This window comes from Qipengyuania sphaerica (assembly GCF_019711595.1).
In the GTDB taxonomy this organism is placed as follows: Bacteria; Pseudomonadota; Alphaproteobacteria; order Sphingomonadales; family Sphingomonadaceae; genus Qipengyuania; species Qipengyuania sphaerica.
The window spans coordinates 168,454-220,386 of record NZ_JAIGNR010000001.1 but is presented as its reverse complement, the minus strand read 5'-3'; the positions used below and the strand labels follow the sequence as shown (position 1 = coordinate 220,386).

67 protein-coding genes, 2 tRNA genes and 1 riboswitch (2 of these 70 cut by a window edge) are annotated in these 51,933 nt (G+C 63.2%); of the genes, 26 read left to right on the top strand and 43 right to left on the bottom strand.

Annotation, left to right across the window (positions count from 1 at the left end; translation table 11 throughout):
* Both K3178_RS01160 and K3178_RS01155 read right to left on the bottom strand, forming a co-directional pair.
* A protein-coding gene (locus K3178_RS01160) for an acyl-CoA dehydrogenase family protein (RefSeq protein ID WP_221569561.1) crosses the window boundary here: on the bottom strand, window positions 1–290 show its start. The gene continues 850 nt to the left of window position 1, outside the view; 290 of the gene's 1,140 nt are visible here — the first part of the coding sequence; it begins with the start codon at window positions 288–290; the stop codon falls past the left edge of the window.
* Window positions 291–293: 3 nt separating this feature from the next.
* Window positions 294–1,475, bottom strand: coding sequence for an acyl-CoA dehydrogenase family protein (locus K3178_RS01155; protein WP_221569560.1), 1,182 nt, complete (start codon window positions 1,473–1,475; stop codon window positions 294–296).
* Between the two features lie 170 nt (window positions 1,476–1,645).
* Here K3178_RS01155 and K3178_RS01150 point away from each other — a divergent pair, with 170 nt between their 5' ends.
* From K3178_RS01150 to K3178_RS01110, 9 genes are all read left to right on the top strand, one after another.
* The gene (locus K3178_RS01150; RefSeq protein WP_221569559.1) at window positions 1,646–2,497 is read left to right on the top strand and encodes an SDR family NAD(P)-dependent oxidoreductase; all 852 of its coding nucleotides are present in this window, start codon (window positions 1,646–1,648) and stop codon (window positions 2,495–2,497) included.
* A complete protein-coding gene (locus K3178_RS01145) occupies window positions 2,497–3,987 on the top strand; it encodes an MFS transporter (RefSeq protein WP_221569558.1) in 1,491 nt (496 codons plus the stop codon). The genes K3178_RS01150 and K3178_RS01145 overlap by 1 nt, the downstream gene beginning before the upstream one ends.
* 85 nt (window positions 3,988–4,072) lie before the next feature.
* Window positions 4,073–5,407 (top strand): acyl-CoA dehydrogenase family protein, encoded by a 1,335-nt coding sequence (locus K3178_RS01140; protein ID WP_221569557.1) that lies wholly within the window; start codon window positions 4,073–4,075, stop codon window positions 5,405–5,407.
* Window positions 5,407–6,495, top strand: coding sequence for a Zn-dependent alcohol dehydrogenase (locus tag K3178_RS01135; protein WP_221569556.1), 1,089 nt, complete (start codon window positions 5,407–5,409; stop codon window positions 6,493–6,495). Before K3178_RS01140 ends, K3178_RS01135 begins: the two co-directional genes overlap by 1 nt.
* The gene (locus tag K3178_RS01130; RefSeq protein ID WP_425594601.1) at window positions 6,495–7,580 is read left to right on the top strand and encodes a phosphotransferase family protein; all 1,086 of its coding nucleotides are present in this window, start codon (window positions 6,495–6,497) and stop codon (window positions 7,578–7,580) included. Before K3178_RS01135 ends, K3178_RS01130 begins: the two co-directional genes overlap by 1 nt.
* Before the next feature lie 48 nt (window positions 7,581–7,628).
* Window positions 7,629–8,453 (top strand): 2,3,4,5-tetrahydropyridine-2,6-dicarboxylate N-succinyltransferase, encoded by an 825-nt coding sequence (gene dapD / locus K3178_RS01125; protein ID WP_221569555.1) that lies wholly within the window; start codon window positions 7,629–7,631, stop codon window positions 8,451–8,453.
* 52 nt (window positions 8,454–8,505) lie between these two features.
* Complete coding sequence (locus K3178_RS01120; protein ID WP_221569554.1) at window positions 8,506–8,850, top strand: hypothetical protein; 345 nt, start codon at window positions 8,506–8,508, stop codon at window positions 8,848–8,850.
* A gap of 18 nt (window positions 8,851–8,868) precedes the next feature.
* Window positions 8,869–9,096: a hypervirulence associated TUDOR domain-containing protein gene (locus tag K3178_RS01115; RefSeq protein ID WP_221569553.1), complete on the top strand. Its 228-nt coding sequence runs from the start codon at window positions 8,869–8,871 to the stop codon at window positions 9,094–9,096.
* Window positions 9,097–9,112: 16 nt separating this feature from the next.
* Window positions 9,113–9,538 carry a DUF1810 domain-containing protein gene (locus K3178_RS01110; RefSeq protein WP_221569552.1) on the top strand — a complete coding sequence of 142 codons (426 nt, stop codon included), beginning with the start codon at window positions 9,113–9,115 and terminating at the stop codon, window positions 9,536–9,538.
* Window positions 9,539–9,592: 54 nt separating this feature from the next.
* Here K3178_RS01110 and K3178_RS01105 read toward each other — a convergent pair whose 3' ends face one another.
* Window positions 9,593–10,840 (bottom strand): dipeptidase, encoded by a 1,248-nt coding sequence (locus K3178_RS01105; RefSeq protein WP_221570737.1) that lies wholly within the window; start codon window positions 10,838–10,840, stop codon window positions 9,593–9,595.
* 99 nt (window positions 10,841–10,939) lie between these two features.
* Between K3178_RS01105 and K3178_RS01100 the strand changes: the two genes are divergently transcribed.
* Together K3178_RS01100 and K3178_RS01095 are read left to right on the top strand one after the other, a co-directional pair.
* Complete coding sequence (locus tag K3178_RS01100; protein WP_221569551.1) at window positions 10,940–11,230, top strand: DUF427 domain-containing protein; 291 nt, start codon at window positions 10,940–10,942, stop codon at window positions 11,228–11,230.
* Window positions 11,227–11,631 carry a DoxX family protein gene (locus K3178_RS01095; RefSeq protein WP_345719833.1) on the top strand — a complete coding sequence of 135 codons (405 nt, stop codon included), beginning with the start codon at window positions 11,227–11,229 and terminating at the stop codon, window positions 11,629–11,631. The genes K3178_RS01100 and K3178_RS01095 overlap by 4 nt, the downstream gene beginning before the upstream one ends.
* Here the strand turns inward: K3178_RS01095 and K3178_RS01090 are convergent, their stop codons facing one another.
* Together K3178_RS01090 and K3178_RS01085 are read right to left on the bottom strand one after the other, a co-directional pair.
* Complete coding sequence (locus K3178_RS01090) at window positions 11,632–11,883, bottom strand: SWIB/MDM2 domain-containing protein (protein WP_221569549.1); 252 nt, start codon at window positions 11,881–11,883, stop codon at window positions 11,632–11,634.
* 32 nt (window positions 11,884–11,915) lie between these two features.
* Complete coding sequence (locus K3178_RS01085; protein ID WP_345719832.1) at window positions 11,916–12,506, bottom strand: YbhB/YbcL family Raf kinase inhibitor-like protein; 591 nt, start codon at window positions 12,504–12,506, stop codon at window positions 11,916–11,918.
* A 256-nt stretch (window positions 12,507–12,762) separates the two neighbouring features.
* Here K3178_RS01085 and K3178_RS01080 point away from each other — a divergent pair, with 256 nt between their 5' ends.
* Window positions 12,763–14,181, top strand: a complete 1,419-nt coding sequence (locus tag K3178_RS01080) for a S41 family peptidase (protein ID WP_345719831.1) — start codon at window positions 12,763–12,765, stop codon at window positions 14,179–14,181.
* 3 nt (window positions 14,182–14,184) lie between these two features.
* Window positions 14,185–14,517 (top strand): Mpo1-like protein, encoded by a 333-nt coding sequence (locus K3178_RS01075; RefSeq protein WP_221569548.1) that lies wholly within the window; start codon window positions 14,185–14,187, stop codon window positions 14,515–14,517.
* On the opposite strand, the gene K3178_RS01070 is transcribed toward K3178_RS01075, so the two are convergent.
* From K3178_RS01070 to K3178_RS01050, 5 genes are all read right to left on the bottom strand, one after another.
* Window positions 14,514–14,966 (bottom strand): DUF3429 domain-containing protein, encoded by a 453-nt coding sequence (locus tag K3178_RS01070; RefSeq protein ID WP_221569547.1) that lies wholly within the window; start codon window positions 14,964–14,966, stop codon window positions 14,514–14,516. The genes K3178_RS01075 and K3178_RS01070 overlap by 4 nt on opposite strands.
* The gene (locus K3178_RS01065; protein WP_221569546.1) at window positions 14,959–15,318 is read right to left on the bottom strand and encodes a hypothetical protein; all 360 of its coding nucleotides are present in this window, start codon (window positions 15,316–15,318) and stop codon (window positions 14,959–14,961) included. The genes K3178_RS01070 and K3178_RS01065 overlap by 8 nt, the downstream gene beginning before the upstream one ends.
* Complete coding sequence (locus K3178_RS01060; protein ID WP_221569545.1) at window positions 15,315–15,737, bottom strand: COG3650 family protein; 423 nt, start codon at window positions 15,735–15,737, stop codon at window positions 15,315–15,317. Before K3178_RS01060 ends, K3178_RS01065 begins: the two co-directional genes overlap by 4 nt.
* On the bottom strand, window positions 15,734–16,654 hold the full coding sequence (locus K3178_RS01055) for an alpha/beta hydrolase (RefSeq protein ID WP_221569544.1): 921 nt from the start codon (window positions 16,652–16,654) through the stop codon (window positions 15,734–15,736). The genes K3178_RS01060 and K3178_RS01055 overlap by 4 nt, the downstream gene beginning before the upstream one ends.
* Before the next feature lie 67 nt (window positions 16,655–16,721).
* A complete protein-coding gene (locus K3178_RS01050) occupies window positions 16,722–17,627 on the bottom strand; it encodes a hypothetical protein (protein WP_221569543.1) in 906 nt (301 codons plus the stop codon).
* A 204-nt stretch (window positions 17,628–17,831) separates the two neighbouring features.
* Between K3178_RS01050 and K3178_RS01045 the strand changes: the two genes are divergently transcribed.
* The gene (locus tag K3178_RS01045) at window positions 17,832–18,404 is read left to right on the top strand and encodes a hypothetical protein (RefSeq protein ID WP_221569542.1); all 573 of its coding nucleotides are present in this window, start codon (window positions 17,832–17,834) and stop codon (window positions 18,402–18,404) included.
* 59 nt (window positions 18,405–18,463) lie between these two features.
* A complete protein-coding gene (locus K3178_RS01040; RefSeq protein ID WP_247713472.1) occupies window positions 18,464–18,889 on the top strand; it encodes an ion channel in 426 nt (141 codons plus the stop codon).
* Here the strand turns inward: K3178_RS01040 and K3178_RS01035 are convergent.
* The 3 genes from K3178_RS01035 to K3178_RS01025 form a co-directional block, all read right to left on the bottom strand.
* Complete coding sequence (locus tag K3178_RS01035; protein ID WP_221569540.1) at window positions 18,886–19,512, bottom strand: dioxygenase family protein; 627 nt, start codon at window positions 19,510–19,512, stop codon at window positions 18,886–18,888. The genes K3178_RS01040 and K3178_RS01035 overlap by 4 nt on opposite strands.
* Window positions 19,513–19,592: 80 nt before the next feature.
* The gene (locus K3178_RS01030) at window positions 19,593–19,937 is read right to left on the bottom strand and encodes an HPF/RaiA family ribosome-associated protein (RefSeq protein ID WP_221569539.1); all 345 of its coding nucleotides are present in this window, start codon (window positions 19,935–19,937) and stop codon (window positions 19,593–19,595) included.
* An 83-nt stretch (window positions 19,938–20,020) separates the two neighbouring features.
* Complete coding sequence (locus tag K3178_RS01025; protein ID WP_221569538.1) at window positions 20,021–20,383, bottom strand: hypothetical protein; 363 nt, start codon at window positions 20,381–20,383, stop codon at window positions 20,021–20,023.
* A gap of 301 nt (window positions 20,384–20,684) precedes the next feature.
* Between K3178_RS01025 and K3178_RS01020 the strand changes: the two genes are divergently transcribed.
* Window positions 20,685–21,131, top strand: coding sequence for a pyridoxamine 5'-phosphate oxidase family protein (locus K3178_RS01020; protein ID WP_221569537.1), 447 nt, complete (start codon window positions 20,685–20,687; stop codon window positions 21,129–21,131).
* Between the two features lie 35 nt (window positions 21,132–21,166).
* Here K3178_RS01020 and K3178_RS01015 read toward each other — a convergent pair whose 3' ends face one another.
* From K3178_RS01015 to K3178_RS01000, 4 genes are all read right to left on the bottom strand, one after another.
* The gene (locus K3178_RS01015; protein ID WP_221569536.1) at window positions 21,167–21,634 is read right to left on the bottom strand and encodes an anthrone oxygenase family protein; all 468 of its coding nucleotides are present in this window, start codon (window positions 21,632–21,634) and stop codon (window positions 21,167–21,169) included.
* 107 nt (window positions 21,635–21,741) lie between these two features.
* The gene (locus K3178_RS01010) at window positions 21,742–21,957 is read right to left on the bottom strand and encodes a hypothetical protein (protein ID WP_221569535.1); all 216 of its coding nucleotides are present in this window, start codon (window positions 21,955–21,957) and stop codon (window positions 21,742–21,744) included.
* 88 nt (window positions 21,958–22,045) lie between these two features.
* Complete coding sequence (locus K3178_RS01005; RefSeq protein ID WP_221569534.1) at window positions 22,046–22,258, bottom strand: cold-shock protein; 213 nt, start codon at window positions 22,256–22,258, stop codon at window positions 22,046–22,048.
* Between the two features lie 410 nt (window positions 22,259–22,668).
* Window positions 22,669–22,878, bottom strand: a complete 210-nt coding sequence (locus K3178_RS01000) for a hypothetical protein (RefSeq protein ID WP_221569533.1) — start codon at window positions 22,876–22,878, stop codon at window positions 22,669–22,671.
* A gap of 204 nt (window positions 22,879–23,082) precedes the next feature.
* On the opposite strand from K3178_RS01000, the gene K3178_RS00995 reads away from it, so the two are divergent.
* On the top strand, window positions 23,083–23,532 hold the full coding sequence (locus K3178_RS00995; RefSeq protein ID WP_221570734.1) for a YaiI/YqxD family protein: 450 nt from the start codon (window positions 23,083–23,085) through the stop codon (window positions 23,530–23,532).
* 97 nt (window positions 23,533–23,629) lie between these two features.
* Here K3178_RS00995 and K3178_RS00990 read toward each other — a convergent pair whose 3' ends face one another.
* Window positions 23,630–24,160 carry a hypothetical protein gene (locus K3178_RS00990; RefSeq protein ID WP_221569532.1) on the bottom strand — a complete coding sequence of 177 codons (531 nt, stop codon included), beginning with the start codon at window positions 24,158–24,160 and terminating at the stop codon, window positions 23,630–23,632.
* A gap of 95 nt (window positions 24,161–24,255) precedes the next feature.
* Between K3178_RS00990 and K3178_RS00985 the strand changes: the two genes are divergently transcribed.
* The gene (locus tag K3178_RS00985) at window positions 24,256–24,864 is read left to right on the top strand and encodes a DUF2726 domain-containing protein (protein WP_221569531.1); all 609 of its coding nucleotides are present in this window, start codon (window positions 24,256–24,258) and stop codon (window positions 24,862–24,864) included.
* A 6-nt stretch (window positions 24,865–24,870) separates the two neighbouring features.
* On the opposite strand, the gene K3178_RS00980 is transcribed toward K3178_RS00985, so the two are convergent.
* From K3178_RS00980 to K3178_RS00960, 5 genes are all read right to left on the bottom strand, one after another.
* Window positions 24,871–26,178, bottom strand: a complete 1,308-nt coding sequence (locus tag K3178_RS00980) for a deoxyguanosinetriphosphate triphosphohydrolase family protein (RefSeq protein WP_221569530.1) — start codon at window positions 26,176–26,178, stop codon at window positions 24,871–24,873.
* The gene (locus K3178_RS00975) at window positions 26,178–26,402 is read right to left on the bottom strand and encodes a hypothetical protein (RefSeq protein ID WP_221569529.1); all 225 of its coding nucleotides are present in this window, start codon (window positions 26,400–26,402) and stop codon (window positions 26,178–26,180) included. Before K3178_RS00975 ends, K3178_RS00980 begins: the two co-directional genes overlap by 1 nt.
* 241 nt (window positions 26,403–26,643) lie before the next feature.
* Window positions 26,644–28,545, bottom strand: a complete 1,902-nt coding sequence (gene thiC, locus K3178_RS00970; protein WP_221569528.1) for a phosphomethylpyrimidine synthase ThiC — start codon at window positions 28,543–28,545, stop codon at window positions 26,644–26,646.
* A gap of 34 nt (window positions 28,546–28,579) precedes the next feature.
* A riboswitch (TPP riboswitch) is annotated at window positions 28,580–28,688 on the bottom strand.
* Window positions 28,689–28,715: 27 nt separating this feature from the next.
* The gene (locus K3178_RS00965) at window positions 28,716–29,354 is read right to left on the bottom strand and encodes a TetR/AcrR family transcriptional regulator (protein ID WP_221569527.1); all 639 of its coding nucleotides are present in this window, start codon (window positions 29,352–29,354) and stop codon (window positions 28,716–28,718) included.
* 339 nt (window positions 29,355–29,693) lie between these two features.
* Window positions 29,694–29,769, bottom strand: a tRNA-Lys gene (locus K3178_RS00960).
* Window positions 29,770–29,875: 106 nt separating this feature from the next.
* Here K3178_RS00960 and K3178_RS00955 point away from each other — a divergent pair.
* A complete protein-coding gene (locus K3178_RS00955) occupies window positions 29,876–30,451 on the top strand; it encodes an LbetaH domain-containing protein (protein ID WP_221569526.1) in 576 nt (191 codons plus the stop codon).
* Here the strand turns inward: K3178_RS00955 and folK are convergent.
* Window positions 30,417–30,899 carry a 2-amino-4-hydroxy-6-hydroxymethyldihydropteridine diphosphokinase gene (gene folK, locus K3178_RS00950; protein ID WP_221569525.1) on the bottom strand — a complete coding sequence of 161 codons (483 nt, stop codon included), beginning with the start codon at window positions 30,897–30,899 and terminating at the stop codon, window positions 30,417–30,419. The two genes, K3178_RS00955 and folK, sit on opposite strands and share 35 nt — an antisense overlap.
* Before the next feature lie 53 nt (window positions 30,900–30,952).
* Between folK and K3178_RS00945 the strand changes: the two genes are divergently transcribed.
* A complete protein-coding gene (locus K3178_RS00945) occupies window positions 30,953–32,368 on the top strand; it encodes a M20/M25/M40 family metallo-hydrolase (protein ID WP_221569524.1) in 1,416 nt (471 codons plus the stop codon).
* Here K3178_RS00945 and K3178_RS00940 read toward each other — a convergent pair.
* From K3178_RS00940 to K3178_RS00930, 3 genes are all read right to left on the bottom strand, one after another.
* Window positions 32,365–32,805: a hypothetical protein gene (locus K3178_RS00940; protein WP_221569523.1), complete on the bottom strand. Its 441-nt coding sequence runs from the start codon at window positions 32,803–32,805 to the stop codon at window positions 32,365–32,367. The genes K3178_RS00945 and K3178_RS00940 overlap by 4 nt on opposite strands.
* A complete protein-coding gene (gene aguB, locus K3178_RS00935) occupies window positions 32,790–33,653 on the bottom strand; it encodes an N-carbamoylputrescine amidase (protein WP_221569522.1) in 864 nt (287 codons plus the stop codon). Before aguB ends, K3178_RS00940 begins: the two co-directional genes overlap by 16 nt.
* Before the next feature lie 71 nt (window positions 33,654–33,724).
* A tRNA-Leu gene (locus K3178_RS00930) sits at window positions 33,725–33,811 on the bottom strand.
* Window positions 33,812–33,996: 185 nt separating this feature from the next.
* Here K3178_RS00930 and K3178_RS00925 point away from each other — a divergent pair.
* Window positions 33,997–34,947 carry a complex I NDUFA9 subunit family protein gene (locus tag K3178_RS00925; RefSeq protein ID WP_221569521.1) on the top strand — a complete coding sequence of 317 codons (951 nt, stop codon included), beginning with the start codon at window positions 33,997–33,999 and terminating at the stop codon, window positions 34,945–34,947.
* A 9-nt stretch (window positions 34,948–34,956) separates the two neighbouring features.
* On the opposite strand, the gene K3178_RS00920 is transcribed toward K3178_RS00925, so the two are convergent.
* The 10 genes from K3178_RS00920 to K3178_RS00875 all read right to left on the bottom strand — a co-directional run bounded on the left by K3178_RS00920 (window position 34,957) and on the right by K3178_RS00875 (window position 44,523).
* Window positions 34,957–35,400, bottom strand: coding sequence for an NfeD family protein (locus K3178_RS00920; RefSeq protein ID WP_221569520.1), 444 nt, complete (start codon window positions 35,398–35,400; stop codon window positions 34,957–34,959).
* On the bottom strand, window positions 35,400–36,431 hold the full coding sequence (locus K3178_RS00915) for an SPFH domain-containing protein (RefSeq protein ID WP_221569519.1): 1,032 nt from the start codon (window positions 36,429–36,431) through the stop codon (window positions 35,400–35,402). Before K3178_RS00915 ends, K3178_RS00920 begins: the two co-directional genes overlap by 1 nt.
* A 95-nt stretch (window positions 36,432–36,526) precedes the next feature.
* A complete protein-coding gene (locus K3178_RS00910) occupies window positions 36,527–37,780 on the bottom strand; it encodes a serine hydrolase domain-containing protein (protein WP_221569518.1) in 1,254 nt (417 codons plus the stop codon).
* Window positions 37,777–38,646, bottom strand: a complete 870-nt coding sequence (locus K3178_RS00905) for a dienelactone hydrolase family protein (protein ID WP_221569517.1) — start codon at window positions 38,644–38,646, stop codon at window positions 37,777–37,779. The genes K3178_RS00910 and K3178_RS00905 overlap by 4 nt, the downstream gene beginning before the upstream one ends.
* Window positions 38,647–38,738: 92 nt before the next feature.
* Window positions 38,739–40,160: an alkaline phosphatase PhoX gene (locus K3178_RS00900; RefSeq protein ID WP_221569516.1), complete on the bottom strand. Its 1,422-nt coding sequence runs from the start codon at window positions 40,158–40,160 to the stop codon at window positions 38,739–38,741.
* A gap of 96 nt (window positions 40,161–40,256) precedes the next feature.
* Window positions 40,257–41,111: a formyltetrahydrofolate deformylase gene (gene purU / locus K3178_RS00895; RefSeq protein ID WP_221569515.1), complete on the bottom strand. Its 855-nt coding sequence runs from the start codon at window positions 41,109–41,111 to the stop codon at window positions 40,257–40,259.
* Window positions 41,112–41,182: 71 nt separating this feature from the next.
* The gene (locus K3178_RS00890; protein WP_221569514.1) at window positions 41,183–41,509 is read right to left on the bottom strand and encodes a hypothetical protein; all 327 of its coding nucleotides are present in this window, start codon (window positions 41,507–41,509) and stop codon (window positions 41,183–41,185) included.
* 1 nt (window position 41,510) lies between these two features.
* Window positions 41,511–42,527, bottom strand: coding sequence for an NAD(P)H-dependent flavin oxidoreductase (locus K3178_RS00885; protein ID WP_221569513.1), 1,017 nt, complete (start codon window positions 42,525–42,527; stop codon window positions 41,511–41,513).
* 47 nt (window positions 42,528–42,574) lie between these two features.
* A complete protein-coding gene (gene purT / locus K3178_RS00880) occupies window positions 42,575–43,738 on the bottom strand; it encodes a formate-dependent phosphoribosylglycinamide formyltransferase (protein ID WP_221569512.1) in 1,164 nt (387 codons plus the stop codon).
* An 11-nt stretch (window positions 43,739–43,749) separates the two neighbouring features.
* Complete coding sequence (locus K3178_RS00875; RefSeq protein ID WP_221569511.1) at window positions 43,750–44,523, bottom strand: LytTR family DNA-binding domain-containing protein; 774 nt, start codon at window positions 44,521–44,523, stop codon at window positions 43,750–43,752.
* A 159-nt stretch (window positions 44,524–44,682) separates the two neighbouring features.
* Between K3178_RS00875 and K3178_RS00870 the strand changes: the two genes are divergently transcribed.
* Window positions 44,683–45,216 carry a DUF2306 domain-containing protein gene (locus K3178_RS00870; protein ID WP_345719830.1) on the top strand — a complete coding sequence of 178 codons (534 nt, stop codon included), beginning with the start codon at window positions 44,683–44,685 and terminating at the stop codon, window positions 45,214–45,216.
* Here the strand turns inward: K3178_RS00870 and K3178_RS00865 are convergent.
* The gene (locus tag K3178_RS00865) at window positions 45,213–46,493 is read right to left on the bottom strand and encodes an aspartate kinase (RefSeq protein WP_247713471.1); all 1,281 of its coding nucleotides are present in this window, start codon (window positions 46,491–46,493) and stop codon (window positions 45,213–45,215) included. The two genes, K3178_RS00870 and K3178_RS00865, sit on opposite strands and share 4 nt — an antisense overlap.
* Before the next feature lie 53 nt (window positions 46,494–46,546).
* Between K3178_RS00865 and ubiG the strand changes: the two genes are divergently transcribed.
* Entirely contained in the window at window positions 46,547–47,305 is a 759-nt protein-coding gene (gene ubiG, locus K3178_RS00860; protein WP_221569510.1) for a bifunctional 2-polyprenyl-6-hydroxyphenol methylase/3-demethylubiquinol 3-O-methyltransferase UbiG, read from the top strand.
* On the opposite strand, the gene K3178_RS00855 is transcribed toward ubiG, so the two are convergent.
* Window positions 47,286–48,335: a glycerophosphodiester phosphodiesterase family protein gene (locus K3178_RS00855; RefSeq protein WP_221569509.1), complete on the bottom strand. Its 1,050-nt coding sequence runs from the start codon at window positions 48,333–48,335 to the stop codon at window positions 47,286–47,288. The genes ubiG and K3178_RS00855 overlap by 20 nt on opposite strands.
* Between K3178_RS00855 and K3178_RS00850 the strand changes: the two genes are divergently transcribed.
* Entirely contained in the window at window positions 48,334–48,501 is a 168-nt protein-coding gene (locus tag K3178_RS00850) for a hypothetical protein (RefSeq protein ID WP_221569508.1), read from the top strand. The two genes, K3178_RS00855 and K3178_RS00850, sit on opposite strands and share 2 nt — an antisense overlap.
* Here K3178_RS00850 and K3178_RS00845 read toward each other — a convergent pair.
* From K3178_RS00845 to K3178_RS00835, 3 genes are all read right to left on the bottom strand, one after another.
* On the bottom strand, window positions 48,495–48,842 hold the full coding sequence (locus K3178_RS00845) for an ArsC family reductase (RefSeq protein ID WP_221569507.1): 348 nt from the start codon (window positions 48,840–48,842) through the stop codon (window positions 48,495–48,497). The genes K3178_RS00850 and K3178_RS00845 overlap by 7 nt on opposite strands.
* 11 nt (window positions 48,843–48,853) lie before the next feature.
* On the bottom strand, window positions 48,854–49,327 hold the full coding sequence (gene ruvC / locus K3178_RS00840; protein WP_221569506.1) for a crossover junction endodeoxyribonuclease RuvC: 474 nt from the start codon (window positions 49,325–49,327) through the stop codon (window positions 48,854–48,856).
* 119 nt (window positions 49,328–49,446) lie between these two features.
* Window positions 49,447–50,193 (bottom strand): YebC/PmpR family DNA-binding transcriptional regulator, encoded by a 747-nt coding sequence (locus K3178_RS00835; RefSeq protein WP_221569505.1) that lies wholly within the window; start codon window positions 50,191–50,193, stop codon window positions 49,447–49,449.
* A gap of 265 nt (window positions 50,194–50,458) precedes the next feature.
* On the opposite strand from K3178_RS00835, the gene K3178_RS00830 reads away from it, so the two are divergent.
* Together K3178_RS00830 and K3178_RS00825 are read left to right on the top strand one after the other, a co-directional pair.
* On the top strand, window positions 50,459–51,208 hold the full coding sequence (locus K3178_RS00830) for a DUF4136 domain-containing protein (RefSeq protein ID WP_221569504.1): 750 nt from the start codon (window positions 50,459–50,461) through the stop codon (window positions 51,206–51,208).
* A gap of 111 nt (window positions 51,209–51,319) precedes the next feature.
* A complete protein-coding gene (locus tag K3178_RS00825; RefSeq protein WP_221569503.1) occupies window positions 51,320–51,607 on the top strand; it encodes a hypothetical protein in 288 nt (95 codons plus the stop codon).
* Here the strand turns inward: K3178_RS00825 and dut are convergent.
* Window positions 51,604–51,933, bottom strand: the 3' portion of a protein-coding gene (gene dut / locus K3178_RS00820; RefSeq protein WP_221569502.1) for a dUTP diphosphatase. 132 nt of this gene lie beyond the right edge of the window; only the last 330 of its 462 coding nucleotides appear in the window; its start codon lies off the right edge, out of view; the stop codon is at window positions 51,604–51,606. The two genes, K3178_RS00825 and dut, sit on opposite strands and share 4 nt — an antisense overlap.

Sequence of the window (51,933 nt, the reverse complement as noted above, 5' to 3'; positions counted from 1 at the left end):
GCGAGCACGGAAGAGGAAAGGAAGGGCGAAGGCGTGAGATTGCGGCCGATCTGTTCGAGCACGATGCCCGCCTCGACATGACCCATGCCGAGCCCGCCGTCGTCTTCGCCCACCAGCATGCCGGTGAAGCCCATTTCGGCAAACTGCTTCCACAGGCCGTGGCCGAAGCCGTCCTTGCAATCGCGGTCGCGCCAGTGGCGCAGCTGCTTGGGAATAGCGCCTTCTTCGCCCATGAATTGCTGGGCGGTCTCGGCGAGCATCGCCTGGTCGTCGTCGTAATAAAGGGGCATCGATCAGGCTCCCGGCAGGTCGAGGATACGCTTCGAGATGACGTTGAGCATGACTTCGCTCGTGCCGCCCTCGATCGAATTGGCCTTGGTGCGCAGCCAGTTACGCGACGGCTTGCCGCCACCCGTTTCCTCGCTCTCCCATTCCAGAGCGCGGCTGCCGCCGGCAGCCATCATCAGTTCGTGGCGGCGCTTGTTCAGCTCGGTCCCTGCATATTTCATCATGTTCGGCTGTGCGGGGTGCGCCTTGCCGACCTTCAGCTCGTCGAGGAATTTCTCGCCCATCGCGGTATAGGCCAGCGCATCGACATCGAACTGCGCGAGTTCGGCGCGCAGCACGGGGTCGAGTTCGCCCGCATTGCGCTTCATCGCTGCGCCGATGGCTGCTGTACGGTCGCCGCCGCCCGCGCCCGAAATCATCTCGCGTTCGTGGCCAAGGAGGTATTTCGCCACGTCCCAGCCGCGGTTGATTTCGCCGACATAGCCGGGGCAATCCTCGCCATAGGACTTGGGCACGCTCACATCGTCGAAGAAGGTTTCGCAGAATGGGCTGTTGCCGCTGATCAGCTTGATCGGCTTGGTGGTGACACCGCCCGCCGCCATGTCGAACAGCATGAAGGTGATGCCCTGGTACTTGTTCTGCTTGTCGGTGCGCACAAGGCAGAAGATCCAGTCGGCCTCGTCGGCATAGGAGGTCCAGATCTTCTGGCCGTTGACCACCCAGTGATCGCCCATGTCTTCGCCGAAGGTCTGCATCGAGACGAGGTCGGAACCCGAACCCGGTTCGGAATAGCCCTGGCACCAGCGGATTTCGCCGCGCGCGATTTCATTGAGGAAGCGCTGCTTCTGGCCTTCGGTGCCGAAGTGCAGCAGCGCCGGGCCCAGCATCCAGATGCCGAAGCTGGAAAGCGGCGGACGCGCGCCGATCTTCGCCATTTCCTGGCGCAATACCTTGCCCTCTGCCGGGCTGAGGCCGGCGCCGCCATATTCCTTCGGCCATTCGGGAACGGTGTAGCCCTTGTCACGACAGGCCTCGAACCAGGCCTTCTGCGCATCGTTCTTGAAGGTGGCGTTGCGGCCGCCCCAGTAGATATCGCCCTCGTCCTTGACGGGCTTGCGCATTTCAGGGGGGCAATTGGCTTCGAGCCATTCGCGCGTTTCGGCGCGGAAGCTTTCCAGATCGGGCACGGACCGACTCCTCTCAGGTCTCCTCGGTTGACGTTTACGTTAGGGTGATTCGCGGCCTTGCCGCAAGGGCGTTTCCGGCAGAGCGCCATGCCGTAGCGTCAGGTGGTTTACGTTGACGTGATGGGTCGCTTCCCTAAGCTGGAAACCAAGGAAATCCGGGAGAGAGACCGATGCGATTCACCGGCAAGACGGTGGTAATTACTGGCGCTGCATCGGGCATCGGCGCCGAGACGACGCGGCTGTTCGCAAGCGAAGGCGCAACCGTCTTCGCCTCCGATATCGACGATGACGGCGGCAAGGCGCTCGAGAGCGAAGCCGGGGGCGATGTCCGTTATCGCCACTGCGACGTCTGTTCGCCCGGTGACATCCGCAAGCTGATGGACGGGGCGGCGCAAGAGACGGGTGGCATCGACGTGGTCTTCAACAATGCGGGCGCCGGCGGCGCGCGTCCTGGCATAGACGAGATCGAACCCGAGGAATGGGACCGCACGATGGACCTGCTACTGCGCTCGGTGGCAATGGGAATCCGCTACGCCGTGCCGCACATGAAGGGCCGCAAGGGTGCGAGCATCGTCAATGTATCCAGCGTCGCAGCGGTCGGTCCCGGCTATTCGCCGACCGCCTATGCCGTCGCGAAGGCCGGCGTTTTGCACCTCACCAAATGCGCAGCGACCGACCTAGCCCAGCATGGCATAAGGGTGAACGCGGTGCAGCCCGGCTTCATCAATACCAATATCTTCACTTCCTCGCTCGAAATGCCGGAGGAAATGGTGAGCATGGCCAAGGCTGCGATCGCGCAGATGTCGTCGAATGCGCAGCCGGTCATGCGCGGAGGGCAGCCGCGCGACATCGCCGAGGCGGTGGCCTTCCTCGCCAGCGATGCGGCGGGCTTCATGACCGGCGCCTCGATGCTGGTCGATGGTGGCATAACGCTCGGCCCGCGCCACAGCTGGGACCCGGAAACGCCGGGAATGTTCGAAGCCCTTGAAGCCATGGAGAAACAGGCTCAAGGCCTAAGCTGATGGCATTCGTCGAAGGCCCCCTGTCCCAGCGCCTCAAGATCGTCCACGGCTTCGGCGCGGTGGCGTTCGGGGTGAAGGACCTCGGCTTCAGCTTCTTCCTGCTGATTTTCTATAACCAGGTCCTTGGAATGGACGCGCGGCTCGTCAGCCTTGCGCTGCTGATCGCCTTGCTCGTCGATGCTGTGATCGATCCGATCATCGGCAATTTGTCGGATCGGACCTATACCCGCTGGGGGAGACGTCTTCCGTGGCTTTATCTCGCCCCTGTACCGCTCGCGCTTATGTGGGTTCTCCTGTGGCATCCGCCGGGCGGTGAGGCTCCGAGTTTCCTCGGCCTGATTGCGATCGCTATCGGTGTTCGCATTCTGCTGTCTGCCTGCGAGGTGCCGTCGATCAGTCTCGTGCCCGAAATTACGCAGGATTACGATGAGCGAACCACGCTGTTCCGTTATCGCTTCCTGTCGGGTTGGCTGGGCGGAATCGTTATGATGATCCTTGCCTACACGGTCTTCATGTCCGGGCCCGACGGATTGCTGCAAGAGGAAGGCTATCTGAGCTTCGGCATCTTCGGGGCGATGCTGATGGTGCTGTCGGTCGCCGGTTCGGCGCTGGGCCAGCACCGCCTGGTGGCACGACTGCCGGAAAACCGCCCGCCGCCATTTTCGCTCAGAAGCGCTTTTTCCGAGATATTCGACGCTTTTTCCGAGCGCAGCTTCCTGTTCTTCGCTGCCGGGGCGCTGGCGGCCTACGTCAACCAGGGCATGGCATTCTCGATATCGAATTACCTCAATGTCTTCGTCTGGCAGCTCGACCAACCGATCGTCGAGGGCGCACCTTCATGGTTCACCGGCCTCTTGGGATATGCTCTGACGCTCTTCGCCTCGGTGGTCATGATGTTCTTCGTGGTGGGCCAGATGCACCGCGCCTACGGGAAGGCGAGGAGTGCCGCCATCGGGGCCTATTGCAGCGTGATCATTGGATTGGCCCCCTATGCCCTGGTGCTGGCGGGGTTCTGGCCGGAGCTGGGCACTCCGGTTTCGACCTTCGGATTCCTTGGCATGCTCCTGTTTGCCAACATGTTCGGCGTGATCATGATGATCTCGGCGACTTCGATGATTGCCGAAGTTGTCGAAGCATTCGAAGAGCGGACAAACCGTCGCGCCGAGGGTGCTTTCTACTCGGGCAACTGGTTGATCCAGAAGTGTGCCACCGGGGTCGGCATTTTCCTCACCGGGCAGATCGTAGCGGCATCGCAGCTCCCCGATGGAGCGCGTGCGGACAGTGTGGAGATGAGCGTCTTGTCGGACATGATCATCTATCACGGCGCGGCCGCCATCGTTCTCGCCGTGCTGGCTGCATACTGGCTCGGCCGGTTTCCGATCAGCCGCGCAGAACATGAGGCAAGGCTGGAGACACTCGCACAGCGACGGCGCGATGCGATTGACGCTGCGGCGAGGGGGGATATCGACGCTGGCACGATCGTGCCGTGAGAAATTTCCCGCAAAAATGACTTGGCGCAGCGCTGGCTCCCATGCCAGTTTCACGCCGCAACTGATTTGAGAGAGGACCGACAAGATGGATTTCCAGCCCACCGAAAGGCAAACCTACTGGCGCGACCGGGTGAAGAATTTCATCGAGGCGCACGTCCGCCCCGCCGTGCCGACCTACAAGGCACAGGATGCCGAGGGCGAGCGCTGGAAGGTCATCCAGGTGGTCGAGGACCTCAAGGCCAAGGCCAAAGCGGAGGGCATCTGGAACCTCTTCATGCCGCCGCGCAACGACGGCCACCACCATGTCGACGAGACCTATGATTTCGAAGGCCCGGGCCTCACCAACCTCGAATATGCGCTCTGCGCCGAGGAAATGGGCCGCATCGGTTTCGCATCCGAAGTCTTCAACTGCTCCGCGCCCGACACCGGCAATATGGAAGTCTTCCATCGCTACGGCACGCGCGAGCAGAAGGAAAAGTGGCTCACCCCGCTGATGAACGGCGAAATCCGTTCGGCCTTCCTCATGACCGAGCCCTTCACCGCTTCGTCGGATGCGACCAACATCGAAACCCGCATCGAGCGCGATGGCGACGAATACGTCATCAACGGTCGCAAATGGTGGTCGTCGGGCGTGGGCGATCCGCGCTGCAAGGTCGCCATCGTCATGGGCAAGACCGACTTTTCCGCCGGCCGTCATGCACAGCAGTCGATGATCCTGATGCCGATGGACGCGCCGGGCGTGAAGATCCTGCGCCACCTGCCCGTCTTCGGCTACGACGATGCGCCGCACGGGCACATGGAAGTCGAATTGAAGGATGTGCGCGTGCCCGTCACCAACATGCTGCTGGGTGAAGGCCGCGGTTTCGAAATCGCGCAAGGGCGCCTCGGCCCGGGCCGTATCCACCACTGCATGCGCACCATCGGCGTTGCCGAGGAAGCGCTGCACAAGATGTGCAAGCGCCTGCAGGAGCGCGAAGCTTTCGGCAAGCCGATCTACAAGCATTCGGTCTGGGAAGAGCGCGTGGCGCGCGCGCGCATCGATATCGACATGACCCGGCTGCTCTGCCTCAAGGCAGCCGACATGATGGACAAGGTCGGCAACAAGGCAGCCAAGCAGGAAATTGCCATGATCAAGGTGCAGGCACCCAACATGGCGCTGCGCATCATCGATGATGCAATCCAGGCCCACGGCGGCGGCGGCGTTTCGGACGATTATGGTCTCGCCAATGCCTATGCCCACCAGCGCACGCTGCGCCTTGCCGATGGTCCGGACGAGGTCCATGCCCGTTCGATCGCGCGCATGGAATTCGCCAAGCACATGCCCGAAGAAGGCCCGACGGCGAACGCCCTGCGTGACGGCAAGGGCCCGACCGCCGGCGACGACCGGCTGAGCTCGGGTGACATGGGGGCGACCCGCTGATGGCAAAGGCGGCAATCCTCGAAAGTGTAGGCGGACTGACGATCGGCGAGGTCGAACTTGCCGATCCCGCCCCGCACGAAGTCCTGATCGACACCAAGGCCTGCGGCCTCTGCCATTCGGACCTGCACTTCATCGAAGGCACATATCCGCACCCGCTCCCGGCCATTCCGGGCCACGAGGCGGCTGGCGTGGTCCGCGCGGTCGGCAGCGAGGTGAAGACCGTGAAGCCGGGCGACCATGTCGTCTCCTGCCTCTCGGCCTTTTGCGGACACTGCGAATTCTGCGTCACCGGCCGCATGGCGCTGTGCATGGGAGCTGACACGCGCCGTGCGCAGGATGCCGCCCCGCGCATCATGCGTGCGGACGGCAGTGGGCCGGTCGCGCAGATGCTCAACCTCTCTGCCTTTGCCGAACAGATGCTGATCCACGAGCATGCCTGCGTTGCTATCGACAAGGATATGCCGCTCGACCGGGCCGCCGTTATCGGCTGCGCGGTAACGACCGGTGCGGGCACGATATTCAACGCATGCTCGGTGGTGCCGGGCGAAACCGTGGCGGTAGTCGGCTGCGGCGGTGTCGGCCTCGCCGCGATCAATGCGGCCAAGATCGCCGGCGCGGGCAAGGTCATCGCCATCGACCCGATCAAGGAAAAGCGTGATCTTGCCGCGGTCCTCGGTGCGACGCACACGGTCGATGCCATGGCGGACAACGCGGTCGAGGAAGCCATGAAGATTTCCGGCGGCGGCGTGCACCACGCGATCGAGGCGGTCGGACGCCAGGCCAGTGCCGATCTCGCGGTAAAGATATTGCGGCGCGGCGGCACGGCGACAATCCTCGGCATGATGCCATTGGACTGCAAGGTCGGCCTTGGCGCGATGGACCTGCTTTCGGGCAAGAAGCTGCAGGGCGCGATCATGGGCATGAACCACTTCCCGGTCGACCTGCCGCGTCTCGTCGATTTCTATATGCGCGGCCTGCTCGATCTCGACACGATCATCGCCGAGCGCATTCCGCTTGAGCAGATCAACGAGGGCTTCGAGAAGATGAAACGGGGCACATCGGCCCGCAGCGTGGTGGTGTTCGACTGATGGCAGAGACCGGCATGACCGATATCGATTTCGACAAGGAAATGGTCGGCACGATCGAGGTGCCCGAGCGCGACCAGCTCGACATGGACAAGCTGACTGCCTGGTTCGAGGCCAATGTCGAAGGCTTTGAAGGCCCGATTTCCTATTCGAAATTCAAGGGCGGCCAGTCGAACCCGACCTATCGGATCGATACTCCGGACCGTTCCTACGTCCTGCGGCGCCAGCCTTTCGGAAAGCTTCTGCCGAGCGCGCATGCGGTAGACCGCGAATACATGGCGATGCACGCGCTTGGGCCCACCGGCTTCCCGGTGCCGAAGACTTACGGCCTCTGCGAGGACCCGGGAGTCATCGGTTCTAAATTCTTCGTCATGGGCCTCGCCGACGGACGTAGCTTATGGAATGGCGCGCTGCCGGATTACTCGCCTGCCGAGCGCCGCGAAATCTACAACGCCATGATCGACACCATGGCCGAGTTGCACCTGCGCAAGCCCGACGAGATCGGCCTCGGCGATTACGGCAAGCCGACCGACTATTGCGCGCGCCAGATCGCGCGCTGGTCGAAGCAGTACAAGCTTTCCGAAACCGAGCACATGGAAAAGATGGAGCGGCTGATCGAATGGCTACCGCAGACCATCCCGCCGCAGCACGAGAGCAGCGTCGTCCATGGCGACTACCGGCTCGACAATATGATTTTCGAGAAGGACGCGAACAAGGTCCTCGCCGTGCTCGACTGGGAACTGTCGACGCTTGGCGATCCGATTGCCGACTTCAGCTATCTCATGCTCAACTGGCACAATCCGCATGACGGGCGTGCGGGCCTCTTGGGACTCGACCTCGACGAATTGGGCATTCCCTCGCAGGACGAGGCGGTCGAGCGTTATGTCGCGAAGACCGGCTATCCCGTCCCGCCGATGGATTGGTATTTCGCCTACAACCTCTTCCGGCTCGCCGGCATCATGCAGGGCATCAAGAAGCGCGTCATCGACGGCACGGCCTCCTCAGCCCACGCCAAGGCGATGAGCGAGCGCGTCGGACCGCTGGTCGACCGCGCCTATGAATTCGCCGTGGCTGCGGGGATGGACTAGCGCGCCCACGCTGCTAACGACCTCTCCGTCATTCAAACGGAGAACAGCATGAGCGCCGACCTCGAAAACCGCATCGAAGCCGCGTGGGAAGACCGCGCCAACGTCACGCCGCAGTCGAGCGACGTGCGCGAAGCGGTCAATGCTGCGCTGGCCTTGCTCGACAGCGGTGAGGGTCGCGTCGCGCAGCCCGACGGCAAGGGAGGCTGGCACGTCAACCAGTGGCTGAAAAAGGCCGTGCTGCTCTCCTTCCGCCTCAACGACAACCGCGTGATGGAGGGCGGCAGCGCCGGACACCCCGCCTTCGACAAGGTGCCGAGCAAGTTTGCCGGCTGGGACGATGCAAAGTTTCGCGAGGCGGGTTTCCGCGTGGTCCCCGGCGCGATCGCCCGCGAAGGCGCTTATATCGCGCCCGGCTGCGTGCTGATGCCGAGCTTCGTCAACATCGGCGCCTATGTCGGCAAGGGCACCATGGTCGATACCTGGGCCAGCATCGGCTCCTGCGCGCAGATCGGCGAGAACTGCCACATCTCGGCAGGCGCGGGCATCGGCGGCGTGCTTGAACCGATGCAGGCCAACCCGACAATCATCGGCGACAATTGCTTCATCGGCGCGCGCTCGGAAATCGTCGAAGGCGTGATCGTCGGCGAAGGCTGCGTCGTTTCGATGGGCGTCTTTATCACGCAGTCGACCAAGATCGTCTACCGCGACACGGGCGAGGTGATCCGCGGCCATCTCCCGCCCTATTCGGTCGTCGTTCCCGGCACGCTTGCGGGCAAGAATGGCGGCCCCGGCCTCGCCTGCGCCGTCATCGTGAAAACGGTCGATGCGCAGACCCGCGAGAAGACGAGCACCAATGACCTGCTTCGCGACTAGGAACATTCCCCTCCCCAAGCCGTAGAACTGCCTGAAACCCGCGGGATCGCGATTGCAGGGAGTATTTTACGTGCACAAGGAAGGCGACGAAGTCCACGTCAGCGAAACCGAAGCCAGCGGCGGCTCCAAGGAAGGCGTCGTACGTTGGGTATTGGCAGGCGGGCTGCTGCTCGCCGTATTGCTGATGTCAATCGTCTGGATCATCCCCGCGATGACACAGGGCGATGTCGAGGAAGAAGCCACGGTCAGCGGCGAGATCCGGTCGATGGAAGAAGAAGGCGACGGCACCGACAGCATCGTCGGCGTGCCGAGCGACACCGATCTCGGCGACGACGAAGTTCCTGCGCTCGAAGACCAGACCGAGACCGAAAACGGTATCGACGTGATTGAGAACTGAACCGCAAGGAGTGGTCGCATGAGCAATTCGAACAGCTTCCAGACCGACCAGTATGTCGAGTGGAACTGGGGCAACGGCAAGGGCAAGGGTCAGATCAAGGAGCGCTTCGAGCGCGAGGTCACCCGCACGCTGCAGGGCACCGAGGTCACCAAGGATGGCGACGAGGACAATCCTGCTTACCTGATAAAACAGGAAGACGGTGACGAGGTGCTGAAACGCGGCTCGGAACTCTCGGCGCAGAACTGAAGACCCACGGTCCGCCATGAGCGACCCCTTCGAACACTTCGTCAAGGCGCAAGACGGCGGCACCTACGAGCAGGCGCTCGAGGAAATCGCCGAGGGCCGCAAGACCAGCCACTGGATGTGGTTCGTCTTCCCCCAGATCGCGGGCCTCGGCAAAAGCGGCAAGGCTAAGAAATATGCCATCGCCGATCTCGACGAAGCGCGCGATTATTGCGCGCATGAGGAATTAGGCCCTCGGCTGTTCGAGGCCACCGAAGCAATGCTTGAATGGGCCGGCACGATGAGCGCCGAAGATATTCTCGGCGAGGTCGATGCGATGAAATTCCGCAGTTCGATGACTCTGTTCGAAAACGCCTGCGACGATGAAGATTCGCAGGTGTTCTCCGATGCTCTCGAAGCCTTCTACGATGGCGAGCGCTGTCCCCTGACGCGGGACCGGATGTAATCTCGAAATTGACGGTCCGGATCGGATCGTTCGATCCGGACCGTCAGCGATAAATTAGTCGTCGCGCGGTTTTCCGGCCGGATATTCGATCGGCGCGGCACCAGCCTGGCTCGCGGCATAGGCTTCGGCCTCGCGCATGGCGCGCATCATGTTGCGCATCGAGATTTTTTCCAAGTCTTCCTGCGAATAGCCGCGCCGCGCCAGCTCCTCGAACAGCGCCGGATAACCGGTCACGTCCTCCATTCCCGATGGTCCATGCGGCATGCCGTCGTAATCCCCGCCGATGCCGATAAAGTCGATCCCCGCGACATTGCGGATGTGGTCGATATGATCGGCCATGTCGGCAATGGTCGAGACCGGCTCGCGGTTTTCCGCATCCCACTTCGCCATCAGCGCCTCGACCTGGTCGGGCAGGCCGGAATAGAGCGCCTTGAGCCGCGCCTCCTCCGCAGCGCGGTTGGCCGAGTGGTTGCGAAGGTCTTCGTTGATGAACCACGGCAGCGCCACCACCATGACCACCCCGCCGTTCAGGGGGAGGCGCTGCAGCACGCTGTCAGGTACGTTTCGCAGGTGGCCGGTCACACCGCGTGCGCCCGAGTGGCTGAAAATGACCGGCGCGCGTGCCGCATCGAGCGCGTCGTGCATCGCTTCTTCGCTCACATGGCTGAGATCGACCATCATGCCGATCCTGTTCATCTCGCGGATGACATCCATGCCGAAGGCGTTGAGCCCGCCATGCCTCGGCGCATCGGTCGCGCTGTCCGCCCAGTCGAGCGTCTTGCCATGCGTGATGGTCATGTAACGTGCACCGAGATCGTACATCTGGCGCAGCACGGCCAGGCTGCTTCCGATCGAATGGCCCCCTTCCATACCGAGGAGCGAGGCGATCTTGCCATCGGCGATCGCGGCCTCGACATCGGCGGCAGTCAAAGCCATCTTTAGCGAATCCGGATAGCGTGCGATCAGGCGCTTTGTGACGTCGATCTGTTCGATTGTCTGCTGGACTGCCATCGGCTCGTCGAGGTCCGCGCTGACATAAACCGACCACCACTGCGCCCCGACTTCGCCGCGGTCCAGCCGCGCAAGGTCGCTATGCATCGCGTCATGGTCCCCTTCCGCCATGTCGAGCGTATCGCGGAAATCGAAGCTGTTGATCATGTTGTCGAAGCGTGCGCGAAGCTGGATCGGCACATCGTTGTGCCCGTCCCAGACCGGGGCCGCTTCGAGCGCGGCTTCAGCCGTTTCACGCGGGGTTTGTGCAGCGAGAGGACATGCGGCAAGTGCCAGCGCGGCGACGCCCATGTAGCGACCAATGGTTTTCACGATATTCTCCTTGGCGGAACCCGTTATCTTGTCGATGGCTCTTCTAGCGAATGCATCGTCTTTTGAAAGGAAAGCCTCATGACTGTTGTCGCAAGATGGAACGGCGAGGAAATTGCCCGCAGCGACGATACCGTGGTGGTCGAGGGCAACCACTATTTTCCCGCCTCCGATGTCGCCCGCAGTGCCCTCGTCCCGAGCGAGCACACCAGTACATGCCCGTGGAAGGGGACCGCCAGCTATCATTCGATCAACGCAGGCGGCGCAATCAATGAAGACGCGGCATGGTATTATCCCGAGCCCAAGCAGGCGGCGTCGGAAATCAAGGACCGGATCGCCTTCTGGAAGGGTGTGGAAGTGATCGAGGAGTGATCCGTACAGGCCTGCGCTGGCTGCTCGCCGCGTTCTACGCAATTGCAGGTTATGCGCATATCGCCAATCCCGCCCCCTTCCTTGCGATAATGCCTGCCTGGGTTCCTGCCGCTGAAGCGGTCGTCTTCTGGACAGGCATAGCCGAACTGCTGGGCGCAGCGGCGCTGGTCCAGCCGTGGTCGGCACATGTGAGAAAAGCCGGCGCGATCGGGCTCGCACTTTACGCAATCTGCGTGTTCCCCGCCAACATCAATCAATTCGCCATGGACATGGCACGCGAGGACGGGGGTCTTGGGCTGGCCTATCACGTACCGCGCATGATCGCGCAGCCGGTGTTGGTGTGGCTGGCCCTGTGGGTCGGCGGCGTCACGAACTGGCCGTGGCGCCGCCGCTCCGGATAATCAGGACATGTGCTTCGAAACGGCACCGGTCATCTTGAACATCGAGATCTGGCTGTTGCCGATCACGGCGCCAAGCTTGGCATCGGGATTGATCATGCGCTTGTCCTTCGAATCCTGAAGGTTGTTCGCCTTGATGTGATCCCACACCTTCTTGGTGACCTGGGCGCGGGTCATGGGACCCTTGCCGACCACGTTTTCCAGTTCCGGCGAGAGGTTCACCGGCTTCTGCAGAGCGTTGTTCTTGCCAGCCATTTCAGTATCCTTTCAGTTGGCTATACTTATAATCAGTCTTCGATATCGAAGTCTGCCGCGTCCAGTTCCTCGACCTCGTGCCCTTCGAAGCGGGCAGTGAGGATCGCGGCGGCTGTGACGTGTCCCGTGATATTCTTGAGAAACTCTTCGTAGCCCGCACCCGGCATCAGCGTGAGCGGCAGGTCGAGCGCGAAGAGCTGGAAAACGTAGGTGTGCTGCACACCGAGCGGTGGATCGGGGAGCAGCCATTCCGAATTGCCTTGCGCATTCTTGCCGGTGCGCGGCGGAGTCTCGCCCTCGAACAGCGCGCCCTTCTGGCCCTTCAGGCCCCAGACGACCCAGTGCACCTTGCCGTCATCGGCATCCTCGACGACCAGCGCCAGTTCCTGCGTGCCGGGCGGCGGCGCGGTCCATTCGAGCGGCGGGGCGACCGCGTCGTCCTCGATTGCCGTGAAGCTGGGATCGAGTTCGCCCTTGTCGCGGAAAGCGGGACTCGAAAGTGCAAGGCCCGATTTGCCCAGCATTCTTTCTTCGGCCACCTTGCCGACGGTCAGCGCGGCCTTCGCCTCGCCGCCGATTGCCTGGTTCACCCAATCGGGATTGCCGGTACGCAAATCTCTCACTCCGTATTCACTTCAGGCGCCCGAGGGCGCGTCTCAGGGGCAGAGCCTAGGCATATACGGATAGGAAACGCCATGGCGGCGGGCGGCATTTGCACCGTTTTCACCTCAAATCGCCCCTGTTTTCCACCGCAAATGCGCAAGGATACGGTTGGAAAGAGCATCAAATGACGTTCCGCTTGCTCAGAGCCGGTTAATTGGCCATCGCTCATAGCGACCACTTCCTGAAGGAAACCGCCTTGGCGGCGGGGGAGAAAAGATGATGAAACTGGGTCGCTCGCTACTTTCCGCAACGCTTGCCATATCGCTCGCTTCCTGCGGTGGAGGAGACGGTTCAAGAGGCGGCACCATTGGCGGCGGATCCGGCGGCGGCACAGGGGGCGCAGACAGCTGTTCCCTGTCTGCAAGACAGGACTGGGCGAAGTCCGTGCTCGATGAATGGTATCTTTTCCCCGAGCTCCTCAATGCCACTGCCGACAAGTCGAGGTATGGCGACCTTCAGTCCTATCTCGATGCGCTGGTGGCCCCGGCCCGGGCGCAGAACAAGGACCGGTATTTCACTTACATCACCTCGATAAAGGAAGAGAACGACCTCATAGCCAACGGCTCAAATGCCGGCTTCGGCGTCCGCCTCTCTTACGACAGCGCCAATAACCGTGTCTTCATCGCCGAAGCATTCGAAAATGCTCCCGCCTTTGCTGCCGGCTTCGATCGCGGGACGGAAATCCTGCAGATCGAGGGGCAGAGTGTGTCGTCGCTGATGGCATCCGGCGGCGCACAAGCCGTCAGCAACGCTCTCGGGCCGAGCGATCCGGGAGTGACGCGCAGCTTCGTCATCGAGGACACTTCGGGTGTTCAGCAGAATGTGACGGTGACGAAGGAAGAATATTCGCTAGACCCGATTTCCGACCGCTACGGTATCCAGATCCTCGACGACGGGACCGGAGGCAAGGTCGGCTATATCAACCTGCGCACATTTATCGTGCAGGATGCAGCCACTCAGCTGCGCCAGGCTTTCAACCAGTTCCGCAACCAGGGCATAACCAATGTCATCCTCGACCTGCGGTATAATGGCGGCGGACTCGTCTCGGTTGCCGAACTGCTCGGCGACTTGATGGCCGACGGCCTCGAAGGACAGATTTTCTCGGAAACCCAGCTTCGTCCGTCCAAGTCTTCGGAAAATTCGACCGAGCTGTTCGAAAACCAGCCACAGCAAATCCGCGCCATGAAGCTGGCGGTAATCGGTCGCGGCGGGACGGCGTCCGCCAGCGAGCTCGTCACCAATTCGATGATCCCCTATCTCGGCGACAACATCGCGCTTGTCGGCACCGACACCTTCGGCAAGCCGGTCGGCCAGTATGCTTTCGACAGGTCGGAATGCGACGACCGCCTGCGCGCGGTGACCTTCAAGACGGTCAATGCAGACGGCCAGGGCGAATATTTCGACGGCCTTGCCAGCGTGATGCCCAACACCTGCAGCGCCGGTGACCTGTTATCCTACCAGCTCGGCGATCCGCGCGAATCCTCGGTCAAGGTCGCGCTCGACTTCATTGCCGGCCGCAGTTGCACCGCGATCGGCGCCAAATCCGATGGCGCGCAGGCACAGGCTCCGCAATTCAGACTGCTGCAGCCCGCAAGGCCGACTGCCGCCCAGTTCGAAATCCCGGGTCTGTTCTAGGGTATGGTGGAGCGGTATTCGACCTTCGCCGAGTTCTGGCCGTTCTACCTGCGCGAGCATTCGAAGCCGCGCACCAGGGCGCTGCACTATTTCGGGACCACCCTGGTCGTGCTGCTGGCAATCGCCGCCATCCTGACCGGTCGATTGCTTCTGTTCGCGGCGCTCCCCGTAGCGGGCTACTTTTTCGCCTGGGTCGCGCATTTCGGGGTCGAGAAGAACCGGCCCGCGACCTTCACCTATCCGCTGTGGAGCCTGGGTGCCGACTTCAAGATGTGGTGGCTATGGCTGACACGCCGGCTCGGCCCCGAACTGCGCAAGGCCGGAGTGAAGGGCTAAGCCAGCGCAATCGCGATCGTCATCGCGCCAAGTCCGATCGATAGCGGCGCGCGCAGCGACATCCACCAGCGCGGGGCCAGCGATCCGATCCGGCTGTCGACCCCAAGCGCGATCAGCAGACCTGCGCCCAAGACCACGAGAACCGGTTCGAGCGGCAGACGGCTGCCCAGCCACAGCGTGAGCACGGCCAGCACAATCAGGCTCGGCACCACGCTTGCGATCCACAGCCATGCCAGCCCGCCGCGCCGCTCTGCTGCTGGAGCGCCTGCAGCGATGCCCCACCACGCACCTCCGAGGAAGGTGAAGATCAGGCCCGCGTAGAGCGCGGCGAGCGGCTGGGCCGCTTCCTGAAGATCGTCCGGTCCGAAATAGGCAAGCAGCAGGAAGGCGGCTTGTGGAAGCAGCCCGGCAAGCCCCAAGAGGCGCGGAATGCGGGGGACCTCACCCATGCTTGGGCGCGCGCAGCAGGAAGAGGGCAAAGCCGATCGCGAACAGGAGGTCGCCGGCCACGATCACGCCGATCGCCGCGTCGCCACCTGCGGCCCAGTTGGGCGGGCCGAGCATCAGCACCACCATCACCTTGCCGAGGATTCCCGCGATCAGGGCAGGAGCGAAGCGCAGCGGATCGCGCGCCACCAGTGCGTAGACGATGCCGAAGCAGAAAATCAGCACCGACATGATCGCTTCGGGCGATCCCCAGCGCGCATCGAGAAACCCGCCCAGCCCGATGACGAGGTTGTAGGCGGCGGAAAGCCAGAAGAATACGGCCCAGCCGCGAGCTGCCGTGGCGCCCGCGTTCATGGATGCTGGGGCCCGGTGAAGCCCTGTAGATCGGTCCAGGCGCAGCCATTGCGCTGCTCGTCTCCGACCTTGAGCGTGGCGGTATAGGGATAGGTGCGGTCACTCATTCCGTCGGAACATTCGCCCGGCGTCACCATCAGGTCGAAACTGCGCCCCTCCATCTGGCCGGTGAAGGCAAGGCCATTGTTGCCGGCAAAGCGTGCGACCGGAAAGCGAATGCCATCCTGGTTTTCCGGCGTCGAATAGAGCGCCTTCCCCTGGCCGATTTCGCCGCCCCAGAATGGCTCCGTGCCGGTGAGATAGACCGTCTCGCTCTCTGCGATCGCATCGAAAGCCGGGGTGGGCCCGCTGCTTGGCGTCCCGTCGCCCGACTGGCAGGATGCAAGCGACAGGCAGGCCATCGGGAGAAGGTATTTCATGCCGCTTCTTTCCTCTGCTCCGAAATAAACGCCGCCGTCTCGTCCAGAGCCCGCTTCCCTTCGGGTATGGGGAACAGCATCCAGACGTGAAACATGCTTTTGTATTCGCGGTAGATATGCGGCGGGTGTCCGGCGGTCTGCAGTTTTTCGACAAGCCGCCTCGCATCCACGAGGAGAATGTCGTGCGTGCCCGCAAAAATCGCCATCGGCGGCAGGCCTTCGAGGCTGCCGACAAGCGGGCTGACCTTGGGATCGTCGAGGGGCAATTCCCCCGCGTAGCGCTGGCCGCATGCTTCGAGCCCGCTCACGCCCAGCATCACGTCGCTGGGTTCGATTTCCTTCTGACCGTCGCCCGATGCGGTGGCATCCAGCCACGGCGAATAAAGCACGAGGCTGGCGGGCATCTCGGCTCCATCGGCGGCCAGCATCTGCGCCAGGGCCAGCGTCATCCCGCCGCCCGCACTATCCCCCATCACGGTGACATTCTTCGCCCCATATCGTTCCGCCACCTCCGCATAGAGGCTGCGCATCGCATCGAGCGTTTCGGTCGCCTTCGCCTCGGGCGCGAGACGATAGATCGGGACGGTGGCCGATGCCCCCAGCCGCTCGCACAGCTTGAAGATCGAATCCCAGTGCACCGCCGCAATGTCGAGGACGTAACCACCGCCATGAAGATAAAGGAGGTGCGTCGCGCCCGGCTGCGCCCCGCCCTTGGGCTCGATCGTCACGACGGGAAACCCGCGCGAGGAGAACTCCTGTATATCGAACCGCTTCGACCATTTGGCTTTCGGTCGCACAGGGGCCTGGGTCCGCGCCTTGGCAATCCGGCGGTCGAGCTTGTCGGGTTCAGTGAAGAATTTCTTGATGCCCAGCAGCGGCAGGACAAGTTCGACAAGGCGCGCACGCAGGCTGGGCATGTGAAGGCTCTCCCGTTTCCCGGGACAAGCCTAGCGCAGCCACGGCGGCACGCAAGCGGAGTGTGGGTCAGCCGCGGCCGAAAATTCGGGCGACGAGGCTTTTCTTTTCAGGCTGTTCTTCGGGTGCGGCCTCGGTGATGCGCTTGCGCAGATCGGCCCCCGTCGGCGGTTCCTTGATCTCCTCGACCTCGCGCCGCGTGATCATGCGGTCGGGAAGCATTTCCGCCATCAGCGGGGCCTCATCCTTTTCGACGCGCTGCGCGGGGCGGCCGCCTTCCACAAGCCCGTGGATCGAAATCGCATCGGGTTTCATGTCGACCATGCCGGCCAGCACGGGGATATTGCCCGGCAGAGGCCGCTGGCGACAGATTTTCTCGACCGCGCGGTGGAACAGCAATGCACGCCACCAGCATGCAAGCACATATTCGACATAGCGCCTGGGCGCCTGTTCGGGCGCTTCGTCGCGGAAGAAGTGCCGCTCCTTGTGGTGCACCAGTTCGGTATTGATGGCGGAGAGGCCCTCGCATTCGAGGAAGACCTCGATGTCTTCGTCCCAGCCCGCCCACTCGGGACCGTCCTCGGACAGCGCCTCCTGGATAAGCGTGGATGCGTTCGCCTGGCTGAAGGCGAAAGGCTCGTCGCTGTAGAGGCCCAGCAGCATGTAGGGGTGGTGGACCTGCCCCTTTTCGAAGGCCCGATCGGCTTCATTGGCGATGGCCAGCGTGACCGCGCTGATCGGTTCGCCCTCGTGCAACTCGATCGCCTCGATCAGCTCGCTCCATCCGGCGATCGAAACGCGGTCGGGATCGTCGATGAGGCAACGCGTGGCAAGCTCGGTACCGAGCGCCTCCAGCTGCAATTCGAGATATTGCTGCGCTTCATCCAGGCTGCCGGTGTGGAAATGCTCGTGCATCACCGCATTCCAGGCGTTCTCGCCCTCCTGCGTGGCAAACTGGGTTTGTAGTTCATGCATCGTCTTGCGATCCGTCAGCCCTCTATTTGTGCGCCTTCATGACGCAAAAATCTCACCATCGCATTAACTGTGCCATCCAAGCTTTGCCGCGCGACTAAGGCCTGTCGTTAAGGATGTGTGAAGCCCGGCGCGGCGCTCCAGCGGGAACAGGCGCGGCGATCCGGACGTTTATCGGGGCAAGAACGCTTCACGCGGAGATATACGATGAAATACGCCCCCCATGTGCTGGGCGCGGTGGCCGTGGTGACGATTGCCGGTGCGGTGAGCGGTGCCACGATCGGAGAGAGCCCGATGCTCCAGCGCGGACAGACCGATACCCTGCCCCAGGCCCAGATCGTCTCGGCCTCGAATGCGGCGATGGACAGCTCGCGCCGTCCTCCCGATCACTACCCGCTCAAGACGCCCGAAGGCACGATCGAAGTTGCCGAGCTCGCGCTCCATGGTCGCTTGCGCAATCGCGGCGGCGATATGTGGTGGGAAGGCCGCAGCGACGACCGCGTAGACCTCTCCGCCGGCTACGACTTCTATGAAACCGCTAGCCCCGAACGGATCGCCCGCGAGGAGAGGCTTCTGGCCTTCCACGGCGAGCAGCCGCAAGAGCAGGTCCGTCATGTCGAGAGGCAGGTTATGACACGCGCCGAGGCGCCGATGGCGCTGGCCGAACCTGTCGAATTGGCAGTGGCAGAAGCTGCCCCGGTCGCCCGGGAACCGGAACCGACTTCGATCGGCAACTCCAAGACCATCGATGTTGCTGCCACCCTGGCAAGGCGCGACTGATCCCTTCACGGCAGTGGTTGCCGCAACGATAATTCTCGGCAATTGTGAGTGCGATGTCGATGACGGAGCAACTCGCGATTTCGACCGTGATGGTCCTCCTCACCGTGGCGATCCACGGCGGCGGTCTCGTCGTGCTCAGCCGGGTCCTGAGGCTCGAGCGCATGGACGAGCGCGAGGAGCGGCTCTCGCCCCTCAGTCCGCGCGGCATAGGTGTGACTTTCGGCGTAGTGCTCGGCCTGTTTGCGATCCACGGCCTCGAGATCTGGCTTTACGCTGCGCTCTACCTGATCGGCGGCGCACTGCCCGACCTGCACACGGCGGTCTATTTCAGCACCATCACCTATGGCACCATCGGCTATGACGACGAGGGCATCCTGCGCGCCTGGCAACTGGTCGCCGCGATCGAGGGGATCAACGGCGTCTTGCTGCTCGGTTGGTCGACCGCTTTCTTCGTGGCGCTGATCGCGCGGCTCGGACGGCGCTAACCTTCGAGCAGGACGATATCCCAACTATATCGCTGGTCCCCCAGAGCGCTCGCCACGGCAGTCGGCGCGCCGTCGCCCAGCGTCTTGTAAAGCGTGTCGCGCGCATTCGCTTCGGCATCCTCGGGGAAATACATCTGCAGCATGGCCCGTGTAGACCCGCCCAGCGCATCCATGTGGATGTACGGCGGACGGTTGCCGATAGGGCTGTCGTAGCTGCCCGGCTTGATCGTCGTCAGCTTCCAGCTGCCATCTCCGCCGGTGGTGATCCGAGCAAAGCCCTGGAAGCCGGGATCGAGCGGCATGACCGCCGGGTCCTGTGGATGGTCGTAGCGCCCGTGATGGTTCGCCTGCCAGATGTCGAGCTGCGCGCCGCGGATCGGGTTACCGAGCTTGTCGAGCACGCGCCCGACCACTTCGATCACCTGGCCCTCGGCTCGCCTCTCCGCTCCTGCCACGCGGGTGAGGTCGGCATCGGTCTCGCCGCGATAGCCGAGCGGGTAGAAAGGCCCCATGTCCGAGGTCGCCGTCACCGTCTGGGCGAGAGCGTTGGGCCCGGCAACGAGGCCGCCGACGGCACCGGCGGCAAAAGTGCGCCGGGAAATCCTGTGTTTGATGAGCGTCACCGATAGTCTCCCCGACCCAGGGACGACCCGATGGCGCTGCATTTACCCCAGCCGGCAGGCCAAGTCCATCGCGCCTCGCCTCACAGCACCTTGTCGGGGCGCGGGTCGTGGCTATGGCGCGCCTGCTTGCCGAAGTGGCGGTTCAGCCGCTGCGAGAGCGTCATCGCCGCGCGCCTTGCCGCATCGTCGACCGTCGAGGCGCCTTCGGTCACGCCGATCGGCTTGCCGCCGCGCGGGCGGGCCTCGATGGTGCAGGCCTTATCGTCATGCCCGTGCTTGTGCGCATTCTCGTCATGCACATGGATCTCGATCCGCGACAGCCGGTCCTCAAATCGCGCCAGCTTCTCGCGCACCCGCGCCTCGATCCGGCTCGCGACGTTCTCGGTGCCCATGACGCTGCTGTCGGAATTGAACTGGACCTGCATGGCGGATGCTCCTTCTTTTGGTTCTACCGAACCAACGTGCAGGAGGCATTTCCGTTTCCGGCCGAGAGACCTTTGCCCCCCGCTTACTTGCCCGCGCAGGCCTTTGCCCGGCGTGCGGCGCTGATGTCGTCGATCGTCTGGTCGCTGTTGGGAAGCTCGCCCGCCATGCGCATCGCTTCCAGCTTGATCCGCTGGAACGCCTCGGTGCCGTCCTTGATGCCTTCTTCGCGGGCATAGGCATCGCCATATTTGGTGATCAGCGCGAGGCTGTCGGAGAACTCGGCGGATTCGTCGTCATAGATGCTGGTGGCCGCATAGATCACCGCCGCGCAGGACAGGTTGGTCTCCCCCTCGGGCAGCTGCGCCTTGACGGCAGCGGCGGGATTGCAGGCTCCCATCGCGACGGCGAGCGGTGCGAGGATTGCGGTTTTTGCGTTCAAGTTCATGATGTTGCCCCCTTGGTGATTCCGGGCAGGCAGATAGCGCGCAAGTCTTGCCGAAGCGTTAGCCTTTCCGCGCAAATCGCCAGGGGCTTCCCAACAGCTTGGAACACATGGAACACGGTCCAGGGGAGAAAAACCGGAAGAGGCGCAAACCCGCAGTTTTCCACGGGTTCGGACGGGCAGAAGCAGGCTCATGCGCACGGCCTAGCAATCCTGCCCCGCTGTAGGAAAGCACGCCCCCGCAGGAACGCCCGCCGCCCCCATGCGCTAGTGTCATGGACGGGGTCGCAGGAGAGAATTTCCAATGTCCGACAAGACGCCCAAGCAGCACCTTTCGCACATCGCCGAAAAGATGAAGGACATCGATTTCGTGATGCTCGCCACGCACACGAAGGATGGCCAGATCGGCCACCGCCCGATGAGCAATAACCGCCAGGTCGATTACGATGGCGACAGCTATTACTTCACCTGGGAAGACTGCCTGATGGTGAAGGATATCGAGAAGGACCCGAAAGTCGGCCTCTCGCTGCAGGGCAACCATGACCCCAAGGGCGCACCCGGTATCTTCATCTCGCTCGAGGGCGATGCCGAAATCGTGCGCGACAAGGCGAAGTTCGAGGAACACTGGACCAAGGACCTCGACCGCTGGTTCGAGGACGGTCCCGATACCGAAGGCGTCGTCATGCTCCACGTCCACGCCACCCGCTGCGCCTATTGGGACGGCGAAGACGAGGCGGATTTCGATATCTGACGAGAAGCCGGGCGAGAGCGTGCAGCTTCGCCCGCCTATTCCATCCCCGCCGCCAGCAGCGCCATGGCGGCGGCGGAGGAAAGCGTGCGCACATGGTTGAACCGCGTCCAGCGCACGAGGTATTCGAGCCACATGGCCTTGCCCTCCTCGCTCGCCGCGTCCACCGCATCGAGCCGGTTGTTGAGCGGCACATTGCCCGCCACGGTCACCACGAACATGCCCAGCACGTAGGCCGCGCTGCCCGCGATCACCAGCGGCCCCGCATGGCCCATCAACCCGAGCACGACCAGCGCCGCGCAGGCGATGGTGCTGCCGAAGAACAGGGGCAGGAAGGCGGTCCGCACGATGACCCGGTTGAGCACCTGCATCGCCCGTGCCCCGGCCGCCTCGCCCAGCTCGGCAAAGCTGCGCATCGCGAATACCGAGAATGTGAAATAGATGCCCGCCATGATCCCGGCAGAGATCAGCGCGAACCAGATCAGCACGGTGACAAGGGTGTCCATGGCAAGCCTCCTTGCCCGGAATGGTAACGCGCTTGGCGGGCTTTTACCAACGTATGCCCTATCGCCTTGATACGGCTGCCATTGCCCGTCACTGCCGAAGGGGAGCGCTAGGCTTCCAGCGCCTCTGCCGCTTCGCGCGCCTCGCGCTTTTCGCGTTCGGTCTTGATCCGCGCTTCGGCCACGCCGCGGGCGTGATGGGCAAGGTCGGACCAGGATTTTGCCGCGCGCAGTTCGCGATCGCGGACATTGTCGAGCGTTGCCGCCTTGGCCGCCGCGCGGGCTTCCTCGGCGCGCGCGTCGTAGAATTCGTAGGACTGGCTCATCGGCAGGCTCCTTGGCTGGAGGGAAAGGGTGCCGCGCACCGTGGCAAGAGGATAGCAAGCCACAGTGCGCGAACCTTGGAAATAGGCGTCAGTCGGCAGCCGAGAGGTTCACGGCGCTTTCCTTGCCGTTGCGTCCCTGCTCGACTTCGTAGTTGAGGCGCTGTTCCTTATCGAGCGTCGTCATGCCAGCGGCCTGCACGGCGCTGATGTGGACGAAGCTGTCGGCCGAACCGTCGTCGGGCTGGATGAAACCATAGCCCTTGTCGGAGTTGAAGAATTTTACGGTGCCAGTCTTTGACATAATCGGTTCCTTTCGAGAACGCATGGGGTTGCCGCCGCGCGACATGCGCTGCGGTCGTGCATCAAATCGTCCGAAGAAAGGAAATCGTCGCCTGTTTTACGCCGGGGCCAGTTGAGGCAAGCGGCGGTCTTCAAATCTCGACATCCGTCGCAAATTTCGACGTCAGCAGGGGTGCAGTAGCACGGAGGCAGCCGATCACCTAAGCAATTCTCGTTTCTGCAAAAACCGCGTCAGTGTCCCGGCGGGATAAGCCGTGGTCGGGAGCCGCCCCTGCCCTCCTTCTCACGGATGCGCTGCTCGTAATGCCGGGCAAGCTCGCCATAAGCCCTGCGATCACCTGGCGAGCGCGCTGTTCGCTCGTTCATCCGCGCGATCTCCAGGTGGCGATGAAGCTGGTCGAGGCTGGTCACCTAAGCCAGGTGCATCTGCACGGCGACAAGCTCGCCCAGATCGTCTTCCTCGGTCTTGTAGTGGACGCGCGATCCCTCGCGCACTTCGGCGTCGCGGGGGCGTTTCAACTCGATCTGGTTGAAGGGGATCATCGCCCCGCCTTGCGCGGGCCGGATGAAGCCGGTGCCGGTAAGCGGGTTGAAGGTCTGGATATTGCCGAACAGGTCCATGCGTGTCCTCCTGTGCGCACACGCGACCGCACATGGCCGCGTTCTTCGCGCAACTAAAAGGCGAGATGGAAAGAAGGCGCCAAACGGGGAGCCCGACCGTCGAAAACGACTGATAGCCCGCACCCGGTAACACATGGCGGCGATGCGACCTAACCCTAAGTGGTCGGACAGCGTGCCCGGTGCTAGGCACGCGGCATGAGCGCCATGACCATTCTCGTAGATGCCGATGCCTGCCCGGTGAAGGAGGAGGTCTACCGCGTTGCGACACGTCACAAGGCGCATGTCCGCGTGGTCAGCAACAGCCCTTTTCGCGTGCCGGTGAGCGAGCGGGTGAAGCGCGTGGTGGTCTCGGACGGGTTCGACGCGGCGGACGACTGGATTGCGGAGCACGCGTCCCCAAGCACCGTGGTCATCACCGCCGACATATTGCTGGCCGAACGCTGCCTCAAGGCGGGCGCCACCGTGCTGCGCCACGACGGCAGGAGCTTCGACGCCGCCAGCATCGGCAGCGCCATCGCCACCCGCGCGATCATGGAAGACCTGCGCGCCGGGATGGACGGAGTGGGAGGCGGCCCGCCGCCCTTCAGCAAGGCGGACCGGTCGAACTTCCTGCAGGCGCTCGACCGGGTGCTGGTGAGGATGGGGCGAAGTTGACAAGATTGACACCGCGTCACCCGGGCATTTTCCGCCGCAGACCCGCAGGAAACTGCGGTTTTTCGCATTCGGGGCGAAGTTGACACATGGCGCGGGCTCAATCCTCCCCGTCCTCCTCCCCGGCCGCCATCTCCCCCTCGACCAGCGCATAGATCTCCTCCGCCCAGGTTTCGGGGCCGGTCTCCACGCGTTCGAGCAGCGGGCCGAAATCATGCGGCTTGTATGCGGCGGCGGGGTGCGCGGAATGGACGGGCGGGCGGCGAAAGCTCTCGCGCATGGCGAGCAGCGCCACCGTCAGCCGCTCGTCATAGCGGCGCGATGTGCCGACCAGCTCGCCGCGATAGAAATGCGGCACCTCCACCCCGTTGAGCGCGCGCTCCATCGCCGCTTCCGCCAGCGCATCGAAACGGCAGCGCAGCGCGGCAGTCCACGCCAGATCGAACGGCTCTCCCTTGAGCCGCGCGCGCAGGCCATAGGCCGACTGGCGGCTCATCCCCGCCGCCCGCGCCGCCCTGGCGACCGAATGCGAGGAAGCCAGCTCGCGCAGGAAAAGCGCCTGGCGCTGGACGGTCCAGCCGTCGTGACGGGTGGCGGGAAGAGTGAGGGCGGTGCTTCGGGACGTGCTCATCGGCAAGGATAAGGCAGATTTTGGCGGAGTAGGAAAGTTAAAGGTTATCCGGTAGATAGTCTGCGATTCCTGATCGGGGCAAAGTGGGGGCTTTGATGTTCGAAACATTGTTCGAAGGCGCGATAAACAGTCAGGTGGTGTTTGTTGCCGTACTGGTTGCCGTCGTTTTCTTCGTGACCGAGTGGCGAAAGGCCGGTCGGAAGAAGGGTAGCGGCAAGCGCTACTACAAGAACCGACAGCCCAATCGGCGCTTCGGCAAGACCGGCGAGGCTTCAAAGCTGGCAACGGCTGCGGACCAGCTTGAGACCGTGATGGCCGCCGATTTCAAGCCCCGCAGCCTGCTCAACAAGTCCGAAGCAAATGTGTTCAGGGCACTCGACCAAGCGGTGATCGCGCGCAATCCGGGTTGGCAGGTGATGGCACAGGTTTCGCTCGGCGAGTTCCTGTCATCCCGCGATCAATCAGCTTTCGGCTGCGTCAACTCCAAGCGCGTCGATTTCGCGCTGATGGACGAGAACTGCTACGTCCAGCACGCGCTCGAATACCAAGGCAAGGGCCACCATCAGGGCAGCGCCGCCGCGCGCGATGCGGTGAAGAAGGAAGCGCTGCGCAAGGCGGGCATCGGCTATCACGAGATCGTCGCCGGCCACACCACGCCGAGCGAACTCAGGACGCTGGTGGAAAAGCTGGTTCCGGCGGAATAGGCGGTATCATCTCACTATCGGGTCCAATACCGATCCGCTATCCACGCCCGACAGCCGTTTGTACAAGGCGTCGGCTTCAAATTCAGTGAGGCTAGCTATGCAATCCGCAGCTCTCCGTTGCGCATCGCCATCCAGCTCGTCCCAAATGTAACGAAGTCGCATTGGCAGGAAACGGTCTGACGCGCGATCTTTCTGATTCATCAGGATATCGAATAAGCCATTAATGATCCGCTTCTGACCCATTTGTTGGGCGTGAAGTGCTGGCAAACCTATGACGTACTTCCGAGCCAAGTGTTTGAGCACTCGCACCTCATCAGCGCTTTGTTCATTGATGAGAACCGCCGACCCCTCTCTTTCCTCACTTAGCTTAGCAGAGCGCACATAACGCCCGATCAGCGTAGACGTGAAATTTCGGATATGGTGACGCTGCTCACGTGTACCGGCATAAGTTTGCCTAGCGACGGCGGGAAAAAAGATGAGCGTCTCTCGAATATTTTCGACGGCTGTTCGCAGTCGACGCCCGGCATCTTTCGGGGCATTAAACCAGCCGCTAGCCACCTCATTGACGAATTCGGTCTCGTTGCCGCGCTCTGTAATCAGCTCCCACGGAACGATATTGACGCGATGAAAATCTTCGAGATCATGAACGGAGTAGGCGATATCGTCCGCCCAATCCATTAGTTCAGCTTCGGCTGATTTCATGCCTTCGTTGGCGAATTCACGCGCCCATTCGAAATCGTCAACCTCAGTTCTGTAGGCTGACCATTTTCCCGACCTTTCAGGATTTCCGAGATCGCGAAACCATGGGTACTTTAAGCAGGCAGCGATAGTGGCGCGCGTCAAGTCCAACCCAAGGCACTCGTCTTTGCCATACCTGACCGCTAGCTTCGTGATGATCCGGACGGTCTGCGCGTTTCCCTCGTACCCATCATCATCGCCTTCGTGTTGGACGAGTCTATCGAGCTCTTTCTCTGCGGCATGCCCAAATGGCGGATGCCCGAGATCATGAGCAAGACATGCTGCCTCTACCACTTCTGGGTGGACACCGTGACGTGCGGACGCCTCCGGTTGCTTGTCGACACACTCTTCCGCTAGCCGTCGCCCAATTTGCGCGACTTTGTAAGTATGCTGTTGCCGGGTATGAAAAATATCCTGCTCACCGGCGCGCACAATCTGGGTAATTCCAGCCAGCCGGTGAAAGGCCGAGGAGTAGAGCAACCTGTCACGGTCACGCTGGAACTCTGTTCGCTGATCGCCAGTAGAGTGGCTGATATTATGGCGGCGCTCGGTACGCTGCGCCTCGGTCCAGCTCATCAAGCGGCTACTTCAAGCCCTTCAACCGCAATGAAGCGACCTCCGTCACCCAAGACAGCTTTCCCTCGATCAAGGACCCGTTGAACAGCACGGACTACGTTCTCGTACGAATGACCACTCGCTTCAAGGCGCTCCACCAATTCACTTGGACGCAGACCATCGTCAGTCGAGGCAAGCTCTTGGATAACTTCAGCGTCTGTTGGAATTTCGTCGGTATGCGTCATGCGTTAGGTCCCTCTCTAAACACAACGATAAAGGCCCCCAAAGGAGCCTTCACCCATCCAAAGTTGCGGTGATCTTCATTGTACTCGCCGGAAAAGCACGCGTTAGCGCCTACGCTAATTTCGCCGCGATGGAAACCACTTTCTAGAACAAAGGATGAATCTGCGATATCTTGCCCACACAATCGGAAAGAAGGCCTTAAAAAAACCGCCACGCTGTCGCGAAATTGTGACAGTTAAACGGTCAACCCTCCGGCAAATACAACTTCTCGCCCTTCTCCCGGTACACCTCGCTCATCTCCTCCATGCCCTTTTCCGCTTCCTCGGCCTCTTCGGCTGAGGTCTCGGCACGCAAGTTCTCGCTCGCAAGATAGCTGTCCGAGTTCTGCTTGGCCGCAAAATCCCGCACTTCCTGCGTGATCTTCATCGAGCAGAACTTGGGCCCGCACATAGAGCAGAAGTGGGCGGTCTTGGCGCCTTCTGCGGGGAGGGTCTGGTCGTGATATTGCTCGGCCGTGTCGGGGTCGAGGCTGAGGTTGAACTGGTCACGCCAGCGGAATTCGAAGCGGGCCTTGCTCAAGGCGTCGTCGCGGACCTTGGCGGCCGGGTGGCCCTTGGCAAGGTCGGCGGCGTGGGCGGCGAGCTTGTAGGTCACCACGCCCACCTTCACATCGTCGCGGTCGGGCAGGCCGAGGTGTTCCTTGGGCGTGACGTAGCAGAGCATGGCGGTGCCGTACCAGCCGATCTGCGCCGCGCCGATGCCGCTGGTGATGTGGTCGTAACCCGGCGCGATATCGGTGACGAGGGGCCCGAGCGTGTAGAAGGGCGCTTCGCCGCAGGCTTCCAGCTGCTTGTCCATGTTCTCCTTGATCTTGTGCATCGGCACGTGGCCGGGGCCCTCGATCATCACCTGCACGTCCTGCTCCCAGGCGCGCTTGGTAAGCTCGCCCAGCGTGTAGAGCTCGGCGAACTGGGCTTCGTCGTTTGCGTCGGCGATACTGCCGGGGCGCAGGCCGTCGCCCAGCGAATAGGCGATGTCATAGGCCTTCATGATCTCGGTGATCTCGTCGAAGCGCTCGTAGAGGAAGCTCTCCTTGTGATGCGCGAGGCACCATTTCGCCATGATCGAGCCGCCGCGCGACACGATGCCGGTGACGCGCTTGGCGGTCATCGGGACATAGGGCAGGCGCACGCCGGCGTGGATGGTGAAATAGTCGACGCCCTGTTCGGCCTGTTCGATCAGCGTGTCGCGGAAGATTTCCCAGGTCAGGTCCTCGGCAATGCCGCCGACCTTCTCCAGCGCCTGGTAGATCGGCACGGTGCCGATGGGGACGGGCGAGTTGCGGATGATCCATTCGCGCGTGTCGTGGATGTTGCGCCCCGTGGAGAGGTCCATGACCGTGTCCGCGCCCCAGCGGATCGACCAGACCATCTTGTCGACCTCGCTCGCCACGTCGGATGCCACCGCGGAATTGCCGATATTGGCGTTGATCTTGACGAGGAAGTTGCGCCCGATCGCCATCGGCTCGGTTTCGGGGTGGTTGATGTTGGAGGGGATGATCGCGCGCCCGCGGGCCACTTCGTCGCGGACGAATTCGGGGGTGACGTAATCGGGCAGCTCGGCGCCCCAGGGCTGGCCATCGTTGCGCGCGGCGGTGCGGGCGGCTTCCTCGCGCAGCATCTCGCGGCCCAGGTTCTCGCGTTCCGCCACATATTCCATCTCGGGCGTGATGATGCCGCGGCGGGCGTAGTGCATCTGGCTGACGTTCATGCCGGGCTTTGCGCGCAGCACCTTCTTGGCCACGTTCGGGAAGCCGGGAACACCGCCCGAACGGTCGGGGCCGAGCTGGCCATTGTCTTCGGGCTTCACCTCGCGCGCGTCATATTCCTCGACATCACCGCGCGCCATGATCCACTCCCGGCGCTTCTGCTCAAGGCCCTGGCGGATGTCGATGGTGGCATCGGGATCGGTGTAGGGGCCGGAGGTGTCATAAACCCGCACCGGCTCTTCGCCGCCTTCAAGGTCGATCTCGCGCATGGCGACCTGCACGCCGCTGCCGGACTTGGCGCCAATGTGCACCTTGCGGCTGCCGCGAATGGGCCCGGTGGTGACGCCGATGTCGAATTTGCTGTTGATGTCGGCCATGCGTGTGCTCTCCATATGGCGGACGGAGAGCGGTTTACTGGCGCCGCTCCACTCCCTCCGCCGATGCTAATCGGTTCAGGTTCGACGGGTCGGAGGGTGCGAGACCTCCCTCTCAGCCAACGCTGGCTCCCCGGGGATGAACTGCAATTAGGCGCTTGGCGGTGGAAAGTCTACGCCGCGTCGTCGGCAGCGGCGCGCTGGGCCGCCTGCACGTCGCGAAGGTGCCTCAGGCTGGCGGAGATGCCGGCGACGATCGTGTCGATATGCACGGCCGCATCCTCGATCCGGCCCTGTCGCTGCGAGCGCATGAGGAATTCCGCCGGCCCCAGCGAAAGCGCCTGGAACAGCGTGGGCGGCATGACCGGCAGCGCCCCGCTGGCGAAGTGCGGCATCGCCCAGTCGATCACCGGCTGCTGGATATCGAGCGCGGCGTTGAGCCAGACGTCGCGGTTCTCGCGCAGCCATTCGCTATCGTTGAAATCGGCGATGAGGTGCATGAAGCGTTCGACATCGGCCAGCTGGAACTCCGCCGCCGCCCGCGCGCCTTCGGCAAAGGCATCGCAGGGGTCGCCATCATAGCCGGTAATGGCTTTGGCGATCGCACCAAGATACCGGCGCCGTTCCTGCAGGAAAAGTTCGCGGATGATGCCATCCTTCGAACCGAAGTGATGGAAGACGCTGCCGTTCGAGATGCCCGACTGGTCGCAGATATCCCGCAGGGAGACGTTGGCATGGCCATGCGCGACGATGAGCTCTGCCGCCGTTTCGAGCACCTTCTCGCGTGTTTCCTGGCCCCTCGCCTGTTTCATTCCATCACTATCGCATCAATTAACCAAAAAGCCAGTCTAGAGGAAATTTCTAGAACGTCAATCTAATTAATGGAGAATCGGCCGATTTGCGGGGAAATCCTGCCGGTTGGCGGGGCGCGCGCCTCCGCAGAAACACCTGATTATGGACAGGTTTCCACGCTTGGTTGCAGTCGCAGGCGGACTGTTGAGCCAGATCCCCCCCGCTCCTTCACCTAGTGCGATATAGCCAGTGCTGTGCTTCGGTGCACCGCCCTTCTGGTCATAGGTGAGCCGGGCAATGATTCGGGCGCAGTGAGGCCGGGAGCCAAAGCAACGGCATCGGCGCTGGATGAAGGAAGGTGGTGAGCCGTGCTGGGTTCGAACCAGCGACCTACTGATTAAAAGTCAGTTGCTCTACCGACTGAGCTAACGGCCCGACCACGGGCGCCCACCTAGGCAGGGGATGCCGACTGGTCAAGCGGGGTTTGGCTTGCTTTTCGCCTGCCGGTGCAATTAGGCGTGGAACGGACAGGAGGGAGCGCATGGCAGAGCCGCTGGACGCACGAGCATCGGGGAGCAGGAGCGGGGGGCCATCCTTCTCGCTCGGCAACCGTATCGGGCGCGCCCTTTGGACGCTCTGCTGGTTGCTGCTTGCCCGGTGGACCCCGCCGCCGCTGCATGGCTGGCGCGCGCTGGTCCTGAAATTGTTCGGCGCCAAGCTGGGCCGGGGCTGCCGCGTCCATGCGAGCGTGAATGTCTGGTGGCCCGCCAATCTCGAGCTTGGCGACAATGTCCTGATCGGACCGGGCGCGCGGCTCTACAACCAGGGGCGCATCACGATCGGCAGCGACAGCATCGTCTCGCAGCGCGCGCATCTTTGCGCCTCGACCCATGATGTGTCCGACCCGAACTTCCAGCTGGTGGTGCGCCCCGTTTCGATCGGCGCGCAATGCTGGGTCGCGGCGGAGGCTTTCGTCGGGCCCGGCGTGACGATGGGCGAGGGATCGGTGCTGGCAGCACGCGGCGCGCTGTTCGAGGATGCGGAAAGCTGGACGATCTATCGCGGCAATCCGGCAGCCGCGGTCAAACCGCGCGCGCTGCGATCTGGCGCAGCGTAAGTCCGGTCGCCGGGTCGCGCCAGTGGGGAGCGATCTCGGCGGCAGGACCCGTGACGAACTCGCGATCACGAAACAGCGGGTGCGGGATGACGAGCCGGGGAGAATGCCACATCCCGCCGCTCCACAAGACGATATCGAGGTCGAGCGGCCGCGAACGCCAGCGCGCCCCGCGCCGTTTGCGACCGAAACGGGCCTCTAAATCCTGCAAGGCCGCAAGCATCTCTTCGGGGGGAAAGCGCGTCTCCGCCAGCGCGGCAGAATTGGCATAAAGTCGCAGCGAGGGACCGAGCGGCCTGCTTGTCCTGATGCGGGAGCAGGCGACAACTTCGATCCCGCCTTCCCGCATCGCTGCCAGCGCAGCCGCGAGCACCTGCCGGGGCCCGCCGATGCTTCCCACGCGCATGTTCGATCCTAGCGCGATCACATATCGGTGCGTGCTTGCTCCCATGATTTCCTGCGACTAGCCTCGCCCCGCCGACAGCGCAAAGGGAGAGGACGTATATGAAGCCGGTCACCACATTCGTTGCAGGGGCGCTGGCCCTCGCCGCAGTCCCGGCCTTGGCCCAAGACCGCGTGCTGACCGAGCACGAACAGCGCGTACACGACATCTACCGCGACATCATCGCCTTCCGCACCGCCGAGGGTTACGGCCAGGTCGACGACATGGTCGCCTATCTTACCGGTCGCTTGTCCGAAGCCGGTTTCGCCAACGACGACATAATGGTCTCCGATTACGTCAACGATGGCGACCCGACACAGGGTCTCATCGTGCGCTATCGCGGCGACGGATCATCGGGCGAGAAGCCGATCGTGCTGCTCGCCCATATGGACGTGGTCGATGCGCTGCCGGAGGACTGGGTGCGCAATCCCTTCGAGCTGATCGAGGAAGACGGCTATTTCTACGGCCGCGGGACGATGGACAACAAGTACGGGGTCGCCAATCTCACCGGCACCTTCATCCGGTTGAAGGAAGAAGGCTGGACGCCCAATCGCGATCTCTACCTCGTTTTCTCGGGCGACGAGGAAACCGGCATGACCTCTACCAAGGCGCAGGCGAAATGGGTGGCGGAGAATGTGGATCCCGCCTTCGTGCTCAATTCCGATGCGGGCGGCGTGGGCCTGACCGAGGATTACCGGCCCATGGCGCAGCGCGTGCAGGCTGCCGAGAAGACCTTCGTCACTTACGAACTCACCATCACCAACCAGGGCGGCCACTCCTCGCGTCCGCGCAAGGACAATGCGATATACGAACTGGCGGATGCGCTGCAGAAGGTGCGCGATTACCAGTTCCCCGTCCGTGCAACCCCGCTCACGCGTAGCTATCTCGGCGCGCTCGGCCAGGCGATCCCCGGCCCGATGGGCGATGCGCTCAAGGCCTTCGCAGCCGACCCCGATGATGCCGAGGCACTTGCCATGCTCCGCACGCACCCCGAATTTCTGGGCACCACCGGCACGACCTGCGTCGCCACCATGCTCAAGGCCGGCCATGCCGAAAATGCCCTGCCGCAGACAGCCACTGCCACGGTGAACTGCCGCGTCTTTCCGGGCGAAGGCGTCGAAGCGACCAAGCAGCGGCTCGCCGAGGCTGTCGGCAACCCCGGGGTCACGATCACGACGCTGGGCGATCCGACCGAAAGCGAAGGCAGCGATTTCCGCGAGGACGTCCGCGCGGCGCTGACGAAATCGCTCGAGGCACGTTATGGCGCTGCGATCCCGATCATCCCCTATATGGAATCGGGCGGCACCGACGGCATGCATTACCGCGCGCTGGGTTATAACACAGTGGGCATCAGCGGCGGGGCGAGCAGGCCGCAGGATGTCTATGCCCACGGCCTCGACGAGCGCGTGCGGGTCGATGCCTTCTACGCCGGGCTCGACCACTGGACGATCATCCTGAAGGAACTGGCCGGTAGCTAGAACAGCTCGTTGGGCACTTCGCGCGCGGCGACATCGCCGAGTTCGATCCGCCGCTTGCGTTTGACGAGGCCGCTGGTCTCGACCGAGAAAAGCACGTCGATATTCGCCGAAAAGTTGCGCGCGCGCATCCGCACCTCGGCAACGCCCTCTTCGCGCAGACGCACGATGGCGGCGGCATCGATCGTGCCATCCTCGGCGCGCGGCCTGAGCAGTGCGACGAGCCGGTCGATCGGCCCGCGCGTATTGTCGACCTCGCCCGTCTCCAGCACGGCAACCGCCTGGATCGTGCCGTTGGCGCGCAGTTCGAAAACCAGAGGGTGGAAATGCCCGTCCTTCTCGATCCGCCCGATCGCAGCTTCGAGTGCGGCGGTGTAGAGCCGGTCGAGCTGGTCCTGACTGATGGTGCGACCCGAATTGCTGCCTAGATGTCTTCGCATATCCGCCCGTAGAGTTGCGGCCTGCGATCGCGGAAAAAGCCCATGCCCGCGCGGTGCCTGGCCGCGCGGTCGAGATCGAGCGTGGCCACCAGCGAACCGCTGTCCGATGCGCCATATTCGTCCAGGAGGTCGCCCCACTCGTCGGAAATGAAGCTGTGGCCGTAGAAGCTCTGCTGGCGGTCGGCGGGCCCCTCGTGCCCGATCCGGTTGGCTGCGCAGACGGGCATGCAATTCGAGACCGCGTGGCCGATCATTGCCCGGCGCCACATGCGGCTGGTGTCGAGATCGACATCATAGGGTTCCGAACCGATGGCGGTGGGATAGAACAGCACCTCGGCACCCTTCAATGCCATCACCCGCGCGCATTCGGGATACCACTGGTCCCAGCAGATGCCGACGCCGATGCGCGCCCCGAAGACATCCCAGACCTTGAAGCCGTCATTGCCCGGGCGGAAATAGTATTTTTCCTCATAGCCCGGCCCGTCGGGGATATGGCTCTTGCGATAGGTCCCCATGATCTCCCCGTCGGGTCCGATCATGGCAAGCGTGTTGTAATAGTGATGCCCGTCGCGCTCGAAAAAGCTGGTCGGGATCGCCACGCCGAGTTTCCCGGCCAGCGCCTGCATCGTAAGGACGCTGGGGTGCTCGGCAGTGGGCCGGGCGCGCGAGAACAGCTCCTCCTCTTCCTCGCGGCAGAAATACTCGCCGGCGAATAGCTCGGGCGGCAGGATCACCTGCGCTCCCTTGCCGGCAGCCTCCTCGACCAGCTCGGCAACGGCGGCAATATTCTCCGCCTCGTCCTTGCGGGCGAGCGGCAATTGGAGGACGGAAACGGTCAGCTCTCTCATCGGGCGCGGGTTTATGGCGCAGCGATGCGGCTGTCCAGCCACTGCAGAGTGTTGATATCGATAAGGGAAAATGGTGCCCAGAAGAGGACTCGAACCTCCACGCCCTTGCGAGCGCCGCCACCTGAAGACGGTGCGTCTACCAATTCCGCCATCTGGGCACACTTTCGAGACGTGCTGATCATACGAGTCAGCGTCTCGGGTAGGCGCGGGCCACTAGCGAAGGCGGCGTTGCCTTGTCAACGCTAATTGCACCGGCGCGGCACGCGGAACGCTTGCAGCAGCCATCCGCTTATGGCTAGGGCGCACCCGACGAATCCCACTCCGATTATCCGAGACGAACGACATGGCAAAAAGCGGCGCATTGAACGGCAAGATGGTGGTCCTGATGGGCGGCACCGGCTTCCTCGGCAATTACGTGGCGCAGGCGCTGCTTTCGCGCGGGGCAAGGCTGCGCATCTGCGGGCGCGACCCGCAGGCTGCCTTCAAGCTGAAGCCGCTTGCGAACCTCGGCCAGCTGCAGTTCGTGCGCATGGATGCGACCAAGCGCGACAGCGTCGAGAAATGCATCGAGGGCGCGGACGCGGTGGTGAACCTTGTCGGCAGCTTCGATGGCGATCTGCGCAAGCTGATGGGCGAGGCGCCGGGCTGGATGGCCGAGGCCGCGAAAAAGACCGGTGCGACCAGTTTCGTCCATGTCAGCGCCATCGCGGCCGAGCCGGACGAAGATACGGTCAACGAATATGCCAGCGCCAAGCACCTCGGTGAGACGCGCGTGCATGAGGCTTTCAAGAAGGCCACCATCATCCGCCCCTCGATCATCTTCGGCAAGGACGACAATTTCCTCAACATGTTCGGCGAGCTGATTTCCAAGATCCCCGTCCTGCCCGTCTTCGGGCCCGAGGCGAAGCTGCAGCTGGTCTATGTCGACGATGTCGCCGAGGCGATTGCGCAGGCGCTCGAGCATCCCGGCAAGCATGGCGGCAAGACCTACGAGCTGGGCGGCCCCGAAGCGCTGACCATGATGGAGATCAATGAGCGGATTGCCGCTGCCCAGCGCCGCGAGCGGACTTTCCTGCCGATGCCCGATGGTCTGTCCGCGCTATTCGCAGCACTGCCCGGCACGCCGATGGGCAGCGACCAGTGGAACCTCTTGAAGCAGGGCAATGTCGCCAGCGGCAATTATCCCGGTTTCGACAAGTTCGATATCGAGCCCAAGCCATTGGGCCTGTTCCTCGACAAGTGGATGACGCGCTTCCGCAAGCACGGCCGTTTCGCCGAGCGCCTCAGCGCGTAATCCTTTGCCTCAGAGCGGTTCGACGATCAGGACCGCGCCGTCGCTGCCGCTGATGCGGACCTTGTCGCCCACGGCCGCATCGCAGCCCTTGGCGAGCCATTCGCTATCGCCGTGCTTCACCCGGCCCGTGCCGCCATCGATGGGCGAAACCACGGTGGCGATCTCTCCCGCCAGCCGCATGCCCCGCCGGTTCATCTTGGGGTCCGCCTCCAGAATCGGATTGCTGCGGAAATAGTTGCGGCCGATGAAAACCGCGACGATCGACAGTACCGCAAAGACGGTCACCTGCAGCGGGATTGCTCCCGGCATGATGAAGGCGACGACGCTGGTCGCCAGCGCTGCCCCGGCCAGCCACATCAGGAAGAACCCCGGCACGAGGATTTCGGCTGCAAACAGGAACAGGCCGACGGCGAGCCAGACCCAGAACGGATCGAGCGAGCTGAACCATTCCATCACTGGCCTCCCATGCTGCCGCTACGCGGAACGCTGCTCTGCGCGCTGCGCTGCTGCGGACGCGGCGCGGGTGCGGGCGAAGGCGCGGGACCGCGCGGCGCACCGCCACCGCCTCCCGGGCGATCGTCGGTGATGCCCTTGACCAGTTCGCCGATCCCGCCGAGCGAGCCGATGAGCTGGGTCGCCTCGACAGGGAAGAGGATGGTCTTGGCATTGGGGCTGGTGGCGAACTTGCCCACCGCCTTGGTGTATTCCTGCGCCACGAAGTAGTTGAGCGCCTGCCCGCCCGATCCGGCGATGGCTTCGTTCACGACCTGCGTTGCCTTGGCTTCTGCCTCGGCTTCGCGCTCGCGGGCCTCTGCGTCGCGGAAGGCGGATTCGCGGCGGCCTTCGGCCTCGAGGATGGCCGACTGCTTTTCACCTTCGGCGCGAAGGATCTTGGATGCGCGGTCGCCCTCCGCTTCGAGGATTTCTGCACGCTTGAGGCGTTCGGCCTTCATCTGGCGCGCCATGGCTTCGGAGATGTCCATGGGCGGACGGATGTCCTTGATCTCGACGCGGGTGATCTTCACGCCCCAGGGCGAGGTCGCATGATCGACCACGCTGAGGAGGCGCGCGTTGATCTCGTCACGCTTCGACAAGGTTTCGTCGAGGTCCATCGAACCCATCACGGTACGCAGGTTGGTGGTCGTCAGCGCCATGATCGCGGCATAGAGGTTGGACACCTCGTAGGCCGCCTTGCCGGCATCGAGGACCTGGAAGAACACCACCGCATCGGTGCCGACCATGGCGTTATCGGCAGTGATGATTTCCTGGCCCGGAATGTCGAGCACCTGCTCCATCATGTTCACCTTCTGCCCGACGCGGTCGACGATCGGGATGATGAGATGGAGACCGGGCTCTGCGGCCAGGGTGAATTTGCCCAACCTTTCGATCGTGTAGACATAGCCTTGTTTGACGACGCGTACGCCCATCGCAACGAAGAGTACGACGAAGACTAGGATGGCGATAAGAAACGCTAGCAAATCCATTTTTGACCCCCTGAATGATCCCGCCGGCCATGCTAGCGCGCCTGTATCGGCGGGCAAGTAAAACCGGATGCCGTCATGCCATTATTCGCGAGGGATTACCGACCGGTATATTCCCCGCCGTAGACGGCATCGCGGAAATCGTGATGCAGCTGGTCGTCGAAAGGCATTTTCTGCGTGGCGAGGATTACGACCATGTCCTGCTGCGGATCGACCCAGAACAGCATGCTCGGCCAGCCGTCCCAGAAGAATTCGCCAACGCTGCCGCGGTTCTCTTCCGGCGTTTGCGGAGGCGCGGTGCGGACGAAGAAATCGAAACCGAAGCCCCCGCTGCCCTTGCCGGGAAGGAACGAGCGGTTTTCGGGCGCGATCGCCGGATCGAGGTGGTCGGTCGCCATCAACCTCACCGTGGCGGGCCTGAGGATGCGGACGTCACCGAGTGCCCCTTCGCCCAGCAGCATGAGGGCGAAACGCGCATAATCGTCGACCGTCCCGACCAGCCCGCCACCACCCATGGTCATCGGCTTCCCGACGAAGCCCGCAGCAACCCAGTCCGGGTTCAGCACCGGGGTAAAGGTTCCACCCGGCCCGACGTCATAGATCGTCGCCAGGCGATGAAGGTCGGTCCGGGTATTCGGCCAGCCAATGCCATCCATTGAGAGCGGGTCGAAGATGGTTTCCTCGACATATTGCGCGAAGGGCTTGCCCGACAGCACCTCCACCAGCCGCGCCTGCACGTCGACACCGGCGCTGTAGCTCCAGTGCGTGCCCGGATCGAACAGCAACGGCACTTTCGCCATCGCCTGCGAGAACTCGGCGAGCGATTTGTCGGGTGAAAGCGGCAGCAATTCTTCCCATACGCGATCCGCTGCATTCTGCGGATTGCCATCGGCACCATAGGTGAAGCCCGCAGTATGCCGCAGGATATCGCGCACGGTGATCGGACGCGAAGGCGCGCTGGTGATCGGCTCGCCCGTTTCGGTTTCTCCGCGAAGGACTTGGACGTGCTCATATTCCGGCAGGTGCCAGTAGAGCGGATCGTCGAGACCGAACCTGCCCTGCTCCCACAATGTCATCAGCGCGACCCCGGTGACCGGCTTGGTCATGGAGAAGAACTGGACAAGCGTGTCGCGCGCGAAAGGGCGGTCCTGCTCGCGGTCGGCGACACCGGCTGCGTCGAAGCAACGCTCCTCGCCGTCCTTCCAGACCATGGCGGAAGCCCCTGCGACTCGCTGCCCGGCTACCGCGCTATCGAGAAAAGCCGCAATGCGCTCGCAATCCGGCTCATATTCATGGGCGGACAGGGGCGTGGCAAGGAGCGTCGCCGCAACTGCGACGATCCTGCCGATCATAATGCCTCTGAATAGGTAGCGAGCAACCTCGTCCAGGCCTTCTCCGCTTGTTGCTGGTCGTAGCTCGGGCTGTCGAGCACGCACCAGCCATGATCGGCCGGATAGACCTCGACTTCCGCCGTCGTGCCCGAGGCCTCGACCGCTTCGCGCAAGGCTATCTTGTCGCCGGGCGCCTTTGCGTCGTCATCCTGTGAGATCGCAATCAGATAATGCGCGTCTTCGCGCAGTGAACGGTGCGGACTGGAAGCGCCCTCACGAACGAGGCCGCCGCCGTGAAAGCTGGCGCCGGCGTGGATGTGATCGTCGGCCGAGGGAGCCAGCACAGCAAAGCTGCCGGTCATGCAATAGCCCTGAACGCCGATCCCGCGATCGCTGTCGACCTGCGCTTGTTCATAAAGCCATGCCGCCGCCGCCGCATTGTCGGCAGCAATGGTTTGGGCGGTGAACTTCTCGCGCCATGGCGTGACTTTCGGCCATCCGCCATTGCCTGCAAAGTCCGCAAAATCCTCGAATTGCTGCCCGGCAACGTCGCGGTAATAGGGATTGGCGAGCAGGACGGCATAGCCCGCCTCGGCCAGACGGCTTGCCATCTGGCGTTTTGCAGGACGGATCCCAGCGATGTCGGGCCAGAAGATCACTCCGGGGCGCGGCGTGTCCCCGGCAGTATAGAACTCGCCGTCGAGAGTGCCGGCGTCGGTCGTAAAACTGACGGCTCGCATGGAGGCCGAAGAAGCTTCCGAAGATGCGGCAGTGCCCTCATCCATCGGGGCACATGCAACCGCTCCTGCAGCCATTGCAGCGCCGCCGAAACTCCGCCGCGTCATGCCACCCTTCGCCCAGTTGGCCAATTGATCGCTATTGCACATGCATCTCTCTCCCTTCGCCCGTCCGCGCCGATCCTAGCAGCGCTCCGGCGATGGACAAGGCGATAGAAACGCTACCGAGAGGAGGAGAAAGGTCAGCCGCGCCCCAGAGCCTCCCAGGGGCCCGTTATCGCGTAAGTCATGCCGGGCGACTGCACATTGACGAACAGCGTGCTGCCGTCGGGCGAGAAACACGAACCGCAAAACTCCGCGCCATCTTCATGCGCGTTGCGGGCAAGATCATAGACCACGCCTTGTGGCGTAAGCCCGCGCAAATAGTTCTGACCCATCCCGTCTTCGCAGATTATGAGGTCGCCCCAGGGCGAGACTGCGAGGTTGTCGCACAGGTCGAGCGTGTCGGCACCGGGACTTTCGTGGAGCAGTGTGAGCGTGCCCTGCGGTTCGCCCTCGCCACCCTCTTGCGGCGACGGGTCGTAGCGCCAGACCTGGCCGGTGCGCGCAACGCCGCCCTGCGTGCAATTGAAGAAATGCGCGCTCTTGCCTTCGCCCGAGACGCCATAGGCCAGACCTTCGCCCCTGCAGAACATCGCCGCGCCGGCATCGAAGCCGCGCCGTGCAAGATCGGCATTGGGCGATTCTACATCATCGAGATCGATCCAGCGGGTAACGAAGCGCTCGCCCTGCTCGACCCGGCGCGCACCCGGGCGCGACCAGTCGACAGGCCAGTTCCTGAGATCGGCACTGTCCCAGCCTTCGACCGCGAGCGCCTGCAATCTTCCGCCTCTCGCAAGCTCTCCCGGAACGTCCGGAATGAAGCGCCAGAACAGGCCGTGCATATTGTCTTCGGTCATGTAGACGATGCCGGTTGCCGGATCGACCGATGCGGCCTCGTGCACGAAGCGGCCCATCGCCTTGAGCGGGACGGGATCGACGATTCCCCGCGCGGCCGAGGGCACCTCGTAGACGAAGCCGTGATGCTTTTGCGCCCCGCTTTCGCCCGGCTGGAGCATCTGTTCCTCGCAGGTAAGCCAGCTGCCCCAAGGCGTCGTACCGCCGGCGCAATTCCCTGTCGTGCCCACCAGCGACAAGTGCTCCTCGACGGTTTCGCCGCTTTCCAGGTCGACCGTCAGCGTGGTCGTCCCGCCATAGAAGGGACGCCCGCCGTCTTCGCCTGTCGTGCGCCAGTCGTAGAGCTTCGCTTCGGGCAGCCTGTCGAGCAGTTCAAGGTCGTCCCCGAAGGGCATGTCATGATCCATATCGGCGAAGATTTCGTGGTTTCGCACCAGCGTGACCTTGTTCGGATCGGTCGGGTGCGCGAAACAGCCCATACCGTCGAAGCTTCCGGGGGTCATGAAACCGTCGCTCATCACTTCGCGGCTGCGCGACAGCACGCGATAGGAAAACCCTTCGGGCAAATCGAGCAGGCCGGCCTCGTCGGGAACGAGTTTCATTCCTGCGTTGGTCGTGTGAGCGGCGGCCAGGCTACCCTTGCCGAGAGCCACGAAGGCAGCGAAGCTGGCTGCCCCCTGCTTCAGGATCGTACGTCGCGTAGACATCAAAGGTCCCTCCCATAGTTCGCCTACACTTGTAGACAAGGAAAGGGCCTCACAGCGATACGCAATCTGCGAAGGGCGCAATCGCCAAGACGAACGTCAGCTCCTGAACACCACCGTGCGTTGGCCGTTGAGGAGGACGCGTTCTTCAAGGTGCAGTCGCACCGCCTCGGCCAGCACGCGGCTTTCGATCTCGCGGCCCTTGCGGACCAGTTCATCGGGGGTGTCGGCGTGGCTGATCGGTTCGGCGGCCTGGTGGATGATCGGCCCCTCGTCGAGATCGGCGGTGACGTAATGTGCGCTCGCGCCGATCATCTTGACCCCGCGCTGGTGGGCCTGGTGATAGGGCTTGGCACCCTTGAAGCCGGGCAGGAAGGAATGGTGGATGTTGATGCACCGGCCCGAGAAATGCGCAGCCTGCTCGTCGGAGAGGATCTGCATGTAGCGGGCGAGGACGACGAGCTCGGCATCGTAGCGATCCGCCAATTCGCGCACCTGCGCTTCTTGGCTTTCCTTGGTGTCGCGCGTGATCGGCAGGTGATGAAAGGGAATATCCCCGAGCGGCGTATGCTCGATCGCCTCGCGCGGGTGGTTCGATACGATGGCGACCGGCTCCATGGGCATTTCGCCTATGCGCCAGCGATAGAGGAGGTCGGCGAGGCAATGGTCGAACTTGCTGACCATGATCAGCACGCGGCGCGGACGGTCTCGCAGCGCGAGTTTCCAGTCCATCGCGTATTCGCCGGCCAGCGAGGCGAAGTCCTCGCGGATTTCCTCCCGCGTACCCTCACCCGGGTCGAATTCCACGCGCATGAAGAAGGCGTCCGAGGAGCGGTCGCCAAACTGCTGCGCCTCGAGGATGTTGCCGCCACGCTCGAAGAGGAAGGAGGTGACGCGCGCGGTGATGCCGGGGCGATCGGCGCAGGAAAGGGTCAGGACGAGAGGTTCGCTCATTCCGGCCTATTGGCGCGGCGGGCGTGCCGCTGGCAAGCGCGAAGGTCTAGGCCCCGCCCAAGCCAGCGTTGCTACTCTTCGAGTTCGAAGATGACCTGCTTCATGCCGGTTTCGTGCAGCGCATGTTCGACGATCACGCGTTCGTCCTCGGCCAGCGGACCGTCGCAGCGCACGACGCGGGCGATGGGATCGCGCAGCGAAAAACCACCTTCCTTGAGGATCTGCCGGATCGCGCGAACCATCGTGTCCTCGAGGAAGCGCGCATGGCCGACCACCGACCGCTCGGTAGAAAAGGGATATTCGGCCCGCTGGTCGACGAAGGTATCGGTCGGCCGGTGCGTTACCTGCACCCGGTCGCGATAGATCGCGACGTCTAGGTCGAGCCTGTGGATTTCCATTTCACCTGCGCGTCAGCGCGTCCTCGCTCTGCGCCATCAGCTTTTCGATAATGTCCGCAACGGGTTCTTCGGCCTTGAGCATGCCGACCGACTGGCCCGCCATGAGGCTGCCGTTCTCGACATCGCCATCGATCACGGCGCGGCGCAGCGCGCCCGCCCAATAGTGTTCGATCTGGAGCTGTGCTTCTTCCATGGCGATCTCTTCACGGTCCAGAACGCCCGCAACCTCGATCTGTTTCCGGGTGAACTCCTCGGTCCCCTTGTTCTTCAGCGCGCGCACGGGGATCACCGGCAGGCGCGGGTCTACCTGTACGCTGGCGATCGCATCGCGCGCATTCGCGCGGAAGAAGGCCTTCTTGAAATTCTCGTGCGCGATGCTCTCGGTAGCGCAGGCAAAGCGCGTGCCGAGCTGCACGCCAGCTGCTCCCATCTCGAGATACCCGGCGATCGCATTGCCACGCCCGATACCGCCAGCCACGAAGATGAGATGCTCTTCGGAAAGTTCGGGCAGCATTTCCTGCGCGAGCACGCTGGTCGAGACCGGCCCGATGTGGCCGCCTGCTTCCATGCCCTCGATCACCAGCGCATCGGCGCCCGAGCGCAGCAGCTTCTTGGCCAGCGCCAGCGTGGGCGCAAAGCAGATCACCTTGGCCGGATTGTCACCGCCCTTGATCGCCTCGACGCTGCCCTTTGGCGGGATGCCGCCGGCCAGCACCACGTGGCTGACCCCCGCCTTGTCGCAGACCTCGATCAGGTCGAAGAGCTGCGGGTGCATGGTGATGAGGTTCACGCCGAAAGGCTTGTCGGTGAGCTTCTGCGTCTCGGCGATCTCGGTTTCGAGCAATTCGGGCGTCATCGCGCCGCAAGCGATCACGCCGAAACCGCCGGCGTTGGAGATGGCGGAGACGAGATTGCGTTCGGACACCCAGCTCATGGCGCCGCACAGGATGGCGTACCGCGAGCCGAGAAATTCTGCGCCGCGCTGCATCAGGCGATCGGTCTTGGGATAGTCTGTCATGGAGGAGGCGCTTAGTTTGCACCTGCACTTACGGCAAGCTGCTTGCTCTAGTCGCCGTAGACGATCCGGACATTGTGCGCCGCATCGCGGGCCTTGCGCCGGGCTTCGTCGGTGTCGCCTGCCGTGGCCAGCGCGACCCCCATGCGGCGATAGGGACGGCTGGTGGGCTTGGCGAAGATACGCAGGTCCGTGCCGGGTTCGGACAGCGCTTCTGCCATACCTTCGTAAGAAAGCGCCTCACTGTCGCGCTCGGCGAGGATGACCGCGCTGGCAGAGGGTCGCGCACGAAGTTCCGGCGGCACGGGCAGGCCCATGACCGCGCGGGCATGGAGGTCGAATTCGGTGAGGTTCTGGCTCACCAGCGTCACCATTCCCGTGTCGTGCGGGCGGGGGCTCAGTTCGGAGAAGATCACCTCCTCGCCCTTCACGAAGAATTCGACGCCGAAGAGGCCGTAACCGCCCAGGTCGTCCACCACCCGCCTCGCCATCTCCTGTGCTTTCGCGATGGCCGCGCCGGACATGGGCGTGGGCTGCCAGCTCTCCTGGTAATCCCCGCGCTCCTGCCGGTGGCCGATGGGCGGGCAGAATGTCACGCCATCCCTGTGGCGCACAGTCAGCAGCGTGATCTCGTAGTCGAAATCGACGAACTGCTCGACGATCACGCGCTGCCGGTCGCCGCGCATATTGGCGCAGGCGTAGTCCCACGCCTCCTCGAGCCTGGCTGCCTCGCGCACCGTGCTCTGGCCCTTGCCGGAGGACGACATGACCGGCTTGATTACGCAGGGAAGGCCTGTGTGCTCGGCCGCCGCACGCACTTCGTCGAGGTTCTTGGCGTAGCGGTATTTCGAAGTGACGAGGCCCAGCTCGTTCGCCGCAAGATCGCGGATCGCATCGCGGTTCATCGTCAGCTGCGCAGCGCGGGCCGAGGGGACCACGGTGAAGCCTTCCTCTTCCAGCTCCGCAAGGACCGAGGTCCGGATCGCCTCGATTTCCGGCACGACATAATCCGGCCGATGCTTCTCGACTGCGCCGCGCAGCTTTTCGCCGTCGAGCATCGGGAACACCTCGCGCGCATCGGCCAATTGCATGGCCGGCGCGTGGTCATAGGCATCGCAGGCGATGACATAGGCGCCGAGCCGCTTGGCCGAGATCACGAATTCGCGCCCCAGTTCGCCCGAACCGAGCAGCAGGATCTTCGCGGTGAAAGCCATTTTCCGTTTCCCTATAACCAGCCCGCATCGCGGAGCGGTTTTACATTGGCGCGCGCAACCGGTGCCTCGATGCCGTTGGCAAGGACGAGCCGGATGTTGCGCCCTTCGCGCTTGACGTCTTCGACCGCGCCGCGCGCGACCCACCAGCTGCGATGGACCTGCGCCCCGTCCAGACCTTCGAGTTCGGCAACCGCATCGCGCATCCGCAAAAGGACCAGGTCCGAACCGAGAGGCGTATGCGCACGGACGTAGTGGTCTTCCATTTCCAGCGCGACCAGCTCAGATCCGAGCGACGGCGGAAGGCGTTCGAGGAAGCGGACCTGCGCGGCCTCTACCCGATGCGGCACAATGCCTTCCGGGGGCTTTGCACGATGGAGCAGCGTGAAAATCACCGTGACCAGTCCGCCAACCAGGAACACGTAGAGATATTGCTCGAGCGCGGTATTGGCATCGGGTATCCGCACCCGGTCGGGCAGGCGCGGGAGAACCCACACTACAACCGCCATCGGGACCGAGGCCACGAAACAGGCGGCAAGGCGCACTGCCCAGACCGGCAAGTCGAGGCGAGGGGCCATCTTCTGCGCGACCCCGTCGATCGGCGCATAGAGCGCATATCCGACATAGGCGAAACCAAGCCAGACGATCAGCCGCATGGCGATCGGCTCCTGGAAGCTGCCGAACGGACCGATCAGCGCCAGTACGATCCCGATCACCGTCATTACGGCTAGGTCGATCAGGAAACTCCTGATGGCGGGGGTCGATTGTGCCTGGAGGTCGTTGCTCATTTCGCTGCGCAAACTAGCGCCCATTCGCGCTTCGTAAAGTGCGCAAGTGCCCGAATTCGGCGCATTTCGCGTAGCTGCCCGCCAGTCCGCGCATCCCGCGTTGCAAGGAGGCCCGATCCCGCCAAGCTGTGGGAGAAACAGCAATTTGGAGCAAGTATCGTGGCCGCAATCTTCCTGCCTTCCCAGAACCGCCAACCGGCAAAACCGCGTCTCGAGAACTCGCCACGGATGATGGCGCTGGTCGCTTCAGGCGCCAGCCTCGTCACGCTTGCAGCAGCGGTCGCGCTGTTCAAATGGCTGACCGGCCTCGCGCCGGACCTGCCGCACTATCGCAATCCTGCAATCTTCATCCATGTCGCCACCGTCCTGCCTGCCGTTCCGCTGGGCGCCTACCTGCTGCTCTCGCGCAAGGGCGATGCGCGGCACAAGCTGCTCGGCAAGGTCTGGATTGCGCTGATGGTGACGACAGCCATCGCCATTACCTTCGTGCGCGGCGGAACCGACTTCAGCTGGATCCACATCTTCGTGCCCTACACGCTGCTGGGCGCATGGAACGTGGTCCGTACCGCACGGGCCGGCAGGATCGACGAGCATCGCAAGCACATCACCGGCATGTACCTCGGTGCGCTGATCATCCCGGGGGGATTTGCTTTCCTGCCCGACCGCCTGTTCGGATTGTGGCTGTTCGCCTAGGCCGCTTCGTCCGCAGCATCGAGCCCATAGGCAGTATGCAGCACGCGCACCGCCAGCTCGGTCTCGTCCTCGTCGATCAGCACGCTGACCTTGATTTCGCTCGTGGTGATCGCCTGGATGTTGATCCCGCGATCGGCGAGCGCCTGGAACATGGTGCTGGCGACACCCGCATGGCTCTTCATCCCGACGCCCACGACGCTGATCTTGGCGATCTTGCTGTCGGTGATGAGGCGGTTGTAGCCGATCTCGTCGCGCTTGTCCTCGAGCAGCGCCTGAGCGCGGGCGAGGTCGGCCTGCGGCACGGTGAAGGTCACGTCGGTCTCGCCCTTGTCGCGGCCGACGTTCTGGATGATCATGTCGACATTGATGCTGGCCTGCGCGAGCGGCTCGAAGATATGCGCCACCGAGCCCGGCTTGTCTGGCACGCGGGTGAGGATGATCTTGGCTTCGTTCTTGTCGTGCGCGATGCCGGTTACGTGCTGGCGTTCCACTTCGCCCTTCTCCACCAATTCGTCCATTTCCTCTTCCGACACGATCATCGTGCCCGGAAGCTCGTCCGCGGGGACTGCGTCGTCACCCACGAAGCTGGAGAGGACCTGCACACGCACGCCCTCCTTCATTGCTAGCCCGACGCTGCGGGTCTGCAGCACCTTGGCCCCCACGCTCGCCAGTTCGAGCATTTCCTCGTAGGTCACCGCCTTCAGCTTGCGCGCCTTGGCGACGATGCGCGGGTCGGTCGTGTAGACGCCGTCGACATCGGTGTAGATGTCGCAGCGATCGGCATTGACCGCCGCTGCCACCGCGACGGCAGACGTGTCCGAGCCGCCGCGACCCATGGTGGTGATACGGCCATCTTCGGAAACGCCCTGGAAGCCGGGGATGACCGCGATCTCGCCCGCCGCCATCGACTTGCCCAGCGCCTCGCCGTCGATGCTGTCGACACGGGCCTTGGCATGCGCCTCGATAGTGCGCACCGGAAGCTGCCAGCCGAGCCAGCTGCGCGCCTTGCAGCCCAATGATTGCAGCGTCAGCGCGAGCAGGCCCGATGTGACCTGCTCCCCGCTCGCCACCACCACATCGTATTCGGCCGGATCGTAAAGCGCATTGGCCTCGCGGCAGAAATTGACGAGGCGATCTGTCTCGCCCGCCATGGCGCTGACGACCACGGCGACCTCGTTGCCGCCCGCCGCCTGCTTGCGCACGATATTGGCGACGCGGCGAATGCGTTCGGTCCCCGCCATGGAGGTGCCGCCGAATTTCATCACGATACGGGCCAAGCGGGAATGTCTCCGTGCTGGAATGCTTACCTTGAGGCTGCTAGCCACGGTGCATGAGCGATGCAACCACGAGCCGTCCAAGCAATCCTTCAGGCGGGCAAACGATCCGTCCCGATGAGGCCGCGCATTTCGGCAGACTGGCGGCCGACTGGTGGGACCCCAAGGGTTCGTCCGCCATGCTGCACAAGCTGAACCCCATTCGCCTTGGTTTCCTGCGCGATGCCATCGACCTTCATTGGGCGGGCGATGTGCGCGATTCGAAGCCGCTGGCCGGCAAGTCCGCGCTCGACGTAGGTTGCGGGGCAGGACTGCTGTGCGAACCGCTCGCCCGGTTGGGCGCGGATGTGACCGGCGTGGATGCCGCACCCGAGAACGTGGCTGCCGCCGCGATCCATGCCGAGCGCAGCGGTCTCGACATCCGCTACATGGCGGGCGAACTCGCCGCGCAGGACATAGGGACATTCGACCTCGTCACCGCTATGGAGGTGATCGAGCACGTCGCCGACAAGCAGGCTTTCGCCCGCGAACTCGCCGCGCGGCTTGCGCCCGGCGGGCTGATGGTCCTTTCCACCCCCAACCGCACCGTCCGCAGCCGCGCGCTGATGATCGGGGCGGCGGAGGGTTTGGGCCTGATCCCAATGGGCACGCATCACTGGGATGATTTCGTAACGCCCGAAGAGCTGGACGCGATCCTTGCCGAGGCCGGTCTTGCGATGGGCGAACCCAGGGGCATCGCCTTCTCGCCGATGAAAGGCCTGCACCTTTCGGACGACCTTTCGCTCAACTATATCGTCACCGCCCGAGCGCTGTGAGCACGAGCGCCGGGTCGTCGGTGAAGACGCCCCCAACCCGGGCGCGCTGCAACAGGCCTACCAGCGTTTCCATATCCCCCCTCTCTGCTTCGCCACCGGTCGATTTCAATGGCGGCGGCAGAAAGGCGTTTTCCTTTCGCGCGGTCCAGCCATGGACTGCAAGGCCCGCAGACTGCGCTTGCGAAATGATCGGCGTGCCATAGCCGTTTCCATCGAGCAGCAGCGTGATAGGAACGCCGATGCCGTCAGCATAGCGCGCGATCTCGGCAAAGCCGCTGGGGGAAAGCATGTCTGCATAGCGCATGCCCGGCTCGTCGGCAGGTCCATCGCTTTCCTTTAGCAATTGGATGAGCTTCACATCGACCAGACGGTCCAGCCGGCGGAGAGGTGCGACTTCGAAGCTCTGCACGAAAACCGCATCGTCCGCATCGTCGAGTCCGGCTTTGCCCAGAGCGCTGACCAGCAGGTCGACGCTGTCGATGCCGGCTTCCTGCAGGAGGAAGGTCGGATGTTTGAGCTCGGGATAGAGGCCGATCGTGCGCCCCGTTTCGGCTTCCTTCGCGCGCACCAGCTGGACGATCTCGGCAAAGGTCGGGATTGCATACAGGCCGTCGAAACGCGCATTGGCGGGGCGCAGGCCGGGCAGGCGCTCCTTGGCGCGCAGCGTTCGCAGCTCGGCGAGGGTGAAGTCCTCGGCGAACCAGCCGCTGACCAGCCGCCCGTCGATGGTCTTGGTGCGCTTGCGGCCATCGAATTCCTCGCGAGAGGCGACATCGGTGGTATCCGACAGCTCGTTCTCGTGGCGCGCGACCAGCACGAGGTCCTTGGTCACCACCAGGTCGGGCTCGATATAGTCCGCGCCCTGATCGATCGCGCGTTCATAGGCCGCCAGCGTGTGTTCGGGCCGCTCGCCGCTGGCACCGCGGTGCGCGATCACCAGCATGCCTTCAGCGTTAACCGCAGAGGCGCCGGCGGCAAGGCTGAAAATTAGCACGATCTTAACGACGAATCGGGCAATATCCCTAGCCATGTTCAAGAAACTCCTCCTCGGTGCAGCCGTGCTTGTCGGCCTGCTCTATTTGTCGGGCAACGATTTCGACACGTTGCACCGCCAGATCACGGGCGGGGCGAACGAGAATGCGCGCGGCCTGACTGCGGGCGACAACCATGGCTGGGGCAGCGACAGCGGCTACTGAAGTGCCGCCGCCCACGATCCTTCCGAAAACCCGACCAGCACGCCGCCCGGATGTTCTACTACCGGGCGTTTGATCATGCTTGGATATTGCAGCATCAAGTCAATCGCCCTCGCGCGATCGATATCGGCCTTGTCCGCCTCTTCCAGCTTGCGGAAGGTGGTGCCACGCTTGTTGAGCAGTGCTTCCCAGCCCGCCGCATCGCTCCAGCTTTCGAGCTTGCCGCGATCCGCGCCTTCCTTCTTGTAATCGTGAAAGGCGTAGTCGAGCCCCTGCGCTTCGAGCCATTTGCGCGCCTTCTTGACGGTGTCGCAATTGGGGATACCGTAAAGCTGGATGGTCAATCGAAGTCCTTTCAGTAATCGCGCGCGAGATGCGCATCGGCGATAGCCACGGCGAGCGCGTCGGCGGCATCGGCGCCGGCGATCTTCGCGCCCGGCAGCAGCACCTTGAGCATGGCCTGAACCTGCGTCTTGTCCGCCCCGCCCGTGCCGACGACGGCCTTCTTCACCAGCCGCGCGGCGTGTTCGTTCACATCGAGCCCTGCCGCCCCGCAGGCCGCCAGCACTGCGCCGCGCGCCTGTGCCAGCTTCAATGTCGATTGCGGGTTCTTGTTGGCGAAGACTTCTTCGGCTGCCGCGCGGTCGGGCCGGAATTCGGCGATCACCGCGTCGAGCGAGGTCTGCAAAAGCGACAGCCGGCGCGGCATCGAGGCCTTGGCGTCGGTCGGCACCTGCCCGTTGGCGATATGCATGATGCGCGAGCCTTCGCTGCGGATCACGCCCCAGCCGGTGCAGCTGAGCGAAGGGTCGAGGCCGAGGATGATCACTCGCTCGATCCCCTCACAGCCCGACGAGGACGCCGAGCCGCCACAGGATCGCGATCAGGAATGTGCCGCCCAGGCAGAGGAGGATGGCCAGTTCGCGCCATTTCATCCTCTGCCAAGCCTCATGCCGAGACCTTCTCCATGACCTCGTCCGAGATCTCGTAATTGCCCCAGACGGTCTGGACATCGTCATCGTCTTCGAGCGCATCGATCAGCTTGATCAGCGTCGATGCGTTCTTCTCGTCCATGTCGACGGTGAGGTTGGGCTTCCACGCGAGCTTGACGTTCTCGGCCTCGCCCAGCGCCTTTTCGAGATCGCCCGCGACCTGGTGGAGATCGTCTGCAGCGGTCCAGATGGTGTGCCCGTCCTCGGTGCTCTCGATGTCCTCGGCGCCCGCTTCCATCGCGGCTTCGAGGACCTTCTCCTCGTCGCCCGCGCTCGCCGGATATTCGATCAGGCCGAGCCGTTCGAAGCCGTGCTGCACGCTGCCTTCGGTGCCGAGGTTGCCGCCGTTCTTGCTGAAGGCGGTGCGCACGGCGGTGGCGGTGCGGTTGCGGTTGTCGGTCAGCGCTTCGACGATGATCGCGCTGCCGCCCGGGCCATAGCCTTCGTAGCGGACTTCCTCGTAATTCTCCGCATCACCAGCAGAGGCCTTGTCGATCGCGCGCTGGATATTGTCCTTGGGCATCGACTGGCTCTTGGCGGCATTGACCGCGAGGCGCAGGCGCGGGTTCATGTCCGGATCGGGCATGCCCATCTTGGCCGCCACGGTGATTTCGCGGCTGAGCTTGGAAAAAAGGTTCGAACGCTTTTTGTCCTGCGCACCCTTGCGGTGCATGATGTTCTTGAACTTGGAATGGCCTGCCATGGGAATCTGTTCGCCGTATTCTGTGGGAAGGTTGTGCGCGTCCCTTTAGCCGCGCTCCACCCGTGCCGACAACCCTCCTGGAAACTGCAACATTTGTGAATCCGCGCATTCAAAGCGCATTCATGGCCTTACCGCTAAAACACTGATCATTCGCTGGAAGAATGCCCTGGGGAAATGGCACGCGGCGACATTTTCGAGATAATCGTGTATAGGCTCCCTCGCAATAAGGTGGCGGACCGAACGCGATACGAAAGGACCAGAGCTTATGACTACCCGTGCAAAGGGTTGGGGGCGCACACTCAAGCTGGCCTCCGTTCCGATTTTCCTGGCGAGCCTCGCGGCTTGCACCACCGGCTTCAATGCCGATGTGAAGCGCTTCCAGACGCAGCTTCCCGCGCCGCAGGGCGAGAGCTTTGCCGTGGTTGCCGATGACCCGTCGCTCGCCGGCGGTCTCGAGTTCGCGCAATATGCCGATCTCGTCGAAGCGCAGATGGAGCGCCTCGGCTATGTGCAGGCCGCATCGCCCGAGGACGCCACGCTGCTGGTACGCTTCGATTACGGCGTCGACGAGGGCCGCGAGCGTATCCGCTCGACCGGTTTCCGCGACCCGTTCTATTCGCCCTGGTACGGCTATCGCAGCCGCTTCGGCTATGGCTACGGCTACCGCGATCCCTTCTATCGCCCGCGCTATGTGCGCACCCGCGATGGCAGGGTGCTCCGCATCGGCGGAGGCGGCGCATGGGGCTACGGCTTCTACGATCCGTGGTTCGGCGGCCCGGAAGTGCGCAGCTACACCGTCTATGCCAGCGGCATCGACATGAAGATCGACCGAACCGCGACCGGCGAGCGGCTGTTCGAAGGCAAGGCGCAGGCCCTGTCGCGCTCGAGCCGCCTCGGTTATCTCGTGCCGAACTTGGTCGAAGCTATGTTCACCGATTTCCCCGGCAATTCGGGCGAGACGGTGCGCATCACGGTCAAGCCGGAAGACGAGAACACCGTACGCCGGGTTCGCTAACGGCACTCAATCCCGGACGGGACAAAGGAGAAGGGCGGCCATGGATCGGGCCGCCCTTTTTCGTTTGCGACAAATATGGTATGAACCGCCCGATTTCAGGGAGATAGCCCGATGACCACGCTTGCTTCGTCCGCTTTCAGCCGGGTTCGCATCGCCTACTGGGCGCTAGCCGCGGCGGTCCTGTTGATACCAGCTGTCGCGATGCAATTTACGGCCGAAGTGGCATGGGGACCGGGCGATTTCGCGATCATGGCCGGACTGCTGCTGCTTGTCGGCCTGGGGGTCGAACTCGCTCTGCGCACGACGCTCAGGCTGCGCGGCAAGCTGCTCGCGATTGCGGCAATGCTGGGACTGTTTTTGCTGGTGTGGTCGGAACTGGCCGTGGGCCTGTTCGACTAGACCAGCTTTTCGTGCCCGCCGGTCGAGCCGAAGCCGCCTTCGCCGCGTTCGGTATCGTCGAGTTCGTCGACCTCGTTCCAGCGGGCCTGCACGACCGGAGCCAGCACGAGCTGCGCCACGCGGTCGCCGCGGGCGATCTCGAAATTGTCGTCCGAATGGTTGATCAGGATGATCTTCAATTCGCCGCGATAATCGCTGTCGATCGTGCCGGGCGTGTTGGGCACGGTGATGCCGTGCTTCAAAGCCAGCCCCGAACGCGGGCGGACCTGGATTTCGTAACCCTGCGGGATGGCGAGCGCGAGGCCGGTCGCCACCGCATACCGCTG

Bases quoted from the DNA above. Each gene is read 5' to 3' on its own strand.
- K3178_RS01150 (WP_221569559.1), top strand. From the start codon at position 1,646: ATGCGATTCACCGGCAAGACGGTGGTAATTACTGGCGCTGCATCGGGC.
- K3178_RS01145 (WP_221569558.1), top strand. From the start codon at position 2,497: ATGGCATTCGTCGAAGGCCCCCTGTCCCAGCGCCTCAAGATCGTCCAC.
- K3178_RS01140 (WP_221569557.1), top strand. From the start codon at position 4,073: ATGGATTTCCAGCCCACCGAAAGGCAAACCTACTGGCGCGACCGGGTG.
- K3178_RS01135 (WP_221569556.1), top strand. From the start codon at position 5,407: ATGGCAAAGGCGGCAATCCTCGAAAGTGTAGGCGGACTGACGATCGGC.
- K3178_RS01130 (WP_425594601.1), top strand. From the start codon at position 6,495: ATGGCAGAGACCGGCATGACCGATATCGATTTCGACAAGGAAATGGTC.
- dapD (WP_221569555.1), top strand. From the start codon at position 7,629: ATGAGCGCCGACCTCGAAAACCGCATCGAAGCCGCGTGGGAAGACCGC.
- K3178_RS01115 (WP_221569553.1), top strand. From the start codon at position 8,869: ATGAGCAATTCGAACAGCTTCCAGACCGACCAGTATGTCGAGTGGAAC.
- K3178_RS01110 (WP_221569552.1), top strand. From the start codon at position 9,113: ATGAGCGACCCCTTCGAACACTTCGTCAAGGCGCAAGACGGCGGCACC.
- K3178_RS01105 (WP_221570737.1), bottom strand. From the start codon at position 10,840: ATGGGCGTCGCCGCGCTGGCACTTGCCGCATGTCCTCTCGCTGCACAA.
- K3178_RS01100 (WP_221569551.1), top strand. From the start codon at position 10,940: ATGACTGTTGTCGCAAGATGGAACGGCGAGGAAATTGCCCGCAGCGAC.
- K3178_RS01090 (WP_221569549.1), bottom strand. From the start codon at position 11,883: ATGGCTGGCAAGAACAACGCTCTGCAGAAGCCGGTGAACCTCTCGCCG.
- K3178_RS01080 (WP_345719831.1), top strand. From the start codon at position 12,763: ATGATGAAACTGGGTCGCTCGCTACTTTCCGCAACGCTTGCCATATCG.
- K3178_RS01075 (WP_221569548.1), top strand. From the start codon at position 14,185: ATGGTGGAGCGGTATTCGACCTTCGCCGAGTTCTGGCCGTTCTACCTG.
- K3178_RS01070 (WP_221569547.1), bottom strand. From the start codon at position 14,966: ATGGGTGAGGTCCCCCGCATTCCGCGCCTCTTGGGGCTTGCCGGGCTG.
- K3178_RS01065 (WP_221569546.1), bottom strand. From the start codon at position 15,318: ATGAACGCGGGCGCCACGGCAGCTCGCGGCTGGGCCGTATTCTTCTGG.
- K3178_RS01060 (WP_221569545.1), bottom strand. From the start codon at position 15,737: ATGAAATACCTTCTCCCGATGGCCTGCCTGTCGCTTGCATCCTGCCAG.
- K3178_RS01055 (WP_221569544.1), bottom strand. From the start codon at position 16,654: ATGCCCAGCCTGCGTGCGCGCCTTGTCGAACTTGTCCTGCCGCTGCTG.
- K3178_RS01050 (WP_221569543.1), bottom strand. From the start codon at position 17,627: ATGCATGAACTACAAACCCAGTTTGCCACGCAGGAGGGCGAGAACGCC.
- K3178_RS01045 (WP_221569542.1), top strand. From the start codon at position 17,832: ATGAAATACGCCCCCCATGTGCTGGGCGCGGTGGCCGTGGTGACGATT.
- K3178_RS01040 (WP_247713472.1), top strand. From the start codon at position 18,464: ATGACGGAGCAACTCGCGATTTCGACCGTGATGGTCCTCCTCACCGTG.
- K3178_RS01030 (WP_221569539.1), bottom strand. From the start codon at position 19,937: ATGCAGGTCCAGTTCAATTCCGACAGCAGCGTCATGGGCACCGAGAAC.
- K3178_RS01025 (WP_221569538.1), bottom strand. From the start codon at position 20,383: ATGAACTTGAACGCAAAAACCGCAATCCTCGCACCGCTCGCCGTCGCG.
- K3178_RS01020 (WP_221569537.1), top strand. From the start codon at position 20,685: ATGTCCGACAAGACGCCCAAGCAGCACCTTTCGCACATCGCCGAAAAG.
- K3178_RS01015 (WP_221569536.1), bottom strand. From the start codon at position 21,634: ATGGACACCCTTGTCACCGTGCTGATCTGGTTCGCGCTGATCTCTGCC.
- K3178_RS01010 (WP_221569535.1), bottom strand. From the start codon at position 21,957: ATGAGCCAGTCCTACGAATTCTACGACGCGCGCGCCGAGGAAGCCCGC.
- K3178_RS01005 (WP_221569534.1), bottom strand. From the start codon at position 22,258: ATGTCAAAGACTGGCACCGTAAAATTCTTCAACTCCGACAAGGGCTAT.
- K3178_RS01000 (WP_221569533.1), bottom strand. From the start codon at position 22,878: ATGGACCTGTTCGGCAATATCCAGACCTTCAACCCGCTTACCGGCACC.
- K3178_RS00995 (WP_221570734.1), top strand. From the start codon at position 23,083: ATGACCATTCTCGTAGATGCCGATGCCTGCCCGGTGAAGGAGGAGGTC.
- K3178_RS00990 (WP_221569532.1), bottom strand. From the start codon at position 24,160: ATGAGCACGTCCCGAAGCACCGCCCTCACTCTTCCCGCCACCCGTCAC.
- K3178_RS00985 (WP_221569531.1), top strand. From the start codon at position 24,256: ATGTTCGAAACATTGTTCGAAGGCGCGATAAACAGTCAGGTGGTGTTT.
- K3178_RS00980 (WP_221569530.1), bottom strand. From the start codon at position 26,178: ATGAGCTGGACCGAGGCGCAGCGTACCGAGCGCCGCCATAATATCAGC.
- K3178_RS00975 (WP_221569529.1), bottom strand. From the start codon at position 26,402: ATGACGCATACCGACGAAATTCCAACAGACGCTGAAGTTATCCAAGAG.
- thiC (WP_221569528.1), bottom strand. From the start codon at position 28,545: ATGGCCGACATCAACAGCAAATTCGACATCGGCGTCACCACCGGGCCC.
- K3178_RS00965 (WP_221569527.1), bottom strand. From the start codon at position 29,354: ATGAAACAGGCGAGGGGCCAGGAAACACGCGAGAAGGTGCTCGAAACG.
- K3178_RS00955 (WP_221569526.1), top strand. From the start codon at position 29,876: ATGGCAGAGCCGCTGGACGCACGAGCATCGGGGAGCAGGAGCGGGGGG.
- folK (WP_221569525.1), bottom strand. From the start codon at position 30,899: ATGGGAGCAAGCACGCACCGATATGTGATCGCGCTAGGATCGAACATG.
- K3178_RS00945 (WP_221569524.1), top strand. From the start codon at position 30,953: ATGAAGCCGGTCACCACATTCGTTGCAGGGGCGCTGGCCCTCGCCGCA.
- K3178_RS00940 (WP_221569523.1), bottom strand. From the start codon at position 32,805: ATGCGAAGACATCTAGGCAGCAATTCGGGTCGCACCATCAGTCAGGAC.
- aguB (WP_221569522.1), bottom strand. From the start codon at position 33,653: ATGAGAGAGCTGACCGTTTCCGTCCTCCAATTGCCGCTCGCCCGCAAG.
- K3178_RS00925 (WP_221569521.1), top strand. From the start codon at position 33,997: ATGGCAAAAAGCGGCGCATTGAACGGCAAGATGGTGGTCCTGATGGGC.
- K3178_RS00920 (WP_221569520.1), bottom strand. From the start codon at position 35,400: ATGGAATGGTTCAGCTCGCTCGATCCGTTCTGGGTCTGGCTCGCCGTC.
- K3178_RS00915 (WP_221569519.1), bottom strand. From the start codon at position 36,431: ATGGATTTGCTAGCGTTTCTTATCGCCATCCTAGTCTTCGTCGTACTC.
- K3178_RS00910 (WP_221569518.1), bottom strand. From the start codon at position 37,780: ATGATCGGCAGGATCGTCGCAGTTGCGGCGACGCTCCTTGCCACGCCC.
- K3178_RS00905 (WP_221569517.1), bottom strand. From the start codon at position 38,646: ATGTGCAATAGCGATCAATTGGCCAACTGGGCGAAGGGTGGCATGACG.
- K3178_RS00900 (WP_221569516.1), bottom strand. From the start codon at position 40,160: ATGTCTACGCGACGTACGATCCTGAAGCAGGGGGCAGCCAGCTTCGCT.
- purU (WP_221569515.1), bottom strand. From the start codon at position 41,111: ATGAGCGAACCTCTCGTCCTGACCCTTTCCTGCGCCGATCGCCCCGGC.
- K3178_RS00890 (WP_221569514.1), bottom strand. From the start codon at position 41,509: ATGGAAATCCACAGGCTCGACCTAGACGTCGCGATCTATCGCGACCGG.
- K3178_RS00885 (WP_221569513.1), bottom strand. From the start codon at position 42,527: ATGACAGACTATCCCAAGACCGATCGCCTGATGCAGCGCGGCGCAGAA.
- purT (WP_221569512.1), bottom strand. From the start codon at position 43,738: ATGGCTTTCACCGCGAAGATCCTGCTGCTCGGTTCGGGCGAACTGGGG.
- K3178_RS00875 (WP_221569511.1), bottom strand. From the start codon at position 44,523: ATGAGCAACGACCTCCAGGCACAATCGACCCCCGCCATCAGGAGTTTC.
- ubiG (WP_221569510.1), top strand. From the start codon at position 46,547: ATGAGCGATGCAACCACGAGCCGTCCAAGCAATCCTTCAGGCGGGCAA.
- K3178_RS00850 (WP_221569508.1), top strand. From the start codon at position 48,334: ATGTTCAAGAAACTCCTCCTCGGTGCAGCCGTGCTTGTCGGCCTGCTC.
- K3178_RS00855 (WP_221569509.1), bottom strand. From the start codon at position 48,335: ATGGCTAGGGATATTGCCCGATTCGTCGTTAAGATCGTGCTAATTTTC.
- K3178_RS00835 (WP_221569505.1), bottom strand. From the start codon at position 50,193: ATGGCAGGCCATTCCAAGTTCAAGAACATCATGCACCGCAAGGGTGCG.
- K3178_RS00830 (WP_221569504.1), top strand. From the start codon at position 50,459: ATGACTACCCGTGCAAAGGGTTGGGGGCGCACACTCAAGCTGGCCTCC.
- K3178_RS00825 (WP_221569503.1), top strand. From the start codon at position 51,320: ATGACCACGCTTGCTTCGTCCGCTTTCAGCCGGGTTCGCATCGCCTAC.